This window comes from Streptomyces sp. PSU-S4-23, from assembly GCF_055632315.1.
On the sequence record NZ_JBVMUU010000002.1, the window covers coordinates 1,575,898 to 1,631,905 of the forward strand.

The window sequence follows — 56,008 nt, forward strand, 5'->3', positions numbered from 1 at the left end:
TCCAACACGGACACGACCTTACGAGGTCGGGGCGCGGATGTGCGACGGCCCCCGGTGCGCCGGTGCGAAGCGGCAGGTGACAGAAAGGCGCCGAGGGCCCAAATCACCCCCGGGAGGTACGCCGCGCGCGGCGCCGGCACCCCCGGCTGGGGGGCGGCGCCGGCTCCTGCGGCGGTCAGTGCGGGCGCCCGCGCCATCCCGACACCGGCAGCGCGAACTTGGCCACCAGCCGGTCCGTGAACGAGGCGTGGTGCAGCCTCGCCAGCCGCACCGGCACCGCGCCCCGCCGCACCTCGACCCGTGCCCCCTGCGGCAGCTCCACCATGCGCCGGCCGTCGCACCACAGCACCCCGTGCGAGGTGTCCGGCTGCACCTCCACGGCGAGCACGGAGTCCGGCGAGGTCACCAGCGGCTTGGCGAACAGCGCGTGCGCGCTGATCGGCACCATGAGCAGCGCCTCCACCTCCGGCCACACCACGGGCCCGCCCGCGGAGAAGGCGTACGCGGTCGAGCCGGTGGGGGTGGCGCACACGATGCCGTCGCAGCCGAACCCGGTCACCGGCCGCCCGTCGATCTCCAGGACGACCTCCAGGAGCTTCTCGGCGGAGACCTTCTGCACGGCCGCCTCGTTCAGCGCCCAGTCGGTGTGCACGATGTCGCCGTTCTTGTGCACGACGACGTCGACCGTCATGCGCTCCTCGACCTCGTACGCCTTCATCACCACCCGGTCCACGACCCGGTCGAGGTCGTCACGCTCGGCCTCGGCGAGGAAGCCGACGCTTCCGAGGTTGACACCGAGCATCGGGACCCCGGAGGCGCGGGCGAACTCGGCACCGCGCAGCAGGGTGCCGTCGCCGCCGAGCACGATCAGCAGCTCGCAGCCGTCCAGGCACTGCGGCGTGGCCTCCTTGACGAGTTCCACGGTGTCCGGCAGCGGCAGGTCGGCCGCCTCGGCCTCCAGGACGCGCACATCGATCCCGCAGTGCTGCAGCCCCTTGACCACCAGCTCTGCGCTGCGGACGGCCGCGGGCCGCCCGGTGTGGGCGAGCAGGAAAACAGTACGAGCTCGGTTCTGTGTCAACGCGGCCCCTCCGCCACTGCACGGTCAACGTCGGCCGGGTCCAGTGCGGGTGCTCCGGCTCGCAGCCACAGAAAGTACTCGACGTTGCCCGAGGGTCCGGGCAGCGGACTCGCGGTCACGCCCTTCACCCCGAGCCCCAGTTCCGCGGCCCGCTCCGCGACCCCGCACACCGCCTCGGCACGCAGCTGCGGGCTGCGGACGACGCCGCCGCTGCCCAGCCGCTCCTTCCCCACCTCGAACTGCGGCTTGACCATCACCACGAGATCGGAGTCCGGTTTCGTGCACCGCACCAGGGCGGGCAGCACCAGTCCGAGCGGGATGAAGGACAGATCCCCCACGACAAGATCCACAGGCTCCCCATCGATCGCTTCGAGCGTCAACTCGCGTACGTTCGTACGGTCCTTGACGGTGACGCGTTCATCGTTGCGGAGAGACCACGCGAGCTGTCCGTAGCCGACGTCCACGGCGACGACGTGCGCGGCGCCCGCCCTCAGCAGGACGTCGGTGAAGCCCCCGGTGGACGCGCCGGCGTCGAGGGCCCGCCGCCCCTCGACCGCCAGGCCGCGCGGCATGAAGGCCTTCAGGGCGCCGGCGAGCTTGTGGCCGCCGCGTGAGACGTAGTCGGGGGCGTTGTCGTCGCGGGCGACCACGATCGCGGCCGCGGTCTCGACCTGCGTGGCGGGCTTGGTCGCGACGGTCCTGCCGACGGTGACCCGGCCCGCGGCGATCAGCTGGCCGGCGTGCTCCCGCGAGCGTGCCAGCTTCCGGCGGACCAGTTCGGCGTCGAGACGGCGGCGTGCCACTCCTGCCACGTTCGGTTCAGCTCCTGCGGTCGTACGGTGATCGAAAGGTGCGGCCCAAGCGTCTCACCGCGAGGTGGGGGCCGGGTGAGGGGGAGGAGCCGGAGGCCCCGGGCGGGCGTCGAGGGCGGTCAGCGCGTCGCGCAGCCCCCGGTGCACATCCTCGTACACCTCCACATGCCCGTCGGTGGCGAGGTGGTCGGCGTCGGCCAGCCGCTCCAGCCAGGCGTCGACGTCCGCGTTGCCGGTGGGCGTCCGGGGCACGTTCAGGGGCGCGGGCGCGGCGGGGTCGTGCTCCGGCTCGTACGCGGAGCCGGCCGGAGCGTCCGGCTCCGCCACCACTGCTTCCGCCGGGATCCCGGCCCCGGGCACAGAGTCGTTCATGCCCCGACGCTACCGCGAAGAGCTGGGGTACCGTCGCTGGCGATGGCGACGATCGAGGAGTGCCGCAGGGCACTCGACAAGCTCTCGGACAACCTGGCGGGCGCCGACGGGGACGTCCGCGCGGCCGCGGCGCTGGACCGCTCGCTCAGCTGCCGCATCACCGACCTGGACATCACCTTCGTCGGCCGCCTCAGGGACGGCCGGATTGAGGTGCTGAACACCATCCAGGGGCCGCCGCGCGAGAAGGCACAGATCAGGCTGGCGATGGCCGGCGACGATCTGCTGGCGATGGTCGACGGCCACCTGCACTTCGCGAAGGCGTGGGGCGTGGGCCGGGTGCGCCTGGAGGCGGGCCTGCTGGACCTGTTCCGCCTGCGGAAGCTGCTGTAGCCGCATCAGACGCGCCCCCGGGCACCGCCCCGCTCAGGGCTTCTTCCGGGGCACCGTGCGTGAGCGTGCGCTGCGCGCGGCCGGCACCACCAGCGGTGAGCCGGTCTGGGGGTCGTCGATGACCTGGCAGCGCAATCCGAAGACCTCCTCGACCAGCTCGGCGGTGACGATGTCGCCCGGGGCGCCCTCGGCGACGACCGCTCCGCCGCGCAGCGCGATGAGGTGGGTGGCGTACCGGGCGGCGTGGTTGAGGTCGTGCAGAACCGCGACCAGGGTGCGCCCCTCCTCCTCGTGCAGTTCGGCGCACAGGTCCAGCACGTCGATCTGGTGCTGGATGTCGAGGTAGGTGGTCGGCTCGTCCAGCAGCAGCAGCGGGGTCTGCTGGGCGAGCGCCATGGCGATCCACACGCGCTGCCGCTGCCCGCCGGAGAGCTCGTCGACGGGGCGGCCGGCCAGGTCGGCGACACCGGTGCGCGCCATCGACTGCCGCACGGCCCGCTCGTCGTCCTCCGACCACTGGCGCAGGATCCCCTGGTGCGGATAGCGGCCCCGGCTGACGAGGTCGCCGACGGTGATCCCGTCGGGCGCGATCGAGGACTGCGGCAGCAGGCCGAGGGTCCGCGCGACCCGCTTCGCCGGCATCGACTGGATGACCCGCCCGTCGAGCAGCACCCGTCCCACGGCCGGCTTGAGCATGCGGGACAGCGCGCGCAGAAGGGTGGACTTGCCGCAGGCGTTCGGGCCGACGATCACGGTGAAGGAGCGGTCGGGGATCCGCACGGACAGTTCCTCGGCGATCACGCGCCGGTCGTAGGCGAGGGTGACGTGGTCGGCGGAGAGGCGGTGCACGGGGCTCCCTGTGTCGTCGGTGTCCGTATCGTCGGTGTTCAGGTCGCCGGTGTCCGGGCCCGGTTCGCCGGCGGCGCTCATATGCGGCCCGCCCGGCGTTCGGTGACCAGCAGCCACAGCAGGTAGACGCCGCCGAGGGACCCGGTGACCACCCCGACGGGCAGCTGGTCGGCGCCGAAGACCCGCTGAGCGGTCCAGTCCGCGACGATCAGCAGGGCGGCGCCCATGGCCGTGGAGGGCCCGAGGTTCGGTCCGGGCACGGGGCCGCCTCCGGCGCTCCCGAGGCGGCGGGGCAGGGCGAGCCGGCGGGCGAGCTGGGGGGCGGTGAGCGCCACGAAACCGACCGGGCCCGCGGCGGCGGTGGCACCGGCGGTGAGAAGCACCGCGCACACCATCAGCCGCAGCCGTACGCGCTCGACCCGCACCCCGAGGGCGTACGCCGTGTCGTCGCCCGTCTCCATCGTCCGCAGGGCACGCGCATGGCCGAGGACGACCGGCACGAGCACGGCGCACAGCGCGAGCAGCGGCCATACCTGCTCCCAGCCGCGACCCGCCAGGGAACCGGTCGTCCACAGGACGGCGCGGGCCGCGTCGACGAGGTCCGCCTGCGTGAGCAGGTAGCCGTTGACCGCCGTGACGGCCGCGGAGACGCCGATACCGGCCAGGACCAGCCGGTACCCGTGCACGCCCCGCCTCCAGGCCGCGAGGTACAGGACGGTCCCGGTCGCCAGGCCACCGGCGAGCGCTCCGGCCGCGACCTGCGCGGCGCTCCCGGAGAACAGCACGATCACCACGAGCGCGCCCGCCGTCGAGCCCTGTCCGAGGCCGAGGACGTCCGGGCTGCCCAGCGGGTTGCGGGTCAGGGACTGGAACAGCGCGCCGCCGAGCCCGAGCGAGGCCCCGGCCAGCAGCCCGACGAGGACGCGCGGCAGCCGCAGCTCGGTGACGACGAACCGCTGGCCCCGGCTGCCGTGACCGGCCAGCGCCCTGACGACGTCCCCGGCCGGGACCGGGAAGTCCCCGGTGCCGATCAGCAGAATGCCCGCGGTGAGCGCGGCGGCCAGGAGCAGCGCTACCACCGCGAAGGCGCGCAGGTCGATCCGGACGGACAGGCCGCCCCGGATGCGCAGGACGGGAGTGCGGGGGGTCTTCACAGCTGCGCCGCCCTCCGCCGTCGTACGAGGAGCACGAAGACCGGGCCGCCGATGACCGCGGTCACGATGCCGACCTGAAGCTCGGCGGGCCGGGCGACGACGCGCCCGACGACGTCGGCGCCCAGCAGCAGCACGGGCGACAGGACGGCCGCGTACGGCAGGATCCAGCGCAGGTCGGGGCCGGTGAAGGACCGTACGGCGTGCGGGACCATCAGCCCGACGAACCCGATCGGCCCGCAGGCGGCGGTGGCCGCCCCGCACAGGACGGTGGCGGCGGCCATGGACAGGGCCCTGGTGCGTCCCAGGCGGGCGCCCAGGGCGCGGGCGGTGTCGTCGCCCATCGCCACCGCGTTCAGAGGACGGGCGAGGGCCAGCGCGAGGACCGTGCCGGCCAGGAGGAACGGCAGGACCTGGACGATGGTCGCGTCGGTGGCCGAGGCCAGCGAGCCCACCGTCCAGAAGCGCATCGTGGCGAGTGCCGCGTCATCCGTGATCATCACGGCCTGGAGGTAGCCGTAGAGCGCGGCGCTGATCGCGGTGCCGGCGAGCGCGAGGCGCACCGGTGTGGCGCCGCGGCCGCCGCCGAGGAACCACACCAGTGCCCCTACCGCGGCGGCGCCCAGGAAGGCGAACCAGACGTAGCCGCTGAGGCTGGTGACGCCGAAGGAGGTGAGGGCGGTGACGACCGCGGCCGACGCGCCCGCGTTGATGCCGAGCAGGCCCGGGTCGGCCAGCGGATTGCGGGTGACTGCCTGGAGGACGGCGCCGGACAGGCCGAGCGCGGCTCCGGCGAGCAGCCCGAGGACCGTGCGTGAGAGCCGGTCGCCGACGACGAGGTCGGCGTACGTCCCCGAGTCGTGGACCAGGCCGTGCCAGACCTGGGCCGGCGAGAGCTCCTTGGCACCGGTCGCGATGCTCGCCAGCGCGACGAGCGTCAGGACCACCACCGAGGCCAGGAGCGCGAGGGGCCGTGTGGCCCGGCGGAGAAAAGGCGCGGCGCCGGTCGCCGCGCCGGTTTCGGTGGGAGCGTCAACCAACACGAACTTAGGTTAGCCTACCCTTGCTAGAGGGTCGACGCCCGTGGTCCGTACCGGCTCACAGCCCCAGCCGCGCCAGCGCCTTGCCCCCGTCCAGGCCACAGGAGCCCTCGCCCGCCGCCGTCCAGGCAGCCGCGCACAGCGCCCGCAGTCCGTCCAGGGCCTCGCCCTCGCCCTCCAGCTCCAGCCGCTCCGCGCCCGCGGTCGCCGTCCAGCCTCCGCACCGGAAACCGCCGCCGGCCACGCCCACCTCCGGCTGCCCGGCCAGCAGCCCGCGCAGGTCCGCGGCGACGTACGTCGGCCGGTGGTGCGGCGCGGCGGCGAGCAGCCGGGCGCCGTCCGTCACCCCCGTGAGGACCAGCAGCGAGTCGACGTCGCCGTTGAACGCGCCCTCGATGTCCGTGTCCAGCCGGTCCCCGACCACCAGCGGCCGCTCGGCACCGGTCCGCAGGATCGTCTCCCGGTGCATCGGCGGCAGCGGCTTGCCCGCCACCTGCGGCTCGGCGCCGGTCGCGAGCCGCACCACCTCCACGGCCGCGCCGTTGCCCGGCACGATCCCCCGCGCGCTCGGGATCGTCACATCGGTGTTGGACGCGAACCACGGCACCCCGCGCGCGATGGCGTAGGACGCCTCCGCGAACCGCCCCCAGGGAAGCTCGGGCCCTCCGTAGCCCTGCGCGACGGCCACCGGGTCGTCGTCGGCCGACTCGACGGGTTCGAGCCCCCGTTCCCGCAGCGCGGCGCGCAGCCCCTCACCGCCGATGACCAGCACGCGCCCGCCGGCCGGCACCTGCTCGCTGATGAGCCGGGCGACCGCCTGCGCCGATGTGACCACGTCCGAGGCATCGGCCGGTATCCCCAGCTCGGTCAGGTGCGCGGCGACCGCCTCGGGGGTCCGCAGGGCGTTGTTCGTGACGTACGCCAGATGCATCCCGCCCGCGCGGGCGCTGCCGAGCGACTCCACGGCGTGCTCGATCGCGTTCCCTCCCGCGTACACCACCCCGTCCAGGTCGAGCAGGGCCGTGTCGTACGTCTCGCTCAGGGGCCGCACGCTGGCGTCGGGCCGCGTCCTGACGGTCTGGCTCATCACACATCGCTCCTCGTTCGCTCGCTTTCCCCGATCATCGCGCATGGCAGCGGCGCACTTACCATGCATCAATGAAGACTGCAGGTCCCAGGGACGTACCGACGCGCATGGGCCTTGACCTGACCCCTTTCCGGGGCCTGCGCTACAACCCCGACCGCGTCCGCAGCCTCGCCGCGGTCACCTCCCCGCCGTACGACGTCGTCGTACGGCCCGACGGGCTGCACCACCTGGAGTCGGCCGACCCGCACAACATCGTCCGCCTGATCCTCCCCCAGGCGCCCACCCCGGAAGCACGCAACGAACAGGCGGCGCGCACCCTGCGCCGCTGGCTCGCCGAGGGCGTCCTGACCGCCGACTCCGAACCCGGCTTCTACGTCTACGAGCAGCGCGGCGAAGGACTGCTGCAACGCGGCGTCATAGGCGCCCTGCGTGTGTCCGAGCCGTCGGCCGGCGTCGTGCTCCCCCACGAGGACGTCATGCCGCACATCGTCGCCGACCGCGCCGCCCTGATGCGCGCGACCCGCGCCAACCTCGAACCCCTGCTGCTCACCTACCGCGGCGACGGGCCCGAGGCCGGCGCGACGGCCGTCATCGAGCGCACCGCCGAGCGCCCCCCGCTGGTGTGCACGACGACGGAGGACGGATTCGGCCACCGCCTCTGGGCGGTCACGGACCCTGCCGAGATCACCGAGATCCAGTCGGATCTGACCGGCCACCAGGCACTGATCGCCGACGGCCACCACCGCTGGGCGACATATCTGCGGCTGCGCGCGGAGCACACCTCCCCCAGCCCCTGGGACTACGGCCTGGTCCTCCTGGTGGACACCGCCCGCTACCCCCTGCGGGTCCGCGCCATCCACCGCCTCCTGCACCGCCTGCCGGTGGCCGACGCACTGTCCGCCCTCAGGGGTGTGTTCCGGGTGCGTGAGCTGCGCGTCCCGCTCGCCGGCGCACTGGACGCGCTGGCCGGCGCGGCCCGCGCCGGCAACGCCTTCCTGCTCGCCGGCGACGGCGCCTTCCACCTCGTCGACCGGCCGTCCCCGGACCTGCTGGCCCGTACGGTTCCGGCGGACCGCCCGGACGCCTGGCGCACGCTGGACGCGACGGTCCTGCACTCCGCACTCCTGGAGGAGGTCTGGCGCATCCCGGACTCGCCCGAGCACATCGCGTACATCCACGACACCGCCGCCACGGTCGAGAAGGCGGAACGCGACGGCGGCACGGCCGTTCTGCTGCACCCGGTCCGCGAGGACGTCGTACGCGAGCTGGCCCGGCAGGGCGTCACCATGCCGCGGAAGTCGACGTCCTTCGGCCCGAAGCCGGCGTCGGGGCTGGTGCTGCGGGCCCTGGCGCCCCCCGAGACGCTCTGAGCACGGAGAAGCCCGGAGGTCAGTCCTCCTCGTCCCCGGGGCATCCTTCGGGGCTGTCCTGGCCCCCCGTGTTCTCGTCGAGCGCGTCGACGAACTCCACACCGTCCAGTTCGGCGAGCCGGTCGGAGGCGTCCGTACTGCCGTCCTTGTCGGACTCGACGGCCTTGGCGAACCACTCGCGCGCCTCGTTCTCCCGCCCCGCGGCGAGCAGCGCGTCGGCGTACGCGTACCGCAGCCGGGCGGTCCACGGCTGGATGGAACTGGAGGCGAGCTCCGGGCTCTGCAGCGTCACGATGGCGGCGTCGAGCTGCCCCATGTCCCGCCGCGCGCCGGCCGCGACGAGCCGCATCTCGACCTGCCCGGCCTTGTCGAGCTTCTGCACCTCGGGCGCACCGGCCATGTCCAGCGCCTTCTCAGGCCGGCCCAGACCGCGCTCGCAGTCGGCCATGACGGGCCACAGATCGACGTTCCCGGTCATACGCCGGGCGGCCCGGAACTCCGCGAGGGCCTCCGAGTACTTCTGGGTGGCGTAGGCGGCGAAGCCGGCCGCCTCACGTACCGCGGCGACACGGGAGGCGAGACGCAACGCCACCTTGGAGTACCCGTACGCACTCTCGGGCTCCTCGTCGATGAGCCGGGCGACCATCACCAGGTTCTTGGCGACGTCGTCGGCGAGCGTCTTGGGCAGGCTCTGCAGCTCCTGCCGCACATCCTTGTCGATCTCCTCGCCCGTGACGTCCTCCGGGATCGGAAGCCGCTTGATCGGCTCACGGTCGCGCTCTCGCTCCTCACGGATCCGGCCGCCACCACGCCGGTCGTCGCGGCCACGGAAACCACCGGGACGGCCGCCGCGCTCATCGCGACGGGGGCCGCGCGCACCCCGCTCCTCGCGTCCGCGGAAGCCGCCGCGGTCACCGCGGCCCTCGTCACGTCCACGGAAGCCACGGTCGTCGCGGCGGAAGCCACGGTCCCGGTCGTCATCACGGCGCCCGTACCCACCGCGATCGTCACGACGGTCGTCACGACGGAAGGCAGGACGGTCGTCACGGCGATCGTCACGACGGAAGCCACCGCGGTCATCGCTGCGGCGGTCGTCACGACGGCCGTAACCGCCTCGCTGGTCGTCGCGGCGGAAGCCACGGTCCCGGTCGTCATCACGGCGCACGTGCCCACCGCGGTCGTCACGCCGGTCGTCACGGCGGTCGTCGCGACGGTCGTCACGGCGGTCGTCGCGGCGGAAGCCACGGTCCCGGTCATCGTCACGGCGCGCGTACCCACCGCGATCGTCACGACGGTCGTCACGACGGAAGGCAGGACGGTCGCCATCGCGGCGGTCGTCGCGACGGTCGTCACGGCGGTCGTCACGGCGGAAGCCACGGTCCCGGTCGTCATCACGGCGCGCGTACCCACCGCGATCGTCACGACGGTCGTCACGACGGAAGGCAGGACGGTCGCCATCGCGGCGGAACCCGCGGTCGCGATCCTCACGGCGGGGCCCGGACGGCCGGTCGTCGCGTCGGAAGGCGGGACGTCCACCGCGGTCACGGTCGTCACGCCGGTCGTCACGCCGGTCGTCACGCCGGTCGTCACGCCGGTCGTCGCGTCGGAAGCCACGGTCCCGGTCGTCATCACGGCGCGCGTACCCACCGCGATCGTCACGACGGAAGCCACCACGGTCGTCACCGCGGCGCGGGCCCCCACGATAGCCCCCGCGGTCACCGCCGTCCCGCCGGCGCTGGTCGCGCTCGGGACGCTCGTCGGGAGAGTTGGTGGACATCGGTGGCTCCTGTCTTCGGTACCGCAAGTCATTCTCGCGCACCCGGGTACCCTGGTGCGCTCCGGAAAAAAGAAAAGGACCCTCGATCCCAGCAAGTCGCTGGGACCAAGGGTCCTCCAAAGATTGTTCGGCGGCGTCCTACTCTCCCACAGGGTCCCCCCTGCAGTACCATCGGCGCTGTAAGGCTTAGCTTCCGGGTTCGGAATGTAACCGGGCGTTTCCCTCACGCTATGACCACCGAAACCCTAATGGGTTCGAGCGAACAAGCACACTCTTCAATTGTCTGTTCAGCTCAAAGCCGGCAACGGTTCGTTGCCTCAGAACCAACACAGTGGACGCGAGCACCTGAGGACAAGCCCTCGGCCTATTAGTACCGGTCACCTCCACCTGTTACCAGGCTTCCAGATCCGGCCTATCAACCCAGTCGTCTACTGGGAGCCTTACCCCATCAAGTGGGTGGGAGTCCTCATCTCGAAGCAGGCTTCCCGCTTAGATGCTTTCAGCGGTTATCCCTCCCGAACGTAGCCAACCAGCCATGCCCTTGGCAGAACAACTGGCACACCAGAGGTTCGTCCGTCCCGGTCCTCTCGTACTAGGGACAGCCCTTCTCAAGACTCCTACGCGCACAGCGGATAGGGACCGAACTGTCTCACGACGTTCTAAACCCAGCTCGCGTACCGCTTTAATGGGCGAACAGCCCAACCCTTGGGACCGACTCCAGCCCCAGGATGCGACGAGCCGACATCGAGGTGCCAAACCATCCCGTCGATATGGACTCTTGGGGAAGATCAGCCTGTTATCCCCGGGGTACCTTTTATCCGTTGAGCGACGGCGCTTCCACAAGCCACCGCCGGATCACTAGTCCCGACTTTCGTCCCTGCTCGACCCGTCGGTCTCACAGTCAAGCTCCCTTGTGCACTTACACTCAACACCTGATTGCCAACCAGGCTGAGGGAACCTTTGGGCGCCTCCGTTACCCTTTAGGAGGCAACCGCCCCAGTTAAACTACCCATCAGACACTGTCCCCGATCCGGATCACGGACCCGGGTTAGACATCCAGCACGACCAGACTGGTATTTCAACGACGACTCCACCCCAACTGGCGTTGGAACTTCACAGTCTCCCAGCTATCCTACACAAGCCGAACCGAACACCAATATCAAACTGTAGTAAAGGTCCCGGGGTCTTTCCGTCCTGCTGCGCGAAACGAGCATCTTTACTCGTAGTGCAATTTCACCGGGCCTATGGTTGAGACAGTCGAGAAGTCGTTACGCCATTCGTGCAGGTCGGAACTTACCCGACAAGGAATTTCGCTACCTTAGGATGGTTATAGTTACCACCGCCGTTTACTGGCGCTTAAGTTCTCAGCTTCGCCCACCCGAAAGTGAGCTAACCGGTCCCCTTAACGTTCCAGCACCGGGCAGGCGTCAGTCCGTATACATCGCCTTACGGCTTCGCACGGACCTGTGTTTTTAGTAAACAGTCGCTTCTCGCTGGTCTCTGCGGCCACCCCCAGCTCACGGAGTAAATCCGATCACCAGGCATGGCCCCCCTTCTCCCGAAGTTACGGGGGCATTTTGCCGAATTCCTTAACCATAGTTCACCCGAACGCCTCGGTATTCTCTACCTGACCACCTGAGTCGGTTTAGGGTACGGGCCGCCATGAAACTCGCTAGAGGCTTTTCTCGACAGCATAGGATCATCCACTTCACCACAATCGGCTCGGCATCAGGTCTCAGCCACACACAAGGCGGATTTACCTACCTTGCGGCCTACACCCTTACCCCGGGACAACCACCGCCCGGGATGGACTACCTTCCTGCGTCACCCCATCACTCACCTACTAACCGCTTGGTCCGGCGGCTCCACCACTCCGAGATTGTCCGAAGACGCACCCGGCGGCTTCACGGCCTTAGCATCACGATGCTCGATGTTTGACGCTCCACAGCGGGTACCGGAATATCAACCGGTTATCCATCGACTACGCCTGTCGGCCTCGCCTTAGGTCCCGACTTACCCTGGGCAGATCAGCTTGACCCAGGAACCCTTAGTCAATCGGCGCACACGTTTCCCACGTGTGAATCGCTACTCATGCCTGCATTCTCACTCGTCAACCGTCCACGACTACCTTCCAGTGCCGCTTCACCCGGCAGACGACGCTCCCCTACCCATCACAACAGGCGTTAACCCTCATGCTGCAATGACACGACTTCGGCGGTACGCTTGAGCCCCGCTACATTGTCGGCGCGGAATCACTAGACCAGTGAGCTATTACGCACTCTTTCAAGGGTGGCTGCTTCTAAGCCAACCTCCTGGTTGTCTGTGCGACTCCACATCCTTTCCCACTTAGCGTACGCTTAGGGGCCTTAGTCGATGCTCTGGGCTGTTTCCCTCTCGACCATGGAGCTTATCCCCCACAGTCTCACTGCCGCGCTCTCACTTACCGGCATTCGGAGTTTGGCTAAGGTCAGTAACCCGGTAGGGCCCATCGCCTATCCAGTGCTCTACCTCCGGCAAGAAACACACGACGCTGCACCTAAATGCATTTCGGGGAGAACCAGCTATCACGGAGTTTGATTGGCCTTTCACCCCTAACCACAGGTCATCCCCCAGGTTTTCAACCCTGGTGGGTTCGGTCCTCCACGAAGTCTTACCTCCGCTTCAACCTGCCCATGGCTAGATCACTCCGCTTCGGGTCTTGAGCGTGCTACTAAAAACGCCCTCTTCGGACTCGCTTTCGCTACGGCTACCCCACCCGGGTTAACCTCGCAACACACCGCAAACTCGCAGGCTCATTCTTCAAAAGGCACGCAGTCACGAGACACCAGCAAGCTGATGCCCGACGCTCCCACGGCTTGTAGGCACACGGTTTCAGGTACTATTTCACTCCCCTCCCGGGGTACTTTTCACCATTCCCTCACGGTACTATCCGCTATCGGTCACCAGGGAATATTTAGGCTTAGCGGGTGGTCCCGCCAGATTCACACGGGATTTCTCGGGCCCCGTGCTACTTGGGTATCTTCCAAACGAGCCGCTGACGTTTCGACTACGGGGGTCTTACCCTCTACGCCGGACCTTTCGCATGTCCTTCGCCTACATCAACGGTTTCTGACTCGTCCCACGGCCGGCAGACCGCAGAAGAAAGAACCCACAACCCCGCATGCGCAACCCCTGCCGGGTCTCACACACATACGGTTTGGCCTCATCCGGTTTCGCTCGCCACTACTCCCGGAATCACGGTTGTTTTCTCTTCCTGAGGGTACTGAGATGTTTCACTTCCCCTCGTTCCCTCCACACTGCCTATGTGTTCAGCAGTGGGTGACAGCCCATGACGACTGCCGGGTTTCCCCATTCGGAAACCCCCGGATCAAAGCCTGGTTGACGACTCCCCGGGGACTATCGCGGCCTCCCACGTCCTTCATCGGTTCCTGGTGCCAAGGCATCCACCGTGCGCCCTTAAAAACTTGGCCACAGATGCTCGCGTCCACTGTGCAGTTCTCAAACAACGACCAACCACCCACCACCCCGAACCAACAGGCTCGAGTTCACTGGGGCCGGCACCAAAGGAACAGGCTCACACCCGCACCCTCAGACACCCAACAGCGTGCCCGGCCAGACCCTGCCCGAAGATCATGCGTTCCACGCTCTGACGAGCAGTACTAGCAGCCCCCGACCCGAGGTCCTGACCGAGTAGTCAACGTTCCACCCATGAGCAACCAGCATCGGACACTCGCCGATGTACTGGCCTCTGGACCGCCGAAGCAGCCTAGAAGTGCTCCTTAGAAAGGAGGTGATCCAGCCGCACCTTCCGGTACGGCTACCTTGTTACGACTTCGTCCCAATCGCCAGTCCCACCTTCGACAGCTCCCTCCCACAAGGGGTTGGGCCACCGGCTTCGGGTGTTACCGACTTTCGTGACGTGACGGGCGGTGTGTACAAGGCCCGGGAACGTATTCACCGCAGCACTGCTGATCTGCGATTACTAGCGACTCCGACTTCATGGGGTCGAGTTGCAGACCCCAATCCGAACTGAGACCGGCTTTTTGAGATTCGCTCCACCTTGCGGTATCGCAGCTCATTGTACCGGCCATTGTAGCACGTGTGCAGCCCAAGACATAAGGGGCATGATGACTTGACGTCGTCCCCACCTTCCTCCGAGTTGACCCCGGCGGTCTCCCGTGAGTCCCCAGCACCACAAGGGCCTGCTGGCAACACGGGACAAGGGTTGCGCTCGTTGCGGGACTTAACCCAACATCTCACGACACGAGCTGACGACAGCCATGCACCACCTGTACACCGACCACAAGGGGGCACCCATCTCTGGATGTTTCCGGTGTATGTCAAGCCTTGGTAAGGTTCTTCGCGTTGCGTCGAATTAAGCCACATGCTCCGCCGCTTGTGCGGGCCCCCGTCAATTCCTTTGAGTTTTAGCCTTGCGGCCGTACTCCCCAGGCGGGGCACTTAATGCGTTAGCTGCGGCACGGACCACGTGGAATGTGGCCCACACCTAGTGCCCACCGTTTACGGCGTGGACTACCAGGGTATCTAATCCTGTTCGCTCCCCACGCTTTCGCTCCTCAGCGTCAGTATCGGCCCAGAGATCCGCCTTCGCCACCGGTGTTCCTCCTGATATCTGCGCATTTCACCGCTACACCAGGAATTCCGATCTCCCCTACCGAACTCTAGCCTGCCCGTATCGACTGCAGACCCGGGGTTAAGCCCCGGGCTTTCACAACCGACGCGACAAGCCGCCTACGAGCTCTTTACGCCCAATAATTCCGGACAACGCTTGCGCCCTACGTATTACCGCGGCTGCTGGCACGTAGTTAGCCGGCGCTTCTTCTGCAGGTACCGTCACTTGCGCTTCTTCCCTGCTGAAAGAGGTTTACAACCCGAAGGCCGTCATCCCTCACGCGGCGTCGCTGCATCAGGCTTGCGCCCATTGTGCAATATTCCCCACTGCTGCCTCCCGTAGGAGTCTGGGCCGTGTCTCAGTCCCAGTGTGGCCGGTCGCCCTCTCAGGCCGGCTACCCGTCGTCGCCTTGGTGAGCCGTTACCTCACCAACAAGCTGATAGGCCGCGGGCTCATCCTGCACCGCCGGAGCTTTCCACCCAAGGAGATGCCTCCCCGGGTCGTATCCGGTATTAGACCCCGTTTCCAGGGCTTGTCCCAGAGTGCAGGGCAGATTGCCCACGTGTTACTCACCCGTTCGCCACTAATCCACCCCGAAGGGCTTCATCGTTCGACTTGCATGTGTTAAGCACGCCGCCAGCGTTCGTCCTGAGCCAGGATCAAACTCTCCGTGAATGCTTACCCGGCCGGTAAATGAATACCACCGGTCGACACCACGAGAGCGGAACCACCAGAGGAATAACCCAGTGGTTCACAGCATCCTCGCTGTGTTGTTTCAAAGGAACCTCGACCATCGGAACACAAAGCTCCGACAGACGGGGCATCAACATATCTGGCGTTGACTTTTGGCACGCTGTTGAGTTCTCAAGGAACGGACGCTTCCTTCGTACTCACCACGAGAACCACTCTCACGGCTTTCCTCAGGGCGCTTCCCTTCGGTGTTTCCGACTCTATCAGATCCTTTCGGAGCTGATTCCCGGTCGGCGGGTTTTGTCCAGACCCCTCGGCTTTCCGCCGCGTGATCTTTCGACATTCACTACGGTAGCCGATTCCCGTCGCAACTCATAATCGAGTTCGCCGAGTTCGAATTCGGGCATGCAGGCATACCGATTTCGCCCTCTGCGAGGGATGACGTAGGTAGTGGGTTGGCCGCTTCCGGCTGCCGGCTGGACGCCGTACCCGGTTCAAGCGGCTCGGGCTACATTACGCATCCTCCGCAGGCGCGTCAACTTCGGCGGCGCCGGGGTGCATGGGCCCGGTAAGGGCTCACCGTGGGGTCGTTGGCAACCCAGAAGCGCCACGGGTGGACGCCGCCGTCGCCCGAGACACCGGTGCGCGGACCGCTGCGTACCTGGTGGGAGGGCACCGATGCCCCGGACAGGATGCGCAAGGGGGTCTCGCCGGCGGCACAGGCGTCCGTGCCGTCGAGGGCGCGGTCCACGCCCAGGGCCGTCGCCAGACGGGCGGGACCTTTGGCCAGTTCCTTGTCGTTCCGGGCCGAGAGCCGACGTTTCCGGGCGAGGGCGGCTCCCTCGGTGATCTCGCCGGCGCGGAGCAGCACCGCGCTCGCCCTGCCCTCCGGGCCGCACACCAGGTTCATGCAGTACCACATGCCGTAGGTGAAGTAGACGTACACATGGCCGGGCGGACCGAACATCACGCCGTTGCGGTTCGTGCGGCCGCGATACGCGTGGGAGCCGGGATCGTTCGGGCCGTCGTACGCCTCGACCTCCGTGAGGCGCAGTTCGATCGGACCGTCCGAGGTGGTGCGGATCAGGACGCGCCCCAGGAGGTCGGGGGCGACCTCCAGTACAGGCCGGTCGAAGAAGTCCCTGGGGAGGGGCGTACGGTCGGGGGTCGCGATCATGTCGTACGAGCGTAGTCCAGACGGGTGCGCGCCAAGGGGTGGTCAAGGGTCCTCCCCCTTGGAAGGGTGAGGCGCGGAACCGGCCCCGGGCCGGATCGCGTATCAAGGGATCAAGCAAGGGATCGAGGATCCACGTACGAGCCATGTGAGAGAACGCGCGCACGTGGTGGACGACGGAACAGGCGTTTGCCTGGGAGGGAAGATTCATGGGGTTCAAGCGGCTGCTCGCGAGCCTGGGAGCCGGCGGGGCTTCGGTCGAGACGGTGCTGACCGAGGTCAACGTGGTGCCGGGCGGCGTCGTCCAGGGTGAGGTGCGGATCCAGGGCGGGTCCGTGAACCAGGCGATCGAGGGCCTGAACGTCGGCCTCCAGGCCAAGGTCGAGGTCGAGGGGCACGACGACACCGAGTACAAGCAGGACATCGAGTTCACGAAGGTGCGGCTCGGTGGTGCCTTCGAGCTCCAGGCGGGGGCGGTGCATGCCGTGCCGTTCGGGTTCGAGGTCCCGTGGGAGACGCCGATCACCATGATCGACGGGCAGGCGCTGCGCGGGATGCACATCGGGGTGACCACGGAGCTGGAGATCGCACGGGCCGTCGACTCCGGCGATCTGGATCCGGTCAACGTGCATCCGCTGCCGGCCCAGAAGGCGATCCTGGACGCGTTCATCCAGCTGGGCTTCCGCTTCAAGAGCGCGGACATGGAGCGCGGCCACATCCGGGGGACGCGGCAGAAGCTGCCGTTCTACCAGGAGATCGAGTTCTTCCCGCCGTCGCAGTACCGCGGCCTGAACCAGGTCGAGCTGAGCTTCGTCGCGGATGAGCACGCCATGGACGTGGTGCTGGAGATGGACAAGAAGCCGGGTCTGTTCAGCGAGGGAAGCGACTCCTACCGTTGCTTCCAGGTCGGTCTGCACGACTTCCAGGGCACGGACTGGGCCGCGTACCTCCACCAGTGGCTGTCGGAGGTCGGCAGCAGGCGCAGCTGGTTCTAGGCTCTGCAACGACTGGAATCGGTTGATCCACTGACTTTGGAGGTGCCGAGGTGACCGAGCTCAAGAGGCGGCCGCTGCCACACGACTTCCACCCGTCCGTGCCGGCGTTCACGGTGACGAGCGAGGACGTCGAGCCGGGGGCCAGGCTCAAGGACGCTCAGGTCCATTCGGCCGGGAACACCTCGCCGCAACTGCGCTGGGAGGGCTTCCCGCCGGAGACCAAGAGCTTCGCGGTGACCTGCTACGACCCCGACGCCCCGACCGGGAGCGGGTTCTGGCACTGGGTGCTGTTCGACATCCCGGCCTCCGTCACCGAGCTGCCGGCGGGTGCGGGCAGCGGGAAGTTCGAGGGGCTGCCCGCGGGCGCGGTCCACGCGCGCAACGACTACGGGACGAAGGACTTCGGTGGTGCCGCGCCGCCGCCCGGGGACGGGCCGCACCGTTATGTGTTCACGGTGTACGCCGTCGACCAGGAGGGGCTCGGCCCGGACTCGGACGCCTCCCCCGCGGTGGTCGGCTTCAACCTGCGGTTCCACACGCTGGCGCGCGCCCAGCTCATCGGGGAGTACGAGAACCCGGCCACGAGCTGAACGCACGCGGAAGAAGACTGGCGTTCGCTGAACGTTTGCCCGCCTCTGGTCTTGGAATTGATCAGAGGCGGGCATCTTTTTTATTGCGTTGTCCATCTCGGCGTGCCCGTACAGAGTTGATCCCAGCCCGCCGGGGGGTGGGCAGGTGCACACGGGAGGTGGGCTGGATGCGTGACACGCTTGTTCTGAACGCGAGCTTCGAGCCGCTGTCGACGGTGACTCTGAACCGAGCCGTCGTTCTGGTGCTGCAGGACAAGGCCGTCGTCGAGCAGGCCCACCCCGAACTCCGTATGCGGGGCGCCGATGTGGACATACCCGCGCCCCGGGTGATCAGGCTCTGCAGGTACGTACGGGTGCCGTTCCGAAGACAAGCTCCGTGGTCGAGGCGGGGTGTCCTGGTGCGGGACCGGCACAGGTGCGCGTACTGCGGGCGGCGGGCGACGACCGTGGACCATGTGGTGCCGCGGTCGCAGGGTGGTGCCGACAGCTGGCTGAACACGGTGGCCTCGTGCGCGGAGGACAACCACCGCAAGGCGAACCGTACGCCGGAGCAGGCGGGGATGCCGCTGCTGCGGCAGCCGTTCGAGCCGACGCCCGCGGACGCGATGCTGCTGGCGCTCGGGCAGGACGACTTCGAGGCGCTGCCTCAGTGGCTGGCGCAGTCGGCCGCCTGAGCGCTCCGCGGGAAGGCCGGTGCGTCACGGGCGCCGATGGGGGTGCCCCCTGCTTGGGTCCTGAGCACAAAGCCGGGGCCCGCCTCCGTCGGGAGGCGGGCCCCGGCTTTGTGCGGGCGCCGTGGTGTCAGTCGATCGACGGCTTCTCGCGGCGGTCGGCCCCCGTGCCCGTTCCGCCGTTGCCCGAGGCGCCGGAGGGCCCGCCGGTGGCCGGACCTCCCGTCATCGGGCCGAAGTTGCCGATGGCGCCGGAGAGGCCCTTGAGGGCGTCGCCGATCTCGCTGGGGACGATCCAGAGCTTGTTGGCGTCGCCCTCGGCGATCTTCGGGAGCATCTGGAGGTACTGGTACGACAGCAGTTTCTGGTCGGGATCGCCGGCGTGGATGGACTCGAAGACCGTGCGGATCGCCTGGGCCTCGCCCTCGGCGCGCAGGGCGGCGGCTTTCGCCTCACCCTCGGCGCGCAGGATCTGGGACTGCTTCTCGCCCTCGGCCGTGAGGATGGCCGCCTGGCGGGTACCTTCGGCGGTGAGGATCGCGGCGCGCTTGTCACGGTCGGCACGCATCTGCTTCTCCATCGAGTCCTGGATGGAGGTGGGCGGCTCGATCGCCTTGAGCTCGACCCGGTTGACGCGGATGCCCCACTTTCCGGTGGCCTCGTCAAGGACACCGCGCAGGGCCGCGTTGATCTCCTCGCGGGAGGTCAGGGTGCGCTCCAGGTCCATGCCGCCGATGATGTTGCGGAGTGTGGTCACGGTGAGCTGTTCGATGGCCTGGATGTAGCTGGCGACCTCGTAGGTGGCTGCCCGGGCGTCGGTCACCTGGTAGTAGATGACGGTGTCGATGTTGACGACCAGGTTGTCCTGGGTGATCACCGGCTGCGGTGGGAACGGCACGACCTGCTCGCGCAGGTCGATGCGGTTGCGGATGGAATCTATGAACGGGACCACGATGTTGAGGCCCGCGTTCAGGGTGCGTGTGTAGCGGCCGAAGCGCTCGACGATGGCCGCGCTCGCCTGTGGAATGACCTGGATCGTCTTGATCAGGGCGATGAAGACCAACACCACCAGAATGATCAGGACGATGATGATCGGTTCCATCGTGTTGTCCCCGTACCCTTCTCCGCCTCGGCGCCTGTGGAAGATCTTATGGTTGTTGAAGATCTTGCTCGTCGAGTGTGGCAGACCGTCGTCTGCCCCGTGGGCTGTTCGCTTCAGTTGCGTCCTGCGAGGTCACATGACGATCGCCGTGGCTCCCTCGATGTCCACGACGTCGACCTCCTCGCCCACTTCATAGGTGCGACCGGTGTCGAGAGAGCGCGCCGACCACACTTCCCCGGCGAGTTTGACCCGGCCGCCCGAGCCGTCGACGCGCTCAAGGACGACGGCCTGTCTGCCTTTCAACGCGTCTATGCCTGTGGCCAGTTGGGGTCGCTGGGAGCGGTGCCGGGCCGCGATGGGCCGGACCACGGCGATGAGTGCGACCGAGACGACCGCGAAGACCACGACCTGGAGGACGGCGCCGCCGCCGAGGGCGTCGACCGCGGCGGCCGCGACGGCGCCGACCGCGAGCATGCCCAGTTCCGGCATGGCGGTGATCACGAGCCCGATGCCGAGTCCCGCCGCGCCGATCAGCCACCACAGCCACGCGTCGATGTTCACATGGTCATGGTAGGACCGCGGGTCCGGTCCCGGACAGGGCGCCGATGGGGTCGAACGGCCCTTCTTACCCGGTTTGTTGACGGGACGCCGGGGGCGTCAGGACAGGGGCAGGCCGTGCGCCGTCCAGCGGTCGCCGACCTGTTCGACGACGAGCGGGAGGCCGAAGCAGTGGGAGAGGTTGCGTGAGGTCAGTTCCAGCTCCAGCGGGCCGGCGGCGAGCACCTGTCCCTGGCGGAGCATGAGGACATGGGTGAAGCCGGGGGCGATCTCCTCGACGTGGTGCGTGACCATGATCATGGAGGGCGCGATCGGGTCGCGGGCGAGGCGGCCGAGGCGGCGGACGAGGTCCTCGCGGCCGCCGAGGTCCAGGCCGGCGGCGGGCTCGTCGAGCAGCAGCAGCTCGGGGTCGGTCATCAGGGCGCGGGCGATCAGGGTGCGCTTGCGCTCGCCCTCGGAGAGGGTGCCGAACTTGCGGTCCAGGTAGTCGCTCATGCCGAGACGGTCGAGGAAGGCACGGGCGCGCTGCTCGTCGACCTCCTCGTACTCCTCCTGCCAGCCCGCGGTCATGCCGTACGCGGCGGTCAGCACGGTCTGCAGGACGGTCTGGCGCTTGGGGAGCTTCTCGGCCAGGGCGATGCCGGCGATGCCGATGCGGGGGCGCAGCTCGAAGACGTCGGTGCCGGGCCTGCCGAGGGTCTCGCCGAGGATGGTGGCGGTGCCCTTGCTGGGGAAGAGGTAGCTGGAGGCGACGTTCAGGAGGGTCGTCTTGCCGGCGCCGTTGGGGCCGAGGATGACCCAGCGCTCGCCCTCCTTCACCGACCAGGAGACCTGGTCCACCAGAGCGCGGCCCTCGCGGACCACGGATACGTCCTCCAGCTCCAGAACATCGCTCATGAGCGTGTTGTCTCCCCTTGCAGTGTGGCCAGTGTCGGCTCTCGCGTACGCCCGTGGGCGCGGTCCGCCACGCCGGTGGGCGCAGCCCCTCATGAAATCTACGCCACCGATCGCGAGGTCCATTCCATCGGTCGGGTCCTTAGGGTGGTGCCATGCTCTCGGAACCACGCTCAGGACGGCTGGCCGCATGGGGAAATGCCCTTTTGGCCGGACTTGTTTCACCGGACGACGCCGCCGCCGCCATCGTCGGGGAGGATGCGGTGCACCGGGTCGAGGGGCTGCCGGGCGAGTCGGCGCCGGTCGGCCTGACCCTGGCGCTGGGGCGGCTGCGGACGCTGGGGGTGAGCGGACTGCGGGTCGCGCTGCCCGCGCCCGGGCATCCGCTGGGGTTGAGCGGGCCGCCGGAGTTCAATGCGCGCGCATTGGACGCCGAGGAGGCCGTGGTGTGTTTCGGAGCCGCGTTCGGGCTGGTGCCGGAGGTGCGCGAGGCGGGCCCGGAGGGAGATGTGCACGTCGAGGTGGTCTGGCGCTGTCTGCCGGTACGGGAGGCGCCGCCCGCCGATGTGCCGTCGCTCGGGGAGGCCGAGCGGGAGCTGGCGGAGGCGCTGCGCGAGGCGACGGAGGTGCTGTCGCGGCTGGACGTGGCGGGGTCGGGCCCGGTGGCGGAGGCGGCGGTCGACGCGTACCGGGCGCGGGCGGCGCGGGGGCGGGAGGTCCTGGCGCCGGGGTATCCGCCGCGGGCGGTCCGGGTGCTGGAGCTCGCCAGGCGGGTGGGCCTGCTGATCTCGGTGGCGTACGAGAACGGGCACGGGGGCGCGGTGAGCGCTTCCGAGATGGCGGCGCGGGCCGAGGCGCTGCGGCCGGTGGAGCGGACGGCCCGGCGGGCGCAGGTCGCGGCGTACAACTCCGTGGTGGAGCAGCGGGAGATCCGGTGAGCCGGAGGCGTGCCGTCGGACGGGGTCGGGGTCACCGTGCCGAGAGCCGCCCCTTCCGGTTCCACGGGGCGGTCTGAACGGCCCGGTCCTCGGTCGCCCGTCAGTCCGCATCGGCCGGCGGTGGCGCCGGGCGGCCTCCCGGGCGGGGCCGGGAGGCCGGAAGGGATCAGGGGCGGTCCCTCGACGGCGTCAGTGGTTGAGGCCCAGGTTGCCGAAGGCCGGGTTGAGGAGGCCGATCACGTTCACGGTGTTGCCGACCGCGTTCACGGGAATGTGGACCGGGGCCTGGATGACGTTGCCCGAGACGACGCCGGGGGAGCCGACGGCCTGGCCGCCGGCGTGCGCGCCCTCGGTGGCGGAGGCGAGACCGGCACTGGCGGCGACCAGGCCGCCGGCCACCATCGTGACGGCTACGGCCTTCTTCAGGTTCTTCACTTCGAGCCCTCTCCTTGCGATCACTGCGGCAGGCGCCGCAGCACGCCTTGGAGAACGGCCCGGCTCCCCCGAGGATGCGCCGTTCGGGGGACATACACACGACGGTATGAATCTCAGTCCGGAGCGGAACCTTCCGTAGCGTCCAGCGGATCGGCGGGTCAGTTGCTCACCCCGTGACGTACGGCCCAGAGCGCCGCCTGGGTGCGGTCCGCCAGATCGAGTTTCATCAGGATGTTCGAGACATGCGTCTTGACCGTCTTCTCCGACAGCACCAGTGCCCGGGCGATCTCGCGGTTCGAGCGGCCGTCCGCGATCAGGCCCAGCACCTCACGTTCCCGCTCGGTGAGCGAACCGGCCCTGCCCTGGCCGGAGTTGGCCTCCTCCTGTGACAACAGCGCGCCCGCCACCTCGGGTTGCAGGAGGATGTGCCCCGCGTGCACGGAACGGATGGCTCCGGCGAGCGCGTCGGGATCCACGTCCTTGTAGACGTAACCGGCGGCGCCCGCGCGCAGGGCGGGAACCACCGTGCGCTGCTCGGTGAAGCTGGTGACGATCAGCACGCGCGCGGGGTTGTCGAGTTCGCGCAGCCTGCGCAGCGCGTCGATGCCGTCCATGCCCGGCATCCTGACGTCCATGAGGACGACATCGGGTGCCAGCTCCTGGGCGCGGGCGACGCCTTCGGCGCCGTCGGACGCCTCACCGACGACCTCGATGTCGTCCTGCACTTCGAGGAACGTCCGCAGTCCGCGGCGGACGACCTGGTGGTCGTCGACGAGCAGCACCTTGATTGCGTCAGCCACCGGGGACCTCCATCTCGATCACGGTGCCCTTCCCGGGTGCCGATTCGACGGTCAGTGTGCCGCCGACCCCGCTCGCCCGGTCGTGCATCGAGACCAGGCCGAGGTGGCGTCCCGCGCGGCGGACCGCCGTGGGGTCGAACCCGCTGCCGTCGTCGGCGACCCGCAGCACGGCGCCCGGGCCGCGCTTCTCCAGCAGCACGTCGACCCGCTCGGCGCCGGCGTGCCGCAGGGCGTTGTGCAGTGCCTCCTGAGCGACGCGCAGCAGGGCCTCCTCCTGGGCGGCGGGCAGTGCGCGGACGCCTCGGCCGGTGAGGGTCACCCGGGCGCTGTGGGCGCGGTCGAGCACCTGGACCTGGGTGCGCAGGGTGGCGAGCAGTCCGTCCTCGTCGAGGGCCGCGGGCCGCAGCTCGACGACGGCCGCGCGCAGTTCGTCCGTGGCCTCCGCGGCGAGCGCCGCCACGTGCTGCAACTCACCCTTGGCCCGGCCCGGGTCGCGGTCGACCAGGGCGGCGGCCGCCTGGGCCGTGAGCCGCAGGGAGAAGAGCTTCTGGCTGACCGCGTCGTGCAGCTCGTGGGCCAGCCGTGAGCGTTCCTCGGCGATGGTCAGCTCGCGGCTGCGCTCGTACAGGCGGGCGTTCGTCAGGGCGATCGCGGCGTGCTGGGCGAGTATCGAGAGCAGTTCCTCGTCGTCCTCGGTGAAGCCGCAGCTGCCCTCCGCCTTCGGGCACCTCTTGTTGGCGAGGAACAGCGCGGCGATGATCTCCTCGCCGTCGCGCACGGGCAGACCGATGAAGTCGGACATCTCGGGGTGGGTGCTCGGCCAGCCCTCGAAGCGGGGGTCCTTGCGGACGTCTGCGAGCCGCTCCGCCCTCGCCTCGTGCAGCATCGCGGCCAGGATGCCGTGCTGGCGCGGGAGCGGGCCGATGGACTTCCACTGCTCGTCGCTGACGCCGTCCACGACGAACTGCGCGAAGCCCCCGTGGTCGTCGGGGACGCCCAGCGCGGCGTACTCCGCGTCGAGCAGCTCGCGGGCCGAGGCGACGATCGTCTTGAGGACGTCGCGCACCTCGAGGTGCCTGCTCATGGCCAGCAGCGCGGAACTCACCGCGTACAGGCCCGACCGGGGTCGATGGCTCATGACCTCACGGTACCGGCGCGGTGCGACAGGCGTATCGGCCCCGTGGCGGCCGTGCCTCGGCCGCTGGGCCTAGGGCGAAGGGCCCCGGTTCTTTGCGGCCCGCGTCCGAGGCGGCCGGGGAGCCGCCGTTCCTACGTTGAGGCCACCGCCGATCAACGGCGGACGACGGACGTGGACGAGGACAGGGACGGTACTCATGCCGGTTGCGATCATCACAGGGGCTTCGAAGGGGCTGGGGCGGGCACTCGGCGCGGCTCTGGCGGAACGCGGCTGGGACCTGGTGCTGGACGCCAGGACCGCGCGGGTCCTCGACGAGACGGCCGGGGCCCTGTCCGCGTACGGCACGCGCGTGGCGGCCCTGCCGGGTGACGTCACGGACGCCGGGCACCGGGCGGACCTGGTGGCGGCGGCCCGGGAGCTGGGCGGGCTGGACCTGCTGGTGCACAACGCGAGCGCGCTGGGCGCCGAGCCGCTGGTGCGTCTGGAGGGGCAGGGCCTGGAGGGGCTGCGGCGCGCCCTGGAGGTGAACGTGGTGGCCGCGCTGGGCCTCGTCCAGGAGTCGCTGCCGCTGCTGCGGGCCTCGGGCGCGGGCACGGTCGTCGCGGTCAGCTCGGACGCGGCGGCGGAGGCGTACGAGACCTGGGGCGGTTACGGGGCCTCGAAGGCGGCGCTCGACCACCTGGTGGCGGTGCTGGCCGTGGAGGAGCCCGGGCTGCGGGTGTGGGCGGTGGATCCCGGGGACATGGACACGGACCTGTACGCGGCGGCCGTACCCGTGGACGACGCTCCGCGGCCCGCACCGGAGAGCGTGGTGCCCGCGTTCCTCGGGCTGCTGGACGAACGGCCGGCGAGCGGACGCTACAGCGCGCCGTCGCTGCTGGAGCGCCGATGACGACGAGGACGGGGGTCGGCGTCCTGAAGTGGGGGAGCGTCCCGGAGGAGCTGTCGGCGCGGGTCCCGGTGGAGCAGCGGGGGCCGGGCCTGGACCGGGACGCAGGGCGGTTGCTGGTCTCGCGCGGCGGCGAGGTGTCGCACCACGCGTTCGGGGACCTGCCGCGGCTGCTGCGGGCGGGGGATCTGCTCGTCGTCAACACATCGCCGACGCTGGCGGCGGCGGTGGACGGACGGGCCGGGCACGCGCGCGTGGTGGTGCACTTCTCGACGCGCGGGGACGACGGGCGGTGGGCCGTGGAGCTGCGCGATCCGGACGGACGGGGAACCACGCGCGCGCGTGCGGGCGGGCCCGCGGGAGCGGAGGTGCGGCTCCCGGACGGCGTCCGGCTCGTCCTGGAGGAGCCCCTGTCGCGGCGGAGCGCCCGGCTGTGGTGGGCGCGGCCTTCGGATGCGGAGGTCACGGGACTGCTGGACCGGCACGGGCGCCCCATCCGGTACTCCTATACGGAGCGGGACCAGCCGCTGTCCGCGTACCAGACCGTGTTCGCCCTGCCGTCCGCCGACGGCGCGGGCAGCGCGGAGATGCCGAGTGCGGCACGGCCCTTCACCTCGCGGCTGGTGGCGGAGCTGGTGAGCCGGGGTGTGCAGTTCGCGCCGGTCACGCTGCACGCCGGTGTGGCGTCGGCGGAGGCGCACGAGCCGCCGTATCCGGAGCGCTTCGTGGTGCCGGAGGTGTCGGCTCGGCTCATCAATGCGGTGAGGGCGGAGCGGACGGGGCGCGAGGGCGGAAGGGTCGTCGCGGTGGGGACGACGGCCGTCCGGGCCGTCGAGTCGGCGGTGGGCGCCGACGGTGTCGTACGGGCGCGGGAGGGCTGGACCGGTCTGGTGGTGACGCCCGAGCGCGGGGTGCGGGTGGTCGACGGGCTACTGACCGGACTGCACGAGCCGGAGGCGTCGCATCTGCTGATGCTGGAGGCGATCGCGGGGCGGGCGGCGGTCGAGCGGGGCTATGCGGAGGCGCTGGCCGGGCGCTACCTGTGGCACGAGTTCGGCGACAGCCATCTCCTGCTGCCCGGGAAGTGACATCACACAGCGCATTGCTCTCGCAACGATCCGCGAGAAAGGCACTCTCCCGATGTGAGGCCGCGCATAGGAGCCAGATCACGTACGAAGACCCATAGGAGACAGGGAGGACCCCCGTGAACGGGAAAGACTGGCCGGTCTGCCCCATTTTGCCGTTCCTTTGACCACGATCGCGGGTCGTAGGTCACACCTTTGCCAGGCGATTTTGCGGGCGCTAAGAATGGCTGCCGTCGCTCGGCGCCGCGGCCTCTGACCGCGGCGCTCGTGCCGGAAACACCCTGTCCACCGGCACCAGAGCGACCTCCGCGCCAGTCGAAGAGGTCCAGCATTCATGCCCCAGAACACCGGTATCCGTGCTCGCTGTCGTGCGCTGACCGCGACCCAGAAGCTGTCCGCCGCCGGCGTGGCCGCCCTCGGTGTCGCCACCCTCGCGCTCACCGCGGTGCCGAGCGAGGCGCAGACCCCCGCGAACGAGGCCGCGCTCGCGTCGGCCCCGGTGCTGCTCGGCGACGGGCCGGTCAAGGACCTCAAGGTCAGCGTCACCGACCAGCTGGCGGGCCCCGGCCTCAAGGCCGAGGCCATAGCGGCGCGGAAGAAGGCCGCCGCGGACGCCGTCGCCGGCCGGCAGGCCGCGCTCAGGGCGAAGACGGCGGCCGTGCAGAAGGCCCGGCAGCAGGCCGCACGGCAGCGCACGGCGCAGCAGGCGGCGAGCCGGTCCGCGCAGCGCGCGCGGATACGGCCGGCCGCGCCCAGGGCCTACGGCCACAACCTCGACGGCTGGATCCGCCACGCCCTGGACGTCATGCGGCAGAAGGGGATCCCGGGCTCGTACAGCGGCCTGCACCGCAACATCATGCGGGAGTCGTCCGGCAACCCGATGGCGATCAACAACTGGGACGTGAACGCCGCCAACGGCATCCCGTCCAAGGGCCTCCTCCAGGTCATCCAGCCGACCTTCGACGCGTACCACGTGGCCGGCACCTCCCGGAACATCTACGACCCGGTCGCGAACATCGCCGCCGCCGCCAACTACGCGGCCCACCGGTACGGCTCGATCGACAACGTCAACAGCGCGTACTGACCCGCACACGGGGCCGGGACCGGACACGCCGAAGGGCGGCACCCGCTGAGGGGTGCCGCCCTTCGGGGTCGAACGGGAGAGGTTACTTCCGCATGACCTCGGGCTCGTGGCGGCGCAGGAAGCGGGCCACGAGGAAGCCGCAGATCACCCCGAGGGCGATCAGGGCGGCCATGTCCATGCCCCAGGCCGACGCCTGGTGGTCCCACAGCGGGTCCGTGCTGGTCGGGTCGTCCGTGTTCGGGGCGATGTTGTTGAAGTCCAGCGTCGTACCGGCGGCGGCCACGGCCCAGCGGGACGGCATCAGGTACGAGACCTCGTTCACGCCGACCGTGCCGTGCAGGGTGAAGAGGCAGCCGGTGAAGACGACCTGGATGATCGCGAACATGACCAGCAGGGGCATGGTCTTCTCGGCGGTCTTCACCAGGGCGGAGATCACCAGGCCGAACATCATCGAGGTGAAGCCCAGCGCCATGATCGGCAGGCACAGCTCGAACAGCGTGGCGTTGCCGAGGACGAGGCCCTGCTCGGGGATCTCGCGGCTGGAGAGGCCGATCACGCCGACCATGAGGCCCTGCAGCACGGTGACGACGCCGAGGACGATCACCTTCGACATCAGGTACGCGGAGCGGGACAGGCCCGTGGCGCGTTCCCGCTCGTAGATGACCCGTTCCTTGATCAGTTCACGGACGGAGTTGGCGGCGCCCGCGAAGCACGCTCCGACCGCGAGGATCAGCAGGACCGTGGTGGCGGTGCCGTTCGGGACGGGGATGCCGGTCTTGGGGTTGATCGGGTTGACCAGCAGGCCCCTCTTGTGGTCGATGAGCAGGCTCACCGCGCCGAGCACCGCGGGCAGGATCACCGTCAGCGCGAGGAAGCCCTTGTCGGAGGCGATGACCGCGACGTACCGCCGGACCAGCGTGCCGAGCTGCGACATCCAGCCCTGCGGCTTGGGCGGCCTGATGGCCTGCGGCGGCGGCATGTGGACCGACTGCGGGGCGACGGCGTCGATGTCCGCGGCGTACATCTGGTAGTGCTGCGAGCCCTTCCAGCGGCCCGCCCAGTCGTAGTCGCGGTAGTTCTCGAAGGCGGAGAAGACGTCGGCCCAGGTTTCGTAGCCGAAGAAGTTCAGCGCCTCCTCCGGCGGGCCGAAGTAGGCGACGGAACCGCCGGGCGCCATCACGAGGAGTTTGTCGCACAGCGCCAGTTCGGCCACGGAGTGGGTGACGACCAGGACCGTGCGGCCGTCGTCGGCGAGGCCGCGCAGCAGCTGCATGACGTCGCGGTCCATGCCCGGGTCGAGTCCGGAGGTCGGCTCGTCCAGGAAGATCAGCGACGGCTTGGTGAGCAGCTCCAGGGCCACCGAGACGCGCTTGCGCTGGCCGCCGGACAGGGAGGTGACCTTCTTGTCCTTGTGGACGTCGAGCTTCAGCTCGCGCAGCACCTCGTCGATGCGGGCCTCGCGCTCGGCGGCCGTGGTGTCGGCGGGGAAGCGGAGCTTGGCCGCGTACTTGAGGGCCTTCTTGACCGTCAGCTCCTTGTGCAGGATGTCGTCCTGCGGAACGAGGCCGATGCGCTGGCGCAGCTCGGCGAACTGCTTGTAGAGGTTGCGGTTGTCGTAGAGGACATCGCCCTGGTTGGCCGGGCGGTAACCGGTGAGCGCCTTCAGCAGCGTCGACTTGCCGGAGCCGGACGGGCCGATGACCGCGATGAGCGACTTCTCCGGAACGCCGAAGGAGACGTCCTTGAGGATCTGCTTGCCGCCGTCGACGGTGACGGTGAGGTGGCGGGCGGAGAAGGAAACCTCACCGGTGTCGACGAACTCCTCGAGGCGGTCGCCGACCAGACGGAACGTCGAGTGGCCGACGCCGACGATGTCGTTCGGGCCGAGCAGCGCCGAGCCGCCCTTGCCGATCGGCATGCCGTTGACGAACGTGCCGTTGTGCGAGCCGAGGTCGCGGATCTCGAAACGGCCGTCGGGTGTGGCGTGGAACTCGGCGTGGTGGCGGGAGACCTGGAGGTCGGAGACGACCAGTTCGTTCTCCAGCGCACGGCCGATGCGCATCACATGACCGAGCGAGAACTGGTGGAACGTGGTCGGGCTGCGGTCGCCGTAGACCGGCGGCGCCCCCGCGCCACCACCGGGGCCCTGCTGCTGCGGAATCTGCGCGGCGCCCTGCTGCGGCTGCTGCCAGCCCTGCTGGGGAGCCTGCGGCTGAGGTGCCTGCTGGGCCCAGCCGGCGCCTGCGCCCTGGGCCGCGTACGGCTGCTGCTGCGGCTGTGCCTGCGGGGTGGCGACGGCGGCCGCGGCCCCGGAGAGGTTCAGGCGCGGCCCGTCGGTCGCGTTGCCGAGGTGAACGGCCGAGCCGGGGCCGATCTCCAGCTGATGGATCCGCTGTCCCTGCACGAACGTGCCGTTGGTGCTGCCGTGGTCCTCGACGACCCAACTACGGCCGTTCCAGCTGATCGTGGCGTGACGCCAGGAGACCCTGGCGTCGTCGAGCACGATGTCCCCCTGCGGATCGCGTCCGAGGGTGTAGGTCCTGGACGCGTCGAGCGTCCAGGTGCGTCCGTTCAATTCCAGTACGAGTTCAGGCACTCCATGCCCCACTGAGTTGTCCCCCGAGTTACCCCCATCACAGGGAGTCTAGGGATGTCGAACATCGTGGGGAACTATTTCAGGCTCAGCACTCTGACCGAAAGTCGGGCCCTGTGAAGACCGCGTACGGTCCCCGGCACACGTCCCGTTGACGGGGGTGAAACCGGCCCGGAGAGTGGTAATCCTCCGCGAGGGGGACATCCGCGGTGGATTGCCGCGGCGCGGATCGGGGGCTGACGATGGGCATCGGGGCCGGGAAAGACGGCGGGAGGCTGCCGTGGACGGATGTGCTGCTGTCCGCGATCGCCTCCGTGAGCTGGGCGTTGATCGGGATGGCGGGGACGGCGGCGCTCGGACTGCATCTGCTCCGGGCGGACGCGGCGGGCTCCCTGGGGCCGATGACCGCGGCGGTGGTGGCGCTGGGGGCGAACGGGTCGGTCACGCCGTCCGGGGACGTGTCCGCGTTCGGGCTGAAAGGCGCGCAGGCGACGACGGCCGTGGAGATCACGCCTTTGGGTGTGAGTCTGGTGGGTGCGCTGCTGCTCTGCTGGTTCTTCCTGCGGTCCTTGCGGGCAGCGGGAGTTGCGGTCTCCCCCGCCGAACTCCTCGCGCGCGCGGGCGCGGTGGTCGTGCTGTTCGTGGCGGTGCTGGGCGGTCTCGCCTGGGCCGGCCACGACATCATTACCATCGACGGGCGCTCACTGGGGCTCGACGGGCTCCCGGGGGCGGGCGGCGACGGCGGCCTGACCATTCCGGGGCTGGGGGACATCGGCGGGCTGCTGCCGGGCCGGCTGGGTGACCTCGTCCGCGCGAAGGCCGCGGTCGGCTTCACCGTCGACACGATGCCCACGCTGCTCGGGGGCGCCGCGTGGGCGGCCGGAGTGCTGCTGATCGCGCTCCTCGCGTCGCGGCGCACTCCCCTGCCGCGCGGCTGGGAGGCGGTGCACCGTGTGGTGCGCCCGGCCGCGTCCGCACTGCTGACCGTGCTGATGGTGGCGGTGGTGGCCGGCCTCGCGGCCGCGGCGTACGCGGCGGTCGGCGACGACCGTCCGGCGCGGATCACGGGGGCGGCGCTGCTCGGCGCGCCCAACGGGGTGTGGCTGGGCGTCCCGATCGGCCTGTTCGTGCCGTGGGACGGCAGCGCCACGGGTGAGCTGGCGAAACTGCTGCCCGGCCCGCTGGACCGGCTGCTGGGCGTGGGCACGCACCAGCCCGTCACCGTGGGCCGCCTGGCCGCGCTGGACGGCAGGGTGTGGCTGCTGGCGGCCGCCGCGGCGCTCATGATGCTCCTGGCGGGTGTCCTGACCGCGGTGCGTACGCCTGTCGTACGAGCCGGGGATGCCGCTGCCGTACCGGGTCCAGTGCCCGCTGCCGTACGGGAGCCCGGTCCCCTCCGCTTCGCAGGGCACTGCGCCCTGCGGCTCGGCATCGTGACGGCGTCGGCACTGCCGCTGCTGGCCTGGCTGACGGACGTGTCGGTGGACGCCTCGCTGTCCGTGTTCGGCTTCGACGCGTTCGGTGCGGGAATCGAGTTGCACGGGCACCTCGGCATGGCGCTGCTGCTGGGTGCGGCCTGGGGCGCGGGGGCCGGGGCGGCCGGGGCCCTGCTCGCGTACGCGACCGGGGCGGCGGGAAGCCGGACGGCGGCGCCGGCACGGAGTGCCGTGGGGCCGCCGCAGGCGGGACCGGTCGCCTCCCCGGCGGGAGCGGAGGGGGCAGGTCCCTACACACCGGGCAGGCCGTACCGCCCGCCGAACCCCGACACCAACCCGTACCTGCGGCTGCCGGAGGGGCTCGGCGAGCCCGAGGACGCACGGCCGGGAACGGCACCGGCCGGCGGCGCGCGGGCGGGCGGCGCGCCGCCGTCCGGACGCCAGGACGGCGGACGGCCGCGTGGCGGACCAGCCGGGGCGCGGTCGGCAGGCGCATGGGCCGAAGGGGGACGGGCTGAAAGGGGACGGGCCGAAGACGGACGGCCCGGAAACGGACGACCCGGAAACGGACGACCCGGAGGCGAATGGCCCGAAGCCGGACGACCCGGAGACGGACGGCCCGGAAACGGACGACCCGGAGGCGAATGGCCCGAAGCCGGACGACCCGGAGACGGACGGGCCGGAGGCGAACGGCCCGAAGACGGACGGGCCGGAGGCGAACGGCCCGAAGACGGACGCGCCGGAGGCGGACGGGCCGGGACGGCTCGCGAGGAGGGCGGCGCACGGCCTTCGCCGGACGGTCCCGGACGGGGTCCCGGACCGGATGGTCGTACGGAACCCGCTGCGGCGCCCCCCGAGGCGGGCGCGCCGCCGGGCGCGCCGCCCCCTCCCGGTGACATGTACGGCGCCCCCACGGTGGTACGTCCCCTCCAGCCGCCGGGCAGGCCACCGGGGCGGCGCCACGGGCCGTCGTCCCCGGACGACGGGCCGCCCCCACCGCCTCCCCCTCCCCCGGCCGCACCACCACGACGGCCGCGGGGCGGCTGACGGGACGGGGCCCGCCGGCCGCACCGGGGCGCGCCCCGTGTCGTCGCCGTCGGTCAAGGCGTACGCCATCCGCCCGTCATCCACTGTTCGCTGTCCGCTGGACGGACCTGGCACGCCGAAGGCACGGGGTGCCGGATACGGTGGAAGCACCATGAGCGCTTCGCAGACCCCCGACGCCCCCACTCTCCTCGTCAAGATCTTCGGCAAGGACCGGCCCGGCCTGACCGCCGGCCTGTTCGACACGCTGGCCGCCTACAACGTCGACGTGGTCGACATCGAGCAGGTCGTCACCCGGGGCCGCCTGGTGCTGTGCGCCCTCGTCACCGTGCCGCCGTCCGGGCTCGAAGGCGATCTGCGGGTCACGGTCCACAACTGGGCCGAGTCCAGGAAGATGCAGGCAGAGATCATCTCCGGCATCGGCGACAACCGTCCCAGGGGCGTGGGCCGCTCCCTCGTCACCGTCCTCGGCCACCCGCTCACCGCCAAGTCGACAGCCGAGATCGCCGCCCGCATCGCCGCGGTCGGCGGCAACATCGACCGTATCTTCCGGCTCGCGAAGTATCCCGTGACGGCGGTCGAGTTCGCGGTGTCCGGCGTGGAGACCGGACCGCTGCGCACCGCCCTGGTCACCGACGCCGCGGCACTCGGTGTCGACGTCGCCGTCGTCGCCGCCGGGCTGCACCGCCGCGCCCAGCGCCTGGTCGTCATGGACGTGGACTCGACGCTGATCCAGGACGAGGTGATCGAACTGTTCGCCGCGCACGCCGGCTGCGAGGCGGAGGTCGCCGAGGTGACGGCGGCCGCCATGCGCGGGGAGCTGGACTTCGAGCAGTCGCTGCACGCGCGTGTGGCGCTCCTCAAGGGGCTCGACGCGTCGGTGGTGGACAAGGTCCGCGCCGAGGTCCGGCTCACTCCGGGGGCCCGCACCCTGATCCGTACGCTGAAGCGGCTCGGCTTCCAGGTCGGCGTGGTCTCCGGCGGATTCACGCAGGTCACGGATGATCTGAAGGAACGGCTCGGCCTCGACTTCGCCCAGGCCAACACCCTGGAGATCGTCGACGGGAAGCTGACCGGCAAGGTCGTCGGCGAGATCGTCGACCGGGCGGGCAAGGCGAGGCTGCTGCGCCGGTTCGCAGCCGAGGCGGGCGTGCCGCTGGCTCAGACCGTGGCGATCGGTGACGGCGCCAACGACCTCGACATGCTGAACGCGGCCGGTCTGGGCGTCGCGTTCAACGCCAAGCCCGTCGTCCGCGAGGCCGCGCACACCGCGGTGAACTTCCCCTTCCTCGACACCGTCCTCTACCTGCTCGGCGTCACCCGGGAAGAGGTCGAGGCGGCGGACATGCACGACGACCCGCACTGAGCAGTCCACATGTGTGGCACCGGCCCGGCCCCAAGGGGTGCCGGGCCGGTGTCGTTGCGTCGGGGGTTACTCGCTCGGCGCCCAGTAGTCGAGCAGGGTGGCCACGCCGGGCTCCAGCGACTTCCAGGAGCCGTCGAAGGAGAGGACGGCGAAGGCGGCGGCCGGGAACCCGCGCCGGCTCATGCGCTCGCGGGCGTCGCCATCGGCGGCGCCCGCCAGGATCTCGGCGAGGCCCTGGACGCTCGGGTTGTGGCCGATGAGGAGCACGTTCCGCACGTCGTCGGCGGTTTCGTTGACCACGGCGATCAGCTCGCCGGGCGAGGCCTCGTAGAGCCGCTCCTCGTAGACGGTTTTCGGCCGCTGTGGAAGCTCCTGGACCGCGAGCTTCCAGGTCTCACGGGTGCGGGTCGCGGTGGAGCACAGGGCAAGGTCGAAGGGGATGCCGGTGTCGGCCAGCTTGCGTCCGGCGACGGCGGCGTCCATACGGCCCCGGTCGGCGAGCGGACGCTCGTGGTCGGCCACCTGCGGCCAGTCGGCCTTCGCATGCCGGAAGAGGACAATCCTGCGGGGTTCTGCGGAGCTCATGCGTCCCAGCTTCGCATGAGACAGGCCAACGGGCGCAGAGAGTTGACGGCGCCGGGGGCGCACCCGCGCACCGGCGGCTCACCCCGGCCCCGGCCACGCCCGCCGGGGTGAGACGGCGTGGGTCCCGGGACGGCGTCACGGGGAGCCGCAGGTCGGGGCGTCAGGCCCCGTGGTGGGTCACCGCCTGCTGGATCCACTCGACGAGGTGGCTGAGTGCCGGGTCGCCGCCGGCGCTCGCGTCCGCCGGGTTGAGTATCAGCGCCAGCAGGACGACGAAGGCCAGGGTCGGCAGGGCGAGGACCCACCAGGGCAGCCGGATGCCGACGCCGCCCGTGGTCGCCGGGTGGGGCCGGGTGTGCGTACGGGCCGACATGACTGCCTCCGTGGTCTTCGACGGTCGGTGGTCCGCGCCTCGCGGCCACACCTCGAAGGTACGGACTCCGCAGCCCTCAACCCATCCGGTGATCCACCCACTTGACCCTGACCCTCACCCCCTAGGGGACGGTGGGGTCAGCCGGGGGGCAAGGGTGGGGTCAGCCCCACCCCGGGGCGTCGGGGCGGTCGTCCGTCACGGTGCGGCTCGTCCGTCACGGTGCGGCGATGGTCGCGATGACGGCGATGAGGACGAAGATGGCGAGGAACGTGCCGAAGACGAGCAGCATCTTCTTCTGGCCGTTCTGGGGGTTCGGGTCGAGCACGGGCATGCGCTCAGTCTCGCACCCGGGCCCCGCCCGGGCACGGGTGGGGTCGGTCGTGTCCGGTGGGGCCGCCGTCCGTTCGGGGGGCCGTCTCGTCCTCCACGGTCCGGTCGCGGCCGGCGACGACGCCCACCGCGATCTGCGGGATCATCAGCCCCGTCATGAGGGCGAGCGGCATGCCCCAGCCGCCGCTGTGCTGGTAGAGGACGCCGACCAGCAGCGGCCCGGGGATCGACAGCAGATACCCGGTGCTCTGCGCGAACGCGGACAGCCGGGCCACGCCCGCACTCGTCCGGGCCCGCAGCCCCACCATGGTGAGGGCCAGCGGGAAGGCGCAGTTGGAGACGCCGAGGAGCAGGGCCCATGCCCAGGCGCCGCCGGCCGGGGACACGTACAGTCCCGCGTACCCCGCGAGACCGCACGCGCCGAGGGCGACCACGATCGGCCCTTGGTGCGGCAGCCGCGCGGCCAGCCGCGGGATGACGAAGGCCAGGGGGACGCCCATCACCATCGTGACCGCCAGGAGCACGCCGGCCGTGCCGGCGGGGACCCCCGCGTCACGGAAGATCTGCGGCATCCAGCCCATCGTGATGTACGCGGCGGTGGCCTGGAGGCCGAAGAAGACGGCCAGCGCCCACGCGGTACGGCTCCGGGTGATCGGCGGCCCGCCGGGCGCGTCGTGGTCGGCTGCCGCGGTGGGGGTGCTCCCGGTGAAGGCTGCGTCACGCGCGCGTGCGAACGGAATCCACGGCAGCACGGCCGCCGCCGCCAGCACCGACCACACGGCGAGCCCGGGCCGCCAGCCGCCGCCCAGTGCGTCGGTCACGGGCACGGTGACCGCGGCCGCGCCGGCCGTGCCCAGGGCGAGCGCCATCGAGTACAGCCCCGTCATGGGCCCCACCCGGTCGGGGAACCAGCGTTTGACGATCACCGGCATCAGGACGTTTCCGACGGCGATGCCCATGAGGGCGAGCGCGCTGGCGGCGAGGAAGCCGGCGGTGGTGCCGGTGTAGGGGCGGATCACCAGGCCGGCGGTGACCGCGGCCATTCCCCCGCACACCACGGCGGCCGGCCCGAAGCGGCGGGCGAGCCGCGACGCGGTGACGCCGAAGACGGCGAAGCACAGCGGGGGGACGGAGGTGAGCAGTCCCGCGACGCTGCCGCTCATACCGAGACCGTCGCGCACCTCTTCGAGGAGGGCGCCGAGGCTGGTGACCGCGGGCCGCAGGTTGAGTCCGGTGAGGACGATGCCGGCGACCAGCAGCCGCATGGTCCACGCGCGCGTGCCGGAGGCTCCGGTGCCGGACACCACAGTGCCGGACACCCCTGTGCCGGTCGGCGGACCGGCGGAGCGTATCGGTGTGGACGCCGTCGTCCCTGTCTTCTCGCGCACCATGCGGAACATCATAGAATCATGGGATGATTGACTGTCCATGGTCCCGGCCCACCCGGCTGTCATGACGCTGAGCCACCCCCGCCGGTCCGCGCTGTCCGAGCAGGTCATCGCCGAGCTGCGGAAGCAGATCACTTCGGGCGAATGGCCCGTGGGCTCCCGCATCCCCACCGAGCCCGAGCTGGTCGCGCAGCTCGGCGTCGCCCGCAACACGGTCCGCGAGGCCGTCCGGGCACTCGCGCACAACGGTCTGCTGGACATCCGCCAGGGATCGGGCACGTATGTGGCGGCGACGAGTGAGCTGGCGGGTGTGATGCACCGCCGGTTCGCCGACGCCGACCCGGCCCATGTCGCCGAGCTGCGTTCCACCCTGGAGTCGGGGGCCGCCCGGCTGGCCGCCGAGCGGCGCACCGAGCGCGAGCTCAAGCAGCTGGAGACGCTCCTCGCCCGCCGGGAGAAGGCATGGGCGTCCGGGGACACGGAGGCGTTCGTGGCCGCCGACGCGACGTTCCACCTGGCCGTGGTGGCCGCCTCCCACAACGACGTGATGACGGCGATGTACGCGGACCTGGGCGATGTGCTGCGGGACTGGCTGCGCGGCGACGTCGGCGAGGAGCTGACACCGGAGACGTACCTGGACCACACGGGGCTCCTGGACGCGATCCGTGAGGGTGACGCGGCCGCCGCTGCCGCCGCGGCGGCGAGCTACCCGATCATGTGCCGTCCGGGGCGCCCCGCGCCCGCCCGCCGCCCGCCGCGCCTCACCGCGCGTGACTGACCCACGCCGAGCGGACCTTCTCCCAGCACCGGCCGGCCAGCCGTACGGTCATGGCGGGCCCGTCGTCGACGGGGGCCGTGTCGGTGTCGATGTCCCACCAAGGGTCGCACTCGATGTGCAGACTCACGTGATCCGTGTCGGGATAGGGGTTGTGGCAGTACGCCACGACGTCCACGCCGGTGACCCGGACACGGCACTCGGCGCCGAAGGGCCGCGGATCCGCGGTCTTCGCGGCGTCCACGCGCGCGTGGGACATGGCCTCGTAGGGAAGGACCGTCACCAGCGAACCGGCGACGACGAACAGGGCGATACGGCGGGACAGGGCGATACGGCGGGACAGGCGCACAACGAAACCTCCTCGGCCGTACGGCTGCGGGGCGTCGCGTACTCCCAGCGTGCGTGCCCAAGGGCCCCGAACGCCCGGTCAGCTACTCCGAACGGGCGACGCCCCGCTCCCCGCGCGGAGCGGGGAACGGGGCGCCGACCTCGGACAACGGGGTGAAGTGAGCCCGTGAGCGATTGCGCAAGCGGTCACGCGCCGACGGCGTGCACACCGCCGTCCACGTGGATGATCTCGCCGGTGGTCTTCGGGAACCAGTCGCTGAGCAGGGCGACGACACCGCGGCCCGCGGGCTCCGGGTCCTTGAGGTCCCACTCCAGCGGGGAGCGGCTGTCCCACACGGAGGCCAGCTCGCCGAAGGCGGGGATGGACTTGGCGGCCATGGAGGCGATCGGGCCCGCGGAGATCAGGTTGCAGCGGATGTTCTGCTTGCCCAGGTCGCGCGCCATGTAGCGGTTGACGGCCTCCAGGGCCGCCTTGGCGGGACCCATCCAGTCGTACTGCGGCCAGGCGATCTGCGCGTCGAAGGTGAGGCCGACGACCGAGCCCCCGTTCTGCATCAGCGGCAGGCAGGCCATGGTCAGCGACTTCAGGGAGAACGCCGAGACGTGCATGGCGGTGGCCACCGACTCGAACGGCGTGTTGAGGAAGTTTCCGCCGAGGGCGTCCTGCGGGGCGAACCCGATGGAGTGCACCACACCGTCGAGGCCGCCCAGCTCCTCGCCGACGATGTCGGCCAGGCGCGCGAGGTGCTCGTCGTTGGTGACGTCGAGTTCCACGACCTTGGTGGGCTTCGGGAGCTTCTTCGCGATGCGCTCGGTCAGCGTGGGCCGCGGGAACGCGGTCAGGATGACCTCGGCGCCCTGCTCCTGGGCCAGCTTCGCGGTGTGGAACGCGATGGAGGACTCCATCAGCACACCGGTGATCAGGACGCGCTTGCCCTCGAGAATTCCGCTCATGTGATCAGTGACCCATTCCCAGTCCGCCGTCAACGGGGATGACGGCTCCAGTGATGTACGAGGCGTCGTCGGAGGCGAGGAACCGCACCACTGCGGCGATCTCCTCGGGCTGCGCGTACCGGCCCAGCGGCACCTGCGCCAGGATGGCCTCGCGCTGCTCGTCGGTGAGCACCCGGGTCATGGCCGTGTCGACGAAGCCGGGAGCGACGACGTTGAAGGTGATGTCGCGTGAACCGAGCTCGCGGGCCAGGGAGCGCGCGAAGCCGACCAGCGCGGCCTTGGAGGCGGCGTAGTTCGACTGCCCGGCGGCGCCGAGCAGCCCCACCACCGACGAGATCAGCACCACGCGGCCCTTCCTGGCGCGGAGCATGGCGCGGTTGGCCCGCTTGACGACGCGGAAGGTGCCGACCAGGTTGGTCTCGACGACCGAGGTGAAGTCCTCCTCCGTCATGCGCATCAGCAGCTGGTCCTTGGTGACGCCGGCGTTGGCGATGAGGACCTCGACGGGGCCGTGCTCGGCCTCGATCTCCTTGTAAGCCTGCTCCACCTGCTCGGTGTCGGTGATGTCGCACTTGACCGCGAGGACACCCTCCGGCGGCTCACCCGAGCGGTATGTGATCGCGACCTTGTCGCCGGCGTCGGCGAACGCGCGGGCGATGGCGAGGCCGATGCCCCGGTTGCCTCCTGTGACGAGAACCGAGCGGCTCAACGGATCACCCTTTCGATAGCGGTCTGGAACCCCTGCTGGACAGGCGCCTTCGCCTGAAACCTATCGGTCCCGGTCGCTGCGCAGGCAATCGGGCACCGACAGCGACCTGGGGCACTCACTGTCGGTTTCCTACAGTGACCCCGCGGTCAGTCCGCCATTCCGGGGCACGCCGGGGCAGCGCCGCCGCCCCTGGCCGCCTCCGGCATCCGCCACGGGCGAGGACGGCACTGCGGTCGTACGAGAACTCTCGAGCGGAAATGGTGGTGCTCATGGAGGGCTCCTCCTCGTTCACACCGCCGCGGGACCGCCGCAGCACTTCTTGTACTTCCGTCCTGATCCGCACCAGCAGGGGCCGTTGCGGGGCGGGGGCCAGTCGGCCGCCCGGCCCGTGCGGGCGAGCTCGGCCGCGTACGCGGACCGGGTGCCGGGGGTGTCGGGGGATCCGTGGCTGCTCTCCGCGTACGCCTCCAGCTCCGCCAGTGCCGCCCGGCCCACCGCCAGACGCGGGGCGCCCTCCTCGGACAGGTCCCGCAGGGTCCGCTCGACCCGCCGCAGGTGTTCGGCGTGGTCGTCGCCGTAGGCCTCGGCCGCCTTCGGCCAGCGCTCCCGCAGCGCGGTGAACTCCTCCCGCGGCCAGTACAGGACGCACGACGCGCGCACCCGGGGGCGGCCGGCGGGGACGCGGCCGGCGGGGACCACGGCCGCCAGCCGGTCCGCCAGCTCGCCGAGTTCGTCCCCGAACGCTGCGGGGCCGTCCTCGTCCAGCCGCTTGACCCAGAGCGGATCGTGCAGCTCGTCCAGCGGCCGCACCCGGCCGGGCACCAGGGAGGAGCGCCGCTCGTGCAGGGAGTCCGCCGCCTCGTCCCAGTCGTCGTGCGGCGCGCCGAGCAGCCGCCGGACCCGGTGGCGGCCCACGATGAGCGTCTCGACGTCGTAGTGCTGCGGGTCCCGCTCCACCGCGTCAGGCGTCACCGGGGCCCCCGCGCCGAGCACGTGGGTGACGCCGGCGGTGTACCACTCGGCGGCCGCGGCCGCTCCGTCGAACGCCTCGACAGCCTCGGCGACGAAGTTCCAGGCGCCGGCGTGCCCGGGGTGCCGCCGCCGGAACGCGGCGGCCGCCGCCCGGGCCTCCTCCTCCCGTCCGGCCTCCCACAGCGTGCCGATCCGGAAGGCGTCCACCAGGTCCGGTTCCGCGCAGCCGCCGCCCTCCGGATCCAGCAGCCGCTCGTACACGGCGACGGCGCGCTCGTGCTCCCCCGCGTCGCTCCAGGCGTCGGCGGCCTCCAGCAGCAGCTCCTCGCGGTCCTCGGGACGCTGCTCCGCCAGTTCCTCGCACGTCCGCGCCGCCTGGGCGCAGGCCGCCGGGGGCGGGGGCCCGCCCGGGCGGAGGTCGGGGGCGGGCGGGTTCGTGCGCGGCCGGTTCCGCTGTGTGCCGTTCCCACGGCCGGTGCGGCGCTTGCTGGACATGGCTCCACGGTAATGCGGCCGGGGAGCCGCCGTCGGGGCCGCGGCCGGATCGGCGGGGCGGGTGCCGCGCGGCGCTCCGGGCCGTCCGCGCAGCGCCTCACACTCGCCACGCCGATCTCCCGGGCGCGTGCCCGCCAGGTGGCTGTGACCACGGCCGGTCTCCGCACGAGCCGCGCCCCACGGCGGGTGGCGGGCATGTGGTGCAGGCATGCGCCGAGCGTGCGGCCCCTTTCGGCGTGCCGACAGGGACGCCACCGATACGCGCGTTGCTTCCGTACCCACCGCGCCGCGTGGCTGCCCGGCACGTGCGACCGCCGCTCCACCCGGGGCGGCGGTCGGCGCGGGCGTCCGGTCAGGACACCAGTGTCTGCTCCCCCAGTTCTGTCAGCCTCACGGTGCACAGGCCGCGGCCCTCGTCCTTGACGTCCGTCACCTCCAGCTGGGTGCCCGGCAGGAGGATGAACTCCTCCTCGCCGGTGAATGCGGAGAAGTCGCGGATGCCCACGGCCCGGGCGGGGACCACCTCGAACAGCGTCCGCTTGCCGCGGCTGCGCAGGAACGACCTGGCCACGTTGATGTCGGACGTGCACGAGGAGACGCCCCACCAGGTCACGGTCTGTCCGAGCGGGTACTGCGCACGCAGGTCCAGCGGCACCCCGCGCCACAACGGCTCGGTGCGGACGGGGAGTTGCGATACCGCTGAGAACAGCAGCCGCAGATACGGCAGGTAGGGGACGAGCCTGGTCCGGTCCGGGGAACGCAGGGTGGCGTTGATCTCCCGGTAGAACGCGGACTCGCAGGTGTAGAGGTAGAGCGCGGCGATCGCGTCGGCGGACAGGTCGTCGGACACTTCGTCCGCCCGCCGCTTGCCGAACTCGTGCGACCGGTCGACGTACCGGCCCAGCCCGGACAGCAGCGCGGCGACCGGGGCGGCGGCCTCGCGGAAGTCCATGAGCGGGGTGTCGAACACGCCGGTGATCGCGGGAAGGACCAGCCCCTCGTGCTTGACGCTGGAGAGACGGTCGAGGTACAGCTGGTGCAGCTCCATGGTCGACGCGATGAACGCGCCCATGCGGTCGGCGATGTCGCCGTCGGCCCCGCCGGTCTCTGCCGCGAGCGTGTTCCAGCCGGTGCTCGGCAGCCAGTCGATCCCGTCGGCGCCCAGCGATGCGAGGGCGTCGTTCACCATGTCGAAGTGGTCGCCGTCGCAGAAGATGTCGCCCTGCGCCGCCGGGTTGGCGTGGTCGATGTGCCGGACCTCGACCGCGGGGTACTTCTCCTGGAGCTTGAGGACGACCTTCTTCAGGCTGCGGGCGTGCGCCCCCCACCACGCGAAGACGACCCCGCGGTCCTCCTCGTCCGCGTCCTGCTTGGCCTTGAGGATCTCCTCGACGATCTGCTCGGCGACCGGCCGCCAAAACCTGGTGTGCCGGTCGGTGCCGATCGCCCCGTCGCCGCTGGCCGTCAGCGCGGCGTTCAGCAGCAGCACGCCCTGCGTGAGCATCGCCTGGAACCACTCCGGCGGCTGGACGGTGTCCTGCTTCCTCAGCAGCGCGCGGATGTCGGCTATCGGGGTCTTCTTGGGTATGCCGTACTTCCACATGGCCGCTGCCTTGATGATGCAGCGGATGCTGACGACCCTGCCGAACTGGCTGTCCTTCCAGTCGTGGAAGGTGTTGTCGAACATGGCGATGCCGGTGGCGCTCTCCGGCCGCGGGTACGGGTTCTGGCCGAAGACGACGACCTTCCACTTGTGCGGCGCGTTGGGCTTGAGCGCCTGGAAGGTCAGTTCGCGCACGGGCACGACCTCCGAACTGCGGCCCGGGCCGATGAACGCGGCCGCGTCCGGCTGCGCCTCGATGACCGGTTTCAGCAGCGGAAGCCACGGCTCACCGCCGCCCTTGAACAGCTCCGCGAGGGCCAGCGGGTCGTTCGGGTCGGGCGCGGCGGGGGTGGGGGCGTCGCTCATGGCGGCAGGGCTCCAATGGTCGAACCGGTTCTGGTGGAAGGCCTGATCGGCGAAGTGCCCATGAGGCTATGCCGGCCCACTGACAGTCCTCCCCCGGTTCGTGGAGGCGCCGGGCCGAGGCGGCCGCTCTGTCAGTGGGGCCCGGTAGCGTCCCGATCCGTCGAGCAACCGTTCCCGATCGGAGTGAGCCATGACCGTCGACCACGTGCAGCCGCCTCTCGAAGTGGTGCTGACCGACATCAACACCGCGGTGGTGGAGGCGTGGCGAGCGGCGTTCGCCGACACTCCCGGGATCCGGATCCGCAAGGGCTCGATCGTCGCCCAGGACGTCGACGCCTGGGTCAGCCCCACCAACTCCCGGGGACGGATGGACGGCGGGGTCGACGCGGTCGTCAAACGGCACCTCGGCGCGGGCATCCAGCTGCGGGTGCAGAAGGCGATCCGCGGCCAGTTCGCGGGAGCACTCCCGGTGGGCAGCGCGGTGTGCGTCGCGTCCGGGGCGGTCAAGCCGAGGTTCCTGATCTCGACGCCGACGATGGAGACGTCCTCGCAGAACATCAGCGAGACCCTGAACGTGGCCCTGGCCTGCGCTGCCGCGTTCCAGGCGATCCACCGGCAGAACAAGGAGGCACCGGGCAGCATCCGGTCGGTGGCGCTGGTCGGCATGGGTGCCCGGACCGGCCGGGTGCCGGCCCGTGTGTGCGCCAACTTGATGTGGACGGGCTACACCCTCTTCAACGACCACGTCTTCGAGGACTACGACGACCTGCGCGACACGATCGTCGCGCAGCTCGACGACATCGAGAGCGCGCCCGCGGAGAAGCGGGTCCGCATAACGCCGCCCAAGCGCACCGTCCCGCGCCGCTGACGAGACTCCCCGCCCCGGCGTCCGGCGCGCCGACAGGATCCGCCGGGTCCGGCGCGCCGCCTTCGCTCATGTTGTGCCGCCTTCGCTCATGTTGTGGCGCCGTCTCCGCGCACCGGACGCGCCGGAAGCGGCCGGTGCGGGTGGCCGGGCTGCGGGCCCGGCACCGGATGCCGGCGGTCCGCGGAGGTCCGGCGCCGGGCCGCCCTCCGGAGATGTCCCGCATGAGCGGCCCGCATGGGACATGCTTCAGTTCCGGCTTGTGCGTGGCCGCGCCACCGGCCGGACGAACCCGACGGCCACAGCGAAGGGAATCCCACCCGTGCCCCATGAGATCGATCAGTCGTTCCTCGCGCTTCCGCTGCGCTCACTGGCCGACGCCGCGCTGGCCCGTGCGCGGTCGCTGGGGGCCGAGCACGCGGACTTCCGGTTCGAGCGGGTGCGCAGCGCGTCCTGGCGGCTGCGCGACGGCAAGCCCTCCGGTTCGTCGGACACGACCGACCTCGGGTACGCGGTCCGGGTCGTGCACGGCGGCACCTGGGGGTTCGCCTCAGGTGTCGACCTCACCGCGGACGCCGCCGCCGCGGTCGCCTCGCAGGCGGTGGCGATGGCCGAGCTGTCGGCGCAGGTGATCGGGGCGGCCGGGTCGGACGAGAGGGTGGAGCTGGCGGACGAGCCGGTGCACGCCGACCGGACGTGGGTCTCCTCGTACGAGATCGATCCGTTCACCGTGCCCGACGAGGAGAAGACGGGGCTGCTGGCCGACTGGAGCGCACGGCTGCTCGGAGCCGAGGGCGTCAACCACGTGGACGCCTCTCTGCTGACCGTCCACGAGAACAAGTTCTACGCCGACACCGCCGGGACCGTGACCACCCAGCAGCGGGTACGGCTGCACCCGCAGCTCACCGCGGTCTCGGTCGATGAGTCCACCGGCGAGTTCGACTCGATGCGCACCCTCGCGCCGCCGGTCGGCCGCGGCTGGGAGTATCTGACGGGCACCGGCTGGGACTGGGACTCCGAGCTGGCGCGGATTCCGGAGCTGCTCGCCGAGAAGATGCGCGCGCCGAGCGTCGAGGCGGGGGTGTACGACCTCGTCGTCGACCCGTCCAACCTGTGGCTGACCATCCACGAGTCCATCGGCCACGCCACCGAGCTGGACCGGGCGCTGGGGTACGAGGCCGCGTACGCGGGTACCTCCTTCGCCACCTTCGACAAGCTGGGCAAGCTGAGATACGGCTCCGAGCTGATGAACATCACCGGTGACCGCACCGCCGAGCACGGACTCGCGACGATCGGCTACGACGACGAGGGCGTCGAGGGCCAGTCCTGGGACCTCGTCAAGGACGGCACACTCGTGGGGTACCAGCTGGACCGGCGCATCGCCAGACTGACCGGCTTCGAGCGGTCCAACGGGTGCGCCTACGCGGACTCGCCCTCGCACGTGCCGGTGCAGCGCATGGCCAACGTGTCGTTGCGGCCGGATCCGGCCGGGCTGTCGACCGAGGACCTGATCGGCGGGGTGGATCGCGGGATCTACGTCGTGGGCGACCGCTCCTGGTCGATCGACATGCAGCGGTACAACTTCCAGTTCACGGGCCAGAGGGCGTACATGATCCACAACGGGCGCCTGGCAGGGCAGATCCGGGACTTTGCGTATCAGGGGGTCACGCCCCGGTTCTGGGGTTCCTTGGAGGGCGTCGGAGGTCCCCGGACCTATGTGCTGGGAGGGGCGTTCAACTGCGGAAAGGCCCAGCCGGGACAGGTCGCCGCCGTGTCCCACGGGTGCCCGTCCGCGCTGTTTCGGAGTGTGAACATCCTGAACACGACAAACGAGTCGGGGCGCGCCTGACGACCAGGGGGCGGAACGAAGCCCCGCGGCGGCTCCGGCGTCAGCCCCGGACGGTCGTCGAGGGTGCCGGGCGCCTCGCGGTCCACGGTGCGGCGGACAAGGCGCCCCCGCACCGGCTCGTAGGCCCGGTCAGCCGGAGGCCGGGGCGCCGTCGGCCGCGTCCGTGGAGCGCAGCAGGCGCAGGAACGCCTTCACGCCCGTGATGATCTCCTGGTTGTCGGTGAGGCGGTTCACCGTGGACTCGAACTCCCTGCCCAGCGCGGCGATCCTGCGGTCCGCCTCGTCGGTCCGCTCGTATGTGCTCATGGCCAGCGCGTCCATGGTGCGGCGCAGTTCGGCGAGGGCTCGGTACTGTTCCTCCGCTTTCTCCTCCAGCACCCGCAGCCCGGCCTCGGCGCGGTCCAGTCGGCCGCGCAGCTCGACGACGTCGTCCCGCGGATACGTGACGTCCTTCAGGAGGGTGCCCAGGCGCCGCCGGAGCTGGCCGAAGTAGGCGCCGGCCGGACGGAAGAAGGTGCTCAGCAGGAAGAACGCGGCGAACCAGTAGCCCGTGAACTCGCCCGTCGCCCAGGTGATCACGAAGACGACGGCCGCCGTCAGGACGTGACCCGCGACCGCCGCCCGGAGCATCGTGCGGGCGATGCGCGCGGCCTCGGCGTCCCGGGCCGGGGAGACCTCCATGCCCTTCTCACGGCTCACCGCGATCTCGGCCAGCACCGCGTGCGCGTGGAAGTACAGGTTCCAGGGCAGGGTGAGCAGGAGCAGCAGCCACAGAAGGCTCAGCGCGCCCGCCCCGACGGCGAACACCACCGCGGGCGGCGCCCCCGCCACATAGGCGAAGACCAGTGCTGCGGCCGCCCCCACGACGGCCACCACGGCTCCCAGAGTTCTGCCCATACCCCCGCCTCCCGTCTGTACGTCGACACGGCCCATCGTCCCCGGCCCGGTGCGGCTCGGCATGAGTAGGCGTACTCAGTGAAGCGTGCGACGCGGCCGGTCCCTCCCCAGGAGTGACGAACAGGCTCTCTCGGTGTTCAGGCCGCTCGGACCCGAGGCAGGAATCGCGTCCCGCCCCCATCTCTGCTGGGTAGTCTCTGCGCTGATCCACAATCCGGTCTCCGGAGCCGTCCTCGAATACGCCGAGGCGCTCCGGAGGCCACCACCAAGTCATCAACCAGACCCCGTACGGTCGAGTTTCAACCACTGTAGACAGGGATTGAGGGCAGACCGTGAATAACCCCCTGACCTGCACAAATGCCGATCAGAGAGGTACGCCCCCGAACCCTGCGGGGAACTTCCGGTCCACCGTCGCGGCCGTCCCGCACGGCTGCCCGCCGGCCCTCTGCAGAGGCGTCAACATTCTGAACACCACCCAGGAGGCCGGCCGATGACCGCGCGTACGCACAAGCCGCACGAGATCGTCGAGCGGGCCCTCGCACTGTCCCGGGCGGACGGCTGTGTGGTGATCGCCGACGAGCGCTCCACCGCCAATCTGCGGTGGGCGGGCAACGCGCTGACCACGAACGGTGTCACGCGCGGGCGCACCCTCACCGTCATCGCGACCGTGGACGGCGCACAGGGCACGGCGTCCGGTGTCGTCTCCCGCTCGGCCGTCACCGCCGACGAGTTGGAACCGCTCGTCCGGGCGGCGGAGGCCGCGGCGCGCTCCGCCGGTCCCGCCGAGGACGCGCAACCGCTGGTCACGGGCGTGCCCGAGGCGCCGGACTTCACTCAGGCGCCCGCCGAGACCTCGTCGGCCGTCTTCGCGGACTTCGCGCCGGCGCTCGGCGAGTCGTTCGCACGCGCGCGTACGGGCGGCCGGGAGCTGTACGGCTTCGCCAACCACGAGCTCGTGTCGACGTACGTCGGCACGTCGACGGGGCTGCGCCTGCGCCATGACCAGCCGAGCGGCACGCTGGAGCTCAACGCGAAGTCGCCGGACCACCGGCGCTCGGCATGGGCGGGGCGTTCCACCCGGGACTTCAAGGACGTCGACCCGGCGGCGCTGGACGCGGAGCTGGCCGGGCGGCTGGTCTGGGCGGAGCGCAGGATCGACCTGCCGGCGGGCCGCTACGAGACGCTGCTGCCGCCGACCGCGGTCGCCGATCTGCTGATCTACCAGATGTGGTCGGCGGCGGCCCGGGACGCGGCGGAGGGCCGCACGGTCTTCAGCAAGCCCGGCGGCGGCACGCGCGTCGGCGAGCGGCTCTCGGAGATGCCGCTGACCCTGCGCAGCGATCCGCACGAGCCCGGCCTGGAGACGGCGCCCTTCGTCATCGCGCACGCCTCCGGCGACGACGCCTCGGTGTTCGACAACGGGCTGCCGCTGAAGGCCACGGAGTGGATCGGCGGCGGCGAGCTGAAGCATCTGACGAGCACCCGGCACAGCGCGGCCCTGACCGGGCTGCCGCTCACCCCGTCGATCGGGAACCTGATCCTGGACGGAGGTGCCGACCGGTCTCTGGAGGAGATGGTCGCGCGCACCGAGCGCGGGCTGCTGCTGACCTGCCTGTGGTACATCCGCGAGGTGGACCCGGCGACCCTGCTGCTTACGGGCCTGACCCGGGACGGCGTCTACCTGGTGGAGAACGGCGAGGTCACCGGCGAGGTCAACAACTTCCGCTTCAACGAGTCCCCCGTCGATCTGCTGGGTCGCGCCAGCGAGGCGGGCCGCACGGAGAAGACGCTGCCGCGGGAGTGGAGCGACTGGTTCACACGGGCCGCGATGCCCCCGGTGCGCGTCCCCGATTTCAACATGAGCTCTGTCAGCCAGGGCGTATAACCTCGTAGTCGGCTGTCACCCGACCGCCGAGGACCACCCAAGGAGACACGAGAACCGTGACGGACATCGTCGACGAGCTGAAGTGGCGCGGGCTGTTCGCCCTGTCCACCGACGAGGAGGCTCTGCGCAAGGCGCTCGCGGACGGTCCTGTCACCTACTATTGCGGCTTCGACCCGACGGCGCCGTCGCTGCACGTGGGGCACCTGGTGCAGGTGCTCACCCTGCGCCGGCTGCAGCAGGCGGGGCACCGGCCGCTGGCCCTGGTGGGCGGCGCGACGGGCCTGATCGGGGACCCGCGCCCGACCGCGGAGCGCACGCTGAACGCTCCGGAGACGGTGGCCGGCTGGGTCGAGAAGCTGCGCCGCCAGATCGAGCCGTTCCTCTCCTTCGAGGGGGAGAACGCGGCGGTGATGGTCAACAACCTCGACTGGACGCAGGGACTGTCCGCGATCGAGTTCCTCCGGGACATCGGCAAGCACTTCCGTGTCAACAAGATGCTGACGAAGGACTCGGTCGCCCGGCGCCTGGAGTCCTCCGAGGGCATCAGCTACACGGAGTTCAGCTACCAGATCCTGCAGGGCATGGACTTCCTGCAGCTCTACCGCGGGTACGGCTGCACGCTCCAGCAGGGCGGCAGCGACCAGTGGGGCAACCTCACGGCGGGCCTGGACCTGATCCACAGGCTGGAGCCCGACGCCACCGTGCACGCCATGGCGACGCCGCTGATGACCAAGGCCGACGGCACCAAGTTCGGCAAGACGGAGGGCGGCGCCGTCTGGCTCGACCCGGAGATGACCACGCCGTACGCGTTCTACCAGTTCTGGCTGAACGTGGACGACCGCGACATCTCGACGTACATGCGCATCCTGTCCTTCAGGTCCCGCGAGGAGCTGGAGGAGCTGGAGCGGCAGACCGGGGAACGCCCGCAGGCCCGTGCCGCGCAGCGTGCGCTGGCCGAGGAGCTGACGACGCTCGTGCACGGCGCGGAGCAGACGGCCGCCGTGATCGCCGCGTCCAAGGCGCTCTTCGGACAGGGCGAGCTGGCGGAGCTCGACGAGAGGACGCTTGCGGCGGCCCTCTCGGAGGTGCCGCACGCCCGGGTCGAGGGGCTCTCCCCGGTGGTGGACCTGTTCGCCGAGGTGGGCCTCGTGCCCAGCAAGTCGGCCGCGCGGCGCACGGTGAAGGAGGGCGGCGCGTACGTGAACAACGTGAAGGTGACGGCCGAGGACACCGTCCCCGCCAAGGAGGAGCTGCTGCACGGGCGCTGGCTGGTGCTGCGCCGCGGCAAGAAGAACCTGGCGGCGGTGGAGGTCGCGGGCGCCTGAGGCGCTCCCGCGCGAACGGAGGGGGCGGTCCCGCACGGGAGCGCCCCCTCGTCCGTTCCTTCAGGCCCGCTCCCTGTGTCCGCCGCCGCCCTTCGTCGACATGTACGCCATCTCGCCGAGGAAGACGAAGAGCACCGCCGCGGCGAGCTGCAGTCCGTGGCGGCTCCAGTCGATGCCCGGGGTGGCCGCGACACCGAGGGCCCGCGCGACGGCGTTGCCGACGATGCCTCCGATCACGCCCATGAGGGTGGTCAGCCACAGCGGGCTGTGCTGCTTGCCCGGCAGGATCAGCTTGGCCAGCAGACCGAGCACGAATCCGACGATGATCGCCCACAACCAGCCCATGACCGCCTCCTCGTACGGCTCGACGTGAGCAGTACGCCCAGTCTCGGACCGTCCGTCGTACGGCGCATGCCGAGTCCTCCGTACGCGGGATCGCGCAGCACCTCCGCCCAGGCCGCGCCTGCCCCGGTCTCGTAGCCTGCGCAGGCGCGGCGTAACGTGGAACATGTTCGGGCCCAGGTCCTGGCCGGGTACGGACCAGGTACGGGCCGGGGTGAGTCCGAGGCAGGCGGGCGGTGGAATGTGATGCGGAAGCCCAGAAGCGGGGGTAACGCCCAGGTATTCCGGATCACGGGTGCCCGGCAGGGGCTGGCGGAGGACGTCCGCGGCCGGCAGCGCCGCTACGTCATCTCGATGAGCATCCGCACCGTGTCGGTGATCCTCGCGGCCACCCTGTGGAACGTGGAGCGGCCGGTCGCCGTCATCGCGCTGGTCCTGGGTGCCACCCTGCCCTACGTCGCCGTCGTCATCGCCAACGCCGGGCGGGAGAACGCGCCGTCGCTCCCGTCGACGTTCGTCACCGCCCCGTTGCGCCCGATGCTCACGCAGCCCTCCGCGGAAGCCGCCCCCCGCCCGGGCGGAGACCAGAGCGCGGGCGGCTCCACGGAACCGGACCCGGAACGCGACCCGGCGGACGCCCCGGCCGGGCGCGCGGCCGGCGTCCCGGGCCAGCCGCGCGAGCGGAGCTGATCGGGGCGGGGCACCGGGAAACGGAACCAGACCCCGCGCGAAGCTCAAGAAAAGCTCAGATCAATCATGCTGTTCCGCTGCCGGGCACGGGGTCACCCGTGACATACTTCGTACGCGCTCCGCATCCCCCGTCGGAGCGACGGACCGACGCCGGGCAGCTCCCCCCGTGGCTGCTCGGCGTCGCCCTTTGGACGCCGCGTGGTGTCACGTGTCCGGCGTCCCCCGCAGCATCCCTCACCGCGCGAACGCCCCGAATCGGCGGGCGCTAGGGTCGGGGGGTGATGGTGAACGCCCCCGGCTCCGCCGCGCCCTCCCCGGTCTGCTCCGCGAAGGGCTGCCGCGCCGCCGCCGTATGGGTCCTGGCCTGGAACAACCCGAAGCTGCACACGCCCGAGCGCCGCAAGACATGGCTCGCCTGCGAGGAGCATCGCGAGCACCTGTCCCAGTTCCTGGGCGTACGCGGGTTCCTCAAGGACGTCGTGCCGCTGGCGCAGTGGGAGCCGCCGCAGCCCGCCGGATCGCGGGAGCCGCAGGAGCCCGGGACGGACTGACCCACGGCCCCGGGCCGCCCGCAGCGAACGGACCCGCCGGCCCACGGGACGTACGTCCGGGACCGGCTGTCCGCGGCGGGCGCCGGCTCAGCCTCCGATCGCCGACATCGGCCGGTCGGGCTGCAGGAACGACGGGTCGTCCAGCCCCGAGCCCGCCTTCTTGCCCCACATCGCGAGCCGCCAGATGCGGGCGATCTCCTCGTCCGGGGCGCCGGAGCGCAGTGCCGCGCGCAGGTCGGTCTCCTCGGTGGCGAACAGGCAGGTGCGGATCTGTCCGTCGGCCGTCAGCCGGGTACGGTCGCAGGCGGCGCAGAACGGGCGGGTGACCGAGGCGATCACGCCCACGCGGTGCGGGCCGCCGTCGACGACCCAGCGCTCGGCCGGGGCGGAGCCCCGCTCGCCGGCGCCCTCGGGGCTCAGCTCGAAGCGCGTCCGCAGCGAGGCCAGGATGTCCGTCGCGGTGACCATGCCCTCGCGCTTCCATCCGTGCTGGGCGTCCAGGGGCATCTGCTCTATGAAGCGGAGCTCGTAGTCGTGCTCGACCGCCCAGGCGAGCAGGTCGGGGGCCTCGTCGTCGTTCAGGCCCGGCATCAGGACGGAGTTGACCTTGACCGGGGTCAGGCCCGCCTCGCGGGCCGCCCGGAGGCCGTCGAGGACGTCCCGGTGCCGGTCGCGGCGGGTGAGGGCCTGGAACACATCGGGGCGCAGGGTGTCCAGCGAGACGTTGACCCGGTCCAGGCCCGCCGCCTTCAGGGCCGCCGCCGTGCGGCCCAGGCCGATGCCGTTCGTGGTGAGCGACATCTGGGGGCGCGGCCGCAGCCCGGCCACCCGCTCCACGATCCCGACCAGGCCGGGGCGCAGCAGGGGCTCGCCTCCCGTGAAGCGGACCTCCGTGATACCGAGGGTCGTGACCGCGATGCCGATCAGGCGGACGATCTCGTCGTCCGTCAGCAGGTCCGGCTTGGCCAGCCACTGCAGGCCCTCCTCGGGCATGCAGTACGTGCACCGCAGATTGCACCGGTCGGTCAGTGAGACCCTCAGGTCGGTCGCCACCCGACCGTAGGTGTCGATGAGCACGTGGTCCCCTCCTGCGTTGCGGATCACTCGAGTCCAACTCCTGAGAGCCTACGTGACGACACCGGCATCGGCACCGGCCTGATCCCGAGGAATACGCGACGGCCGCGTCGTGGGGACCCACGACGCGGCCGTCGGCACGGACCACGGTCAGGCAACCGCCGCCGGCAACCGTCAGTGCGCTCCGGTACCGGTCAGGGACCGGACCTCCAGCTCCGCGTACTTGGCGGCGTCCGGCTCCTCCTTCGACAGGAGGGTGCCGATCCAGCCCAGCAGGAAGCCGACCGGGATCGAGATGAGGCCCGGGTTCTCCAGCGGGAACCAGTGGAAGTCGACGTCGGGGAACATCGAGGTCGGCTTGCCGGAGACCACCGTCGAGAACAGCACCAGGCCGACCGAGGTGATCAGACCGCCGTAGATCGACCACAGCGCGCCCTGGGTGGTGAACTTCTTCCAGAAGAGGCTGTAGAGGATCGTCGGCAGGTTGGCGGACGCGGCGACCGCGAAGGCGAGGGCGACCAGGCCCGCCACGTTGATGTCGCGGGCGAGGGCGCCCAGGACGATGGAGACGGCACCGATGCCGACGGTGGACCAGCGGGCCGCCTTCATCTCCTCCTTCTCGGTGGCCTTGCCCTTCTTGATGACGTTCGCGTAGATGTCGTGCGCGAACGACGAGGACGAGGCCAGGGTCAGGCCCGCGACGACCGCGAGGATCGTGGCGAAGGCGACCGCCGAGATCGTGGACAGCAGGATCGCGCCCATGTTGGAGTCGACGCCGCCCAGGTGCAGGGCGAGCAGCGGCGCGGCCGTGTTGCCCGCCTTGTTGGAGGCGATGATCTCCTCCGGCTTGATCAGCGCGGAGGCGCCGAAGCCGAGGGCCAGGGTCATCAGGTAGAAGGCACCGATGAGGCCGATCGCCCAGATCACGGACTTACGGGCGGCCTTGGCGGTGGGCACGGTGTAGAAGCGGATCAGGATGTGCGGCAGGCCGGCGGTGCCGAGCACCAGGGCGATGCTGAGCGAGATGAAGTCCACCTTGCTCAGGCTGGTGGCGCCGTACTTCAGGCCGGGCTCCAGGAAGGCGCTGCCCTTGCCGCTGTTGTCGGCGGCCTTGCCGAGCAGGTCGGAGATGTTGAAGTGGAACTTCACCATCACCAGGATGGTCAGCAGCAGCGCACCGGCCATCAGCAGGACGGCCTTGACCATCTGCACCCAGGTGGTGCCCTTCATGCCGCCGATGGTGACGTACACGATCATCAGGACGCCGACCAGGGCCACGATGCCGATCTTGCCGCCGTCGCTGGTGATGCCCAGCAGCAGGGAGACCAGGACGCCCGCACCCGCCATCTGGGCGAGCAGGTAGAAGATCGACACGACGATCGTGGAGGTGCCGGCCGCGGTGCGGACCGGGCGCTGGCGCATGCGGTAGGCCAGCACGTCGCCCATGGTGTAGCGGCCGGAGTTGCGCAGCGGCTCCGCGACCAGGAGCAGGGCGATCAGCCAGGCGACCAGGAAGCCGATGGAGTAGAGGAAGCCGTCGTATCCGAAGAGGGCGATCGCGCCCGCGATGCCGAGGAAGGACGCCGCGGACATGTAGTCACCGGCGACGGCGAGGCCGTTCTGGAAGCCGCTGAACTGACGGCCGCCCGCGTAGAAGTCGGCGGCGTCCTTGGTCTGGCGGCCCGCCCAGACGGTGATGACGAGGGTGGCGACGACGAACACCGAGAACAGGCTGATGATCAGCCCTCTGTGCTCGCTGGCCGCGCCTGCGGCCAGGGTGATTGCGTGGCTCATGCGTCGCCCTCCATGCGGGACTTGATGGCTTCCGCCTTGGGGTCGAGCTTGGCGGCGGCGTGCCGCGCGTACCACCAGGCGATCAGGAACGTGGTGAGGAACTGGGCGAGGCCCAGCACCAGGGCAACGTTGACGTTGCCGAACAGCTTGGTGCCCATGAAGTCGCCCGCGTAGATCGACAGCAGGACGTAAGCGAAGTACCAGACGCTGAACGCCACGGTCAGCGGGAAGGCGAACGAGCGGTAGGTACGGCGCAGTTCACCGAATTCGGCGCTCTCCTGGACCTCGACGTAATGCTCGGTCGACGGAAGGCTCTTTTCAGTCGTCGAAGGGGGTGGTGCGTCGGTTGCCACGGTGTCTCCTCGCGTTGCGGGTGCGGTGACGGCGGTGGTCGGCGGTGAGTGAACCTCGCCGCCGGGAACGGGTCGGTGCGGGCGCGCGGTATGACCCCACGGTGACCTGGATCACATCACTGAGTGCGACGGTAGTGCTCTGATACGTGATCCGTCAGGGGGCTTCGATCGTCTCCCTGCTCCCTGCACAACGTTCACGGCGCAACACGGGGACCGGTTCAACTCGGTTCGTTTCTTCTCCGCCCTCGTCGAAAGTCATCGCCGAAAGTCATTGATGGCCAGCCGTAACGGCAGATAGCTTCGCCCTGCACCACCCGTCATGTACCTGCCGGACGCCACCGCGGTCCGGCTCGTTCACGTTTCCGGATGATGTGGAGATCCCATGGCTCATCTGCCCTCCAGACGTCGGCTCGCCCTCGCCGTGCCCGTCGTGCTGTCGCTCACCGCCTCGCTGGGCTTCCTGCCGAGTGCCGCCTCGGCCGCCCCGCGCACCGCCACCACTGCTCAGACCGCTCAGACCGCGGACGGTCCCGCTCTCGCCTATGTCGTCAACACCGGCACGGACCGTCACACGATCACGACGGTGCGTCGGGCGATAGAGGCGGCCGGCGGCAGCATCGTGGTGACCTACGGCAAGATAGGCGTCTTCGTCGTCCACTCCTCGAACCCGGACTTCGCCAAGACCCTCCGGACTGTCCGCGGGGTACAGTCCGCGGGTGCGACCCGGACCGCGCCGCTGACCGCCGCGGGCACGACGGACGAGGGGGCCGCGCAGTACCTGACGAAGTCGGAGGCCGCGAAGATCACGGGCGCGTCGGCCTCCGCCGGCGAGAGCGAGCCCCTGGAAGCCGACCAGTGGGACCTGCGCGCCATAGGCGCCGACAAGGCGGCGCAGATCAACCCGGGCAGCCGTGACGTCACGGTCGCCGTCATCGACACCGGCGTCGACGACACCCACCCCGACCTCGCCCCGAACTTCTCCGCGTCGCAGTCCGCGAGCTGCGTCGGCGGCAAGGCGGACACCTCGTACGGCGCCTGGCGGCCCGCGAGCCCCGACCACTACCACGGCACGCACGTCGCCGGTGAGATCGCGGCGGCCCGCAACGGCATCGGTGTGGCGGGTGTCGCCCCGGGCGTCAAGGTCGCCGGCATCAGGGTCGCCGACCCGGTCAACGAGCTGTTCTACCCCGAGAGCGTCGTGTGCGCCTTCGTGTTCGCCGCCGACCACGGCGTCGAGGTCACGAACAACAGCTACTACGTCGACCCGTGGCTGTACAACTGCATGGACGACCCGGACCAGCGGGCCATCGTCGACGCGGTCAACCGGGCCCAGCTGTACGCCCAGCGCAAGGGCACCCTCAACGTCGCCTCCGCGGGCAACTCCAACGACGACCTCGACTCCCACGCCCTGGTCGACGACTCCAGCCCCGACGACTCGACC

49 protein-coding genes, 3 rRNA genes and 1 pseudogene (1 of these 53 cut by a window edge) are annotated in these 56,008 nt (G+C 70.5%); 19 read left to right on the top strand and 34 right to left on the bottom strand.

All coding sequences use genetic code 11. The annotated features are described in order from the left end of the window. Positions 1-175 precede the first annotated feature (175 nt). From ACZ79I_RS07965 to ACZ79I_RS07975, 3 genes are read right to left on the bottom strand one after another with little or no spacing between them, the layout of a single operon-like run. On the bottom strand, positions 176-1,081 hold the full coding sequence (locus ACZ79I_RS07965) for an NAD kinase (protein ID WP_471495498.1): 906 nt from the start codon (positions 1,079-1,081) through the stop codon (positions 176-178). Continuing rightward, positions 1,078-1,893, bottom strand: coding sequence for a TlyA family RNA methyltransferase (locus ACZ79I_RS07970; protein ID WP_471495500.1), 816 nt, complete (start codon positions 1,891-1,893; stop codon positions 1,078-1,080). The genes ACZ79I_RS07965 and ACZ79I_RS07970 overlap by 4 nt, the downstream gene beginning before the upstream one ends. Before the next feature lie 54 nt (positions 1,894-1,947). Beyond that, positions 1,948-2,265, bottom strand: coding sequence for a hypothetical protein (locus ACZ79I_RS07975; protein WP_471495502.1), 318 nt, complete (start codon positions 2,263-2,265; stop codon positions 1,948-1,950). Between the two features lie 42 nt (positions 2,266-2,307). Between ACZ79I_RS07975 and ACZ79I_RS07980 the strand changes: the two genes are divergently transcribed. Continuing rightward, a complete protein-coding gene (locus tag ACZ79I_RS07980; RefSeq protein WP_471495504.1) occupies positions 2,308-2,655 on the top strand; it encodes a sterol-binding protein in 348 nt (115 codons plus the stop codon). Positions 2,656-2,688: 33 nt separating this feature from the next. Here ACZ79I_RS07980 and ACZ79I_RS07985 read toward each other — a convergent pair whose 3' ends face one another. The 4 genes from ACZ79I_RS07985 to ACZ79I_RS08000 are packed head-to-tail and all read right to left on the bottom strand — an operon-like array spanning position 2,689 to position 6,782. After that, the gene (locus ACZ79I_RS07985) at positions 2,689-3,585 is read right to left on the bottom strand and encodes an ABC transporter ATP-binding protein (protein WP_471495506.1); all 897 of its coding nucleotides are present in this window, start codon (positions 3,583-3,585) and stop codon (positions 2,689-2,691) included. Beyond that, positions 3,582-4,658, bottom strand: a complete 1,077-nt coding sequence (locus ACZ79I_RS07990) for a FecCD family ABC transporter permease (protein ID WP_471495508.1) — start codon at positions 4,656-4,658, stop codon at positions 3,582-3,584. The genes ACZ79I_RS07985 and ACZ79I_RS07990 overlap by 4 nt, the downstream gene beginning before the upstream one ends. Continuing rightward, positions 4,655-5,698 (bottom strand): FecCD family ABC transporter permease, encoded by a 1,044-nt coding sequence (locus ACZ79I_RS07995; RefSeq protein WP_471495510.1) that lies wholly within the window; start codon positions 5,696-5,698, stop codon positions 4,655-4,657. The genes ACZ79I_RS07990 and ACZ79I_RS07995 overlap by 4 nt, the downstream gene beginning before the upstream one ends. A 55-nt stretch (positions 5,699-5,753) precedes the next feature. Then, a complete protein-coding gene (locus ACZ79I_RS08000; protein WP_471495512.1) occupies positions 5,754-6,782 on the bottom strand; it encodes an HAD hydrolase-like protein in 1,029 nt (342 codons plus the stop codon). Between the two features lie 71 nt (positions 6,783-6,853). Here ACZ79I_RS08000 and ACZ79I_RS08005 point away from each other — a divergent pair, with 71 nt between their 5' ends. Next, entirely contained in the window at positions 6,854-8,152 is a 1,299-nt protein-coding gene (locus ACZ79I_RS08005; protein ID WP_471495513.1) for a DUF1015 domain-containing protein, read from the top strand. Between the two features lie 19 nt (positions 8,153-8,171). Here ACZ79I_RS08005 and ACZ79I_RS08010 read toward each other — a convergent pair whose 3' ends face one another. The 6 genes from ACZ79I_RS08010 to ACZ79I_RS08035 form a co-directional block, all read right to left on the bottom strand. Beyond that, a complete protein-coding gene (locus ACZ79I_RS08010) occupies positions 8,172-8,915 on the bottom strand; it encodes a tetratricopeptide repeat protein (RefSeq protein ID WP_471504817.1) in 744 nt (247 codons plus the stop codon). After that, positions 8,798-10,024: a hypothetical protein gene (locus tag ACZ79I_RS08015; protein WP_471505519.1), complete on the bottom strand. Its 1,227-nt coding sequence runs from the start codon at positions 10,022-10,024 to the stop codon at positions 8,798-8,800. The genes ACZ79I_RS08010 and ACZ79I_RS08015 overlap by 118 nt, the downstream gene beginning before the upstream one ends. Positions 10,025-10,054: 30 nt before the next feature. Next, positions 10,055-10,171: ribosomal RNA gene (gene rrf / locus ACZ79I_RS08020) — 5S ribosomal RNA — on the bottom strand. Between the two features lie 105 nt (positions 10,172-10,276). After that, positions 10,277-13,399: ribosomal RNA gene (locus ACZ79I_RS08025) — 23S ribosomal RNA — on the bottom strand. Between the two features lie 313 nt (positions 13,400-13,712). After that, positions 13,713-15,237: ribosomal RNA gene (locus ACZ79I_RS08030) — 16S ribosomal RNA — on the bottom strand. Together the 16S, 23S and 5S rRNA genes form the textbook arrangement of a ribosomal RNA operon. Positions 15,238-15,787: 550 nt before the next feature. Beyond that, the gene (locus ACZ79I_RS08035; RefSeq protein ID WP_471495515.1) at positions 15,788-16,429 is read right to left on the bottom strand and encodes a DNA-3-methyladenine glycosylase; all 642 of its coding nucleotides are present in this window, start codon (positions 16,427-16,429) and stop codon (positions 15,788-15,790) included. Between the two features lie 206 nt (positions 16,430-16,635). Here ACZ79I_RS08035 and ACZ79I_RS08040 point away from each other — a divergent pair, with 206 nt between their 5' ends. From ACZ79I_RS08040 to ACZ79I_RS08050, 3 genes are all read left to right on the top strand, one after another. Continuing rightward, complete coding sequence (locus ACZ79I_RS08040) at positions 16,636-17,421, top strand: sporulation protein (RefSeq protein WP_471495517.1); 786 nt, start codon at positions 16,636-16,638, stop codon at positions 17,419-17,421. Between the two features lie 50 nt (positions 17,422-17,471). Beyond that, complete coding sequence (locus ACZ79I_RS08045; RefSeq protein ID WP_471495519.1) at positions 17,472-18,011, top strand: YbhB/YbcL family Raf kinase inhibitor-like protein; 540 nt, start codon at positions 17,472-17,474, stop codon at positions 18,009-18,011. A 167-nt stretch (positions 18,012-18,178) separates the two neighbouring features. Next, positions 18,179-18,685 carry an HNH endonuclease gene (locus tag ACZ79I_RS08050; protein ID WP_471495521.1) on the top strand — a complete coding sequence of 169 codons (507 nt, stop codon included), beginning with the start codon at positions 18,179-18,181 and terminating at the stop codon, positions 18,683-18,685. Between the two features lie 127 nt (positions 18,686-18,812). On the opposite strand, the gene ACZ79I_RS08055 is transcribed toward ACZ79I_RS08050, so the two are convergent. The 3 genes and pseudogenes from ACZ79I_RS08055 to ACZ79I_RS08065 form a co-directional block, all read right to left on the bottom strand. Beyond that, positions 18,813-19,784 (bottom strand): SPFH domain-containing protein, encoded by a 972-nt coding sequence (locus tag ACZ79I_RS08055; RefSeq protein WP_471495523.1) that lies wholly within the window; start codon positions 19,782-19,784, stop codon positions 18,813-18,815. Between the two features lie 132 nt (positions 19,785-19,916). After that, entirely contained in the window at positions 19,917-20,345 is a 429-nt protein-coding gene (locus ACZ79I_RS08060; protein ID WP_471495525.1) for an NfeD family protein, read from the bottom strand. A 363-nt stretch (positions 20,346-20,708) separates the two neighbouring features. Continuing rightward, positions 20,709-21,428: pseudogene (locus ACZ79I_RS08065) on the bottom strand (ABC transporter ATP-binding protein); the annotation flags it as partial. On the opposite strand from ACZ79I_RS08065, the gene ACZ79I_RS08070 reads away from it, so the two are divergent. After that, positions 21,392-22,174, top strand: coding sequence for a hypothetical protein (locus ACZ79I_RS08070; protein WP_471495527.1), 783 nt, complete (start codon positions 21,392-21,394; stop codon positions 22,172-22,174). The pseudogene ACZ79I_RS08065 and the gene ACZ79I_RS08070 sit on opposite strands and share 37 nt — an antisense overlap. Before the next feature lie 189 nt (positions 22,175-22,363). On the opposite strand, the gene ACZ79I_RS08075 is transcribed toward ACZ79I_RS08070, so the two are convergent. The 3 genes from ACZ79I_RS08075 to ACZ79I_RS08085 form a co-directional block, all read right to left on the bottom strand. Next, on the bottom strand, positions 22,364-22,609 hold the full coding sequence (locus ACZ79I_RS08075) for a chaplin (RefSeq protein WP_471495529.1): 246 nt from the start codon (positions 22,607-22,609) through the stop codon (positions 22,364-22,366). 158 nt (positions 22,610-22,767) lie between these two features. After that, positions 22,768-23,409, bottom strand: a complete 642-nt coding sequence (locus tag ACZ79I_RS08080) for a response regulator (protein ID WP_471495530.1) — start codon at positions 23,407-23,409, stop codon at positions 22,768-22,770. Further along, on the bottom strand, positions 23,402-24,547 hold the full coding sequence (locus tag ACZ79I_RS08085) for a GAF domain-containing sensor histidine kinase (RefSeq protein WP_471495532.1): 1,146 nt from the start codon (positions 24,545-24,547) through the stop codon (positions 23,402-23,404). The genes ACZ79I_RS08080 and ACZ79I_RS08085 overlap by 8 nt, the downstream gene beginning before the upstream one ends. Before the next feature lie 196 nt (positions 24,548-24,743). Between ACZ79I_RS08085 and ACZ79I_RS08090 the strand changes: the two genes are divergently transcribed. The 3 genes from ACZ79I_RS08090 (at position 24,744) to ACZ79I_RS08100 (ending at position 27,605) form a co-directional block, all read left to right on the top strand. Next, complete coding sequence (locus ACZ79I_RS08090) at positions 24,744-25,439, top strand: SDR family NAD(P)-dependent oxidoreductase (RefSeq protein ID WP_471495534.1); 696 nt, start codon at positions 24,744-24,746, stop codon at positions 25,437-25,439. Next, on the top strand, positions 25,436-26,524 hold the full coding sequence (locus tag ACZ79I_RS08095) for an S-adenosylmethionine:tRNA ribosyltransferase-isomerase (protein ID WP_471495536.1): 1,089 nt from the start codon (positions 25,436-25,438) through the stop codon (positions 26,522-26,524). Before ACZ79I_RS08090 ends, ACZ79I_RS08095 begins: the two co-directional genes overlap by 4 nt. 331 nt (positions 26,525-26,855) lie before the next feature. Then, complete coding sequence (locus ACZ79I_RS08100; protein WP_471495538.1) at positions 26,856-27,605, top strand: transglycosylase SLT domain-containing protein; 750 nt, start codon at positions 26,856-26,858, stop codon at positions 27,603-27,605. An 82-nt stretch (positions 27,606-27,687) separates the two neighbouring features. On the opposite strand, the gene ACZ79I_RS08105 is transcribed toward ACZ79I_RS08100, so the two are convergent. Next, entirely contained in the window at positions 27,688-30,201 is a 2,514-nt protein-coding gene (locus ACZ79I_RS08105; RefSeq protein ID WP_471495540.1) for an ABC transporter ATP-binding protein/permease, read from the bottom strand. A 239-nt stretch (positions 30,202-30,440) separates the two neighbouring features. Between ACZ79I_RS08105 and ACZ79I_RS08110 the strand changes: the two genes are divergently transcribed. After that, on the top strand, positions 30,441-32,681 hold the full coding sequence (locus ACZ79I_RS08110) for a streptophobe family protein (protein ID WP_471495542.1): 2,241 nt from the start codon (positions 30,441-30,443) through the stop codon (positions 32,679-32,681). Between the two features lie 151 nt (positions 32,682-32,832). After that, positions 32,833-34,044 carry a phosphoserine phosphatase SerB gene (gene serB, locus ACZ79I_RS08115; RefSeq protein WP_471495544.1) on the top strand — a complete coding sequence of 404 codons (1,212 nt, stop codon included), beginning with the start codon at positions 32,833-32,835 and terminating at the stop codon, positions 34,042-34,044. 66 nt (positions 34,045-34,110) lie between these two features. Here serB and ACZ79I_RS08120 read toward each other — a convergent pair whose 3' ends face one another. From ACZ79I_RS08120 to ACZ79I_RS08135, 4 genes are all read right to left on the bottom strand, one after another. Continuing rightward, positions 34,111-34,629, bottom strand: coding sequence for a SixA phosphatase family protein (locus tag ACZ79I_RS08120; protein WP_471495546.1), 519 nt, complete (start codon positions 34,627-34,629; stop codon positions 34,111-34,113). A gap of 160 nt (positions 34,630-34,789) precedes the next feature. Further along, positions 34,790-35,002: a hypothetical protein gene (locus ACZ79I_RS08125; RefSeq protein ID WP_471495548.1), complete on the bottom strand. Its 213-nt coding sequence runs from the start codon at positions 35,000-35,002 to the stop codon at positions 34,790-34,792. A gap of 214 nt (positions 35,003-35,216) precedes the next feature. Next, complete coding sequence (locus tag ACZ79I_RS08130) at positions 35,217-35,333, bottom strand: SGM_5486 family transporter-associated protein (protein ID WP_381083096.1); 117 nt, start codon at positions 35,331-35,333, stop codon at positions 35,217-35,219. A 4-nt stretch (positions 35,334-35,337) separates the two neighbouring features. After that, positions 35,338-36,735, bottom strand: a complete 1,398-nt coding sequence (locus tag ACZ79I_RS08135) for a CynX/NimT family MFS transporter (protein ID WP_471495550.1) — start codon at positions 36,733-36,735, stop codon at positions 35,338-35,340. A gap of 49 nt (positions 36,736-36,784) precedes the next feature. Here ACZ79I_RS08135 and ACZ79I_RS08140 point away from each other — a divergent pair, with 49 nt between their 5' ends. Then, positions 36,785-37,498, top strand: a complete 714-nt coding sequence (locus ACZ79I_RS08140) for a FadR/GntR family transcriptional regulator (protein WP_471495552.1) — start codon at positions 36,785-36,787, stop codon at positions 37,496-37,498. On the opposite strand, the gene ACZ79I_RS08145 is transcribed toward ACZ79I_RS08140, so the two are convergent. From ACZ79I_RS08145 to ACZ79I_RS08165, 5 genes are all read right to left on the bottom strand, one after another. Beyond that, positions 37,482-37,826, bottom strand: a complete 345-nt coding sequence (locus tag ACZ79I_RS08145; RefSeq protein WP_471504821.1) for a hypothetical protein — start codon at positions 37,824-37,826, stop codon at positions 37,482-37,484. The genes ACZ79I_RS08140 and ACZ79I_RS08145 overlap by 17 nt on opposite strands. 203 nt (positions 37,827-38,029) lie before the next feature. Continuing rightward, the gene (gene fabI, locus ACZ79I_RS08150; RefSeq protein ID WP_471495554.1) at positions 38,030-38,797 is read right to left on the bottom strand and encodes an enoyl-ACP reductase FabI; all 768 of its coding nucleotides are present in this window, start codon (positions 38,795-38,797) and stop codon (positions 38,030-38,032) included. 4 nt (positions 38,798-38,801) lie between these two features. Beyond that, positions 38,802-39,506 (bottom strand): 3-oxoacyl-[acyl-carrier-protein] reductase, encoded by a 705-nt coding sequence (gene fabG / locus ACZ79I_RS08155; protein WP_471495556.1) that lies wholly within the window; start codon positions 39,504-39,506, stop codon positions 38,802-38,804. A gap of 288 nt (positions 39,507-39,794) precedes the next feature. Next, on the bottom strand, positions 39,795-40,973 hold the full coding sequence (locus tag ACZ79I_RS08160; RefSeq protein ID WP_471495558.1) for an SEC-C domain-containing protein: 1,179 nt from the start codon (positions 40,971-40,973) through the stop codon (positions 39,795-39,797). 352 nt (positions 40,974-41,325) lie between these two features. Continuing rightward, positions 41,326-42,942 (bottom strand): ADP-ribosyltransferase domain-containing protein, encoded by a 1,617-nt coding sequence (locus ACZ79I_RS08165; protein WP_471495560.1) that lies wholly within the window; start codon positions 42,940-42,942, stop codon positions 41,326-41,328. Positions 42,943-43,132: 190 nt separating this feature from the next. Between ACZ79I_RS08165 and ACZ79I_RS08170 the strand changes: the two genes are divergently transcribed. Continuing rightward, positions 43,133-43,810 carry a macro domain-containing protein gene (locus ACZ79I_RS08170; RefSeq protein ID WP_471495562.1) on the top strand — a complete coding sequence of 226 codons (678 nt, stop codon included), beginning with the start codon at positions 43,133-43,135 and terminating at the stop codon, positions 43,808-43,810. 319 nt (positions 43,811-44,129) lie between these two features. Then, positions 44,130-45,656, top strand: a complete 1,527-nt coding sequence (locus ACZ79I_RS08175) for a TldD/PmbA family protein (RefSeq protein WP_471495564.1) — start codon at positions 44,130-44,132, stop codon at positions 45,654-45,656. 129 nt (positions 45,657-45,785) lie between these two features. Here the strand turns inward: ACZ79I_RS08175 and ACZ79I_RS08180 are convergent, their stop codons facing one another. Beyond that, complete coding sequence (locus ACZ79I_RS08180) at positions 45,786-46,553, bottom strand: hypothetical protein (protein WP_471495566.1); 768 nt, start codon at positions 46,551-46,553, stop codon at positions 45,786-45,788. 490 nt (positions 46,554-47,043) lie between these two features. Here ACZ79I_RS08180 and ACZ79I_RS08185 point away from each other — a divergent pair, with 490 nt between their 5' ends. Further along, a complete protein-coding gene (locus ACZ79I_RS08185) occupies positions 47,044-48,438 on the top strand; it encodes a metallopeptidase TldD-related protein (protein ID WP_471495568.1) in 1,395 nt (464 codons plus the stop codon). 56 nt (positions 48,439-48,494) lie between these two features. Beyond that, positions 48,495-49,763 (top strand): tyrosine--tRNA ligase, encoded by a 1,269-nt coding sequence (gene tyrS / locus ACZ79I_RS08190; RefSeq protein ID WP_471495570.1) that lies wholly within the window; start codon positions 48,495-48,497, stop codon positions 49,761-49,763. Between the two features lie 60 nt (positions 49,764-49,823). Here tyrS and ACZ79I_RS08195 read toward each other — a convergent pair whose 3' ends face one another. Beyond that, positions 49,824-50,108, bottom strand: coding sequence for a GlsB/YeaQ/YmgE family stress response membrane protein (locus ACZ79I_RS08195; RefSeq protein ID WP_471495572.1), 285 nt, complete (start codon positions 50,106-50,108; stop codon positions 49,824-49,826). Between the two features lie 243 nt (positions 50,109-50,351). Between ACZ79I_RS08195 and ACZ79I_RS08200 the strand changes: the two genes are divergently transcribed. Both ACZ79I_RS08200 and ACZ79I_RS08205 read left to right on the top strand, forming a co-directional pair. Continuing rightward, a complete protein-coding gene (locus ACZ79I_RS08200; RefSeq protein ID WP_471495574.1) occupies positions 50,352-50,795 on the top strand; it encodes a DUF3099 domain-containing protein in 444 nt (147 codons plus the stop codon). Between the two features lie 281 nt (positions 50,796-51,076). Further along, complete coding sequence (locus ACZ79I_RS08205) at positions 51,077-51,346, top strand: hypothetical protein (protein WP_471495576.1); 270 nt, start codon at positions 51,077-51,079, stop codon at positions 51,344-51,346. An 87-nt stretch (positions 51,347-51,433) separates the two neighbouring features. On the opposite strand, the gene moaA is transcribed toward ACZ79I_RS08205, so the two are convergent. From moaA to ACZ79I_RS08220, 3 genes are all read right to left on the bottom strand, one after another. After that, positions 51,434-52,423, bottom strand: coding sequence for a GTP 3',8-cyclase MoaA (moaA, locus tag ACZ79I_RS08210; RefSeq protein ID WP_471504824.1), 990 nt, complete (start codon positions 52,421-52,423; stop codon positions 51,434-51,436). A gap of 171 nt (positions 52,424-52,594) precedes the next feature. Further along, positions 52,595-54,214: a solute symporter family protein gene (locus ACZ79I_RS08215; RefSeq protein ID WP_471495578.1), complete on the bottom strand. Its 1,620-nt coding sequence runs from the start codon at positions 54,212-54,214 to the stop codon at positions 52,595-52,597. Further along, positions 54,211-54,567 (bottom strand): DUF485 domain-containing protein, encoded by a 357-nt coding sequence (locus ACZ79I_RS08220; protein ID WP_471495580.1) that lies wholly within the window; start codon positions 54,565-54,567, stop codon positions 54,211-54,213. The genes ACZ79I_RS08215 and ACZ79I_RS08220 overlap by 4 nt, the downstream gene beginning before the upstream one ends. A gap of 382 nt (positions 54,568-54,949) precedes the next feature. Between ACZ79I_RS08220 and ACZ79I_RS08225 the strand changes: the two genes are divergently transcribed. Then, a protein-coding gene (locus ACZ79I_RS08225; RefSeq protein ID WP_471495582.1) for a S8 family serine peptidase crosses the window boundary here: on the top strand, positions 54,950-56,008 show its 5' portion. 480 nt of this gene lie beyond the right edge of the window; only the first 1,059 of its 1,539 coding nucleotides appear in the window; it begins with the start codon at positions 54,950-54,952; its stop codon lies beyond the right edge, outside the window.

What these genes read in the sequence shown, in the direction of transcription:
- ACZ79I_RS08110 (WP_471495542.1), top strand. Translation starts at nt 30,441, where the DNA reads ATGGGCATCGGGGCCGGGAAAGACGGCGGGAGGCTGCCGTGGACGGAT.
- ACZ79I_RS08100 (WP_471495538.1), top strand. Translation starts at nt 26,856, where the DNA reads ATGCCCCAGAACACCGGTATCCGTGCTCGCTGTCGTGCGCTGACCGCG.
- ACZ79I_RS08095 (WP_471495536.1), top strand. Translation starts at nt 25,436, where the DNA reads ATGACGACGAGGACGGGGGTCGGCGTCCTGAAGTGGGGGAGCGTCCCG.
- ACZ79I_RS08055 (WP_471495523.1), bottom strand. Translation starts at nt 19,784, where the DNA reads ATGGAACCGATCATCATCGTCCTGATCATTCTGGTGGTGTTGGTCTTC.
- ACZ79I_RS08185 (WP_471495568.1), top strand. Translation starts at nt 47,044, where the DNA reads ATGACCGCGCGTACGCACAAGCCGCACGAGATCGTCGAGCGGGCCCTC.
- ACZ79I_RS08140 (WP_471495552.1), top strand. Translation starts at nt 36,785, where the DNA reads ATGACGCTGAGCCACCCCCGCCGGTCCGCGCTGTCCGAGCAGGTCATC.
- ACZ79I_RS08005 (WP_471495513.1), top strand. Translation starts at nt 6,854, where the DNA reads ATGAAGACTGCAGGTCCCAGGGACGTACCGACGCGCATGGGCCTTGAC.
- ACZ79I_RS08135 (WP_471495550.1), bottom strand. Translation starts at nt 36,735, where the DNA reads ATGATGTTCCGCATGGTGCGCGAGAAGACAGGGACGACGGCGTCCACA.
- serB (WP_471495544.1), top strand. Translation starts at nt 32,833, where the DNA reads ATGAGCGCTTCGCAGACCCCCGACGCCCCCACTCTCCTCGTCAAGATC.
- fabI (WP_471495554.1), bottom strand. Translation starts at nt 38,797, where the DNA reads ATGAGCGGAATTCTCGAGGGCAAGCGCGTCCTGATCACCGGTGTGCTG.
- ACZ79I_RS08035 (WP_471495515.1), bottom strand. Translation starts at nt 16,429, where the DNA reads ATGATCGCGACCCCCGACCGTACGCCCCTCCCCAGGGACTTCTTCGAC.
- ACZ79I_RS08200 (WP_471495574.1), top strand. Translation starts at nt 50,352, where the DNA reads ATGCGGAAGCCCAGAAGCGGGGGTAACGCCCAGGTATTCCGGATCACG.
- ACZ79I_RS08165 (WP_471495560.1), bottom strand. Translation starts at nt 42,942, where the DNA reads ATGAGCGACGCCCCCACCCCCGCCGCGCCCGACCCGAACGACCCGCTG.
- ACZ79I_RS07985 (WP_471495506.1), bottom strand. Translation starts at nt 3,585, where the DNA reads ATGAGCGCCGCCGGCGAACCGGGCCCGGACACCGGCGACCTGAACACC.
- ACZ79I_RS08180 (WP_471495566.1), bottom strand. Translation starts at nt 46,553, where the DNA reads ATGGGCAGAACTCTGGGAGCCGTGGTGGCCGTCGTGGGGGCGGCCGCA.
- ACZ79I_RS08125 (WP_471495548.1), bottom strand. Translation starts at nt 35,002, where the DNA reads ATGTCGGCCCGTACGCACACCCGGCCCCACCCGGCGACCACGGGCGGC.
- ACZ79I_RS08130 (WP_381083096.1), bottom strand. Translation starts at nt 35,333, where the DNA reads ATGCCCGTGCTCGACCCGAACCCCCAGAACGGCCAGAAGAAGATGCTG.
- ACZ79I_RS08090 (WP_471495534.1), top strand. Translation starts at nt 24,744, where the DNA reads ATGCCGGTTGCGATCATCACAGGGGCTTCGAAGGGGCTGGGGCGGGCA.
- ACZ79I_RS08085 (WP_471495532.1), bottom strand. Translation starts at nt 24,547, where the DNA reads ATGAGCCATCGACCCCGGTCGGGCCTGTACGCGGTGAGTTCCGCGCTG.
- ACZ79I_RS08050 (WP_471495521.1), top strand. Translation starts at nt 18,179, where the DNA reads ATGCGTGACACGCTTGTTCTGAACGCGAGCTTCGAGCCGCTGTCGACG.
- ACZ79I_RS07980 (WP_471495504.1), top strand. Translation starts at nt 2,308, where the DNA reads ATGGCGACGATCGAGGAGTGCCGCAGGGCACTCGACAAGCTCTCGGAC.
- ACZ79I_RS07975 (WP_471495502.1), bottom strand. Translation starts at nt 2,265, where the DNA reads ATGAACGACTCTGTGCCCGGGGCCGGGATCCCGGCGGAAGCAGTGGTG.
- ACZ79I_RS08070 (WP_471495527.1), top strand. Translation starts at nt 21,392, where the DNA reads ATGCTCTCGGAACCACGCTCAGGACGGCTGGCCGCATGGGGAAATGCC.
- ACZ79I_RS08205 (WP_471495576.1), top strand. Translation starts at nt 51,077, where the DNA reads ATGGTGAACGCCCCCGGCTCCGCCGCGCCCTCCCCGGTCTGCTCCGCG.
- ACZ79I_RS08000 (WP_471495512.1), bottom strand. Translation starts at nt 6,782, where the DNA reads ATGAGCCAGACCGTCAGGACGCGGCCCGACGCCAGCGTGCGGCCCCTG.
- ACZ79I_RS08120 (WP_471495546.1), bottom strand. Translation starts at nt 34,629, where the DNA reads ATGAGCTCCGCAGAACCCCGCAGGATTGTCCTCTTCCGGCATGCGAAG.
- ACZ79I_RS08195 (WP_471495572.1), bottom strand. Translation starts at nt 50,108, where the DNA reads ATGGGCTGGTTGTGGGCGATCATCGTCGGATTCGTGCTCGGTCTGCTG.
- ACZ79I_RS08215 (WP_471495578.1), bottom strand. Translation starts at nt 54,214, where the DNA reads ATGAGCCACGCAATCACCCTGGCCGCAGGCGCGGCCAGCGAGCACAGA.
- ACZ79I_RS08040 (WP_471495517.1), top strand. Translation starts at nt 16,636, where the DNA reads ATGGGGTTCAAGCGGCTGCTCGCGAGCCTGGGAGCCGGCGGGGCTTCG.
- ACZ79I_RS08160 (WP_471495558.1), bottom strand. Translation starts at nt 40,973, where the DNA reads ATGTCCAGCAAGCGCCGCACCGGCCGTGGGAACGGCACACAGCGGAAC.
- ACZ79I_RS08170 (WP_471495562.1), top strand. Translation starts at nt 43,133, where the DNA reads ATGACCGTCGACCACGTGCAGCCGCCTCTCGAAGTGGTGCTGACCGAC.